This window comes from Paenarthrobacter sp. NPDC089307 (genome assembly GCF_040685055.1).
Classification (GTDB): Bacteria; Actinomycetota; Actinomycetes; order Actinomycetales; family Micrococcaceae; genus Arthrobacter.
Genome location: NZ_JBFBHE010000009.1, coordinates 1 through 55,822, shown reverse-complemented (window position 1 = coordinate 55,822; position 55,822 = coordinate 1). Strand labels below are relative to the sequence as shown.

Annotated in this window: 53 protein-coding genes (1 of these 53 cut by a window edge); 24 read left to right on the top strand and 29 right to left on the bottom strand. The window is 64.1% G+C overall.

Annotated features, from left to right (window positions below):
- The 3 genes in view from AB0N72_RS19810 to AB0N72_RS19800 are tightly spaced (at most 33 nt apart) and all read right to left on the bottom strand, a layout consistent with a single transcriptional unit that may run on beyond the window.
- On the bottom strand, positions 1-47 hold the 5' portion of the coding sequence (locus AB0N72_RS19810; RefSeq protein WP_363934744.1) for an NAD-dependent epimerase/dehydratase family protein. It extends 979 nt beyond the left edge of the window; only the first 47 of its 1,026 coding nucleotides appear in the window; it begins with the start codon at positions 45-47; its stop codon lies off the left edge, out of view.
- Positions 44-1,015: an aldo/keto reductase gene (locus AB0N72_RS19805; protein ID WP_363934746.1), complete on the bottom strand. Its 972-nt coding sequence runs from the start codon at positions 1,013-1,015 to the stop codon at positions 44-46. The genes AB0N72_RS19810 and AB0N72_RS19805 overlap by 4 nt, the downstream gene beginning before the upstream one ends.
- Before the next feature lie 33 nt (positions 1,016-1,048).
- Positions 1,049-1,870, bottom strand: coding sequence for an aldo/keto reductase (locus AB0N72_RS19800; protein WP_363934748.1), 822 nt, complete (start codon positions 1,868-1,870; stop codon positions 1,049-1,051).
- Between the two features lie 217 nt (positions 1,871-2,087).
- Between AB0N72_RS19800 and AB0N72_RS19795 the strand changes: the two genes are divergently transcribed.
- On the top strand, positions 2,088-2,972 hold the full coding sequence (locus AB0N72_RS19795; RefSeq protein ID WP_363934749.1) for a helix-turn-helix transcriptional regulator: 885 nt from the start codon (positions 2,088-2,090) through the stop codon (positions 2,970-2,972).
- 54 nt (positions 2,973-3,026) lie between these two features.
- Here AB0N72_RS19795 and AB0N72_RS19790 read toward each other — a convergent pair whose 3' ends face one another.
- A complete protein-coding gene (locus AB0N72_RS19790; RefSeq protein WP_011773002.1) occupies positions 3,027-3,236 on the bottom strand; it encodes a dodecin in 210 nt (69 codons plus the stop codon).
- Positions 3,237-3,343: 107 nt separating this feature from the next.
- A complete protein-coding gene (locus AB0N72_RS19785) occupies positions 3,344-4,150 on the bottom strand; it encodes an SDR family oxidoreductase (RefSeq protein WP_363934750.1) in 807 nt (268 codons plus the stop codon).
- A gap of 159 nt (positions 4,151-4,309) precedes the next feature.
- Between AB0N72_RS19785 and AB0N72_RS19780 the strand changes: the two genes are divergently transcribed.
- On the top strand, positions 4,310-4,741 hold the full coding sequence (locus tag AB0N72_RS19780; protein ID WP_363934751.1) for a universal stress protein: 432 nt from the start codon (positions 4,310-4,312) through the stop codon (positions 4,739-4,741).
- Between the two features lie 80 nt (positions 4,742-4,821).
- On the opposite strand, the gene AB0N72_RS19775 is transcribed toward AB0N72_RS19780, so the two are convergent.
- The 7 genes from AB0N72_RS19775 to AB0N72_RS19745 all read right to left on the bottom strand — a co-directional run bounded on the left by AB0N72_RS19775 (position 4,822) and on the right by AB0N72_RS19745 (position 13,079).
- A complete protein-coding gene (locus tag AB0N72_RS19775; RefSeq protein WP_363934752.1) occupies positions 4,822-6,498 on the bottom strand; it encodes a thiamine pyrophosphate-binding protein in 1,677 nt (558 codons plus the stop codon).
- Positions 6,495-7,286, bottom strand: a complete 792-nt coding sequence (locus AB0N72_RS19770; RefSeq protein ID WP_363934754.1) for a cyclase family protein — start codon at positions 7,284-7,286, stop codon at positions 6,495-6,497. Before AB0N72_RS19770 ends, AB0N72_RS19775 begins: the two co-directional genes overlap by 4 nt.
- 7 nt (positions 7,287-7,293) lie before the next feature.
- Positions 7,294-8,922 (bottom strand): NAD(P)/FAD-dependent oxidoreductase, encoded by a 1,629-nt coding sequence (locus AB0N72_RS19765; protein WP_363934756.1) that lies wholly within the window; start codon positions 8,920-8,922, stop codon positions 7,294-7,296.
- Between the two features lie 15 nt (positions 8,923-8,937).
- Positions 8,938-10,686 carry a flavin reductase gene (locus AB0N72_RS19760; protein WP_363934758.1) on the bottom strand — a complete coding sequence of 583 codons (1,749 nt, stop codon included), beginning with the start codon at positions 10,684-10,686 and terminating at the stop codon, positions 8,938-8,940.
- A 52-nt stretch (positions 10,687-10,738) separates the two neighbouring features.
- Positions 10,739-11,980, bottom strand: a complete 1,242-nt coding sequence (locus AB0N72_RS19755; RefSeq protein ID WP_363934760.1) for a styrene monooxygenase/indole monooxygenase family protein — start codon at positions 11,978-11,980, stop codon at positions 10,739-10,741.
- Positions 11,981-12,014: 34 nt separating this feature from the next.
- A complete protein-coding gene (locus AB0N72_RS19750) occupies positions 12,015-12,803 on the bottom strand; it encodes an SDR family oxidoreductase (RefSeq protein WP_363934761.1) in 789 nt (262 codons plus the stop codon).
- A gap of 117 nt (positions 12,804-12,920) precedes the next feature.
- Positions 12,921-13,079 carry a hypothetical protein gene (locus tag AB0N72_RS19745; protein WP_363934763.1) on the bottom strand — a complete coding sequence of 53 codons (159 nt, stop codon included), beginning with the start codon at positions 13,077-13,079 and terminating at the stop codon, positions 12,921-12,923.
- 287 nt (positions 13,080-13,366) lie between these two features.
- Here AB0N72_RS19745 and AB0N72_RS19740 point away from each other — a divergent pair, with 287 nt between their 5' ends.
- Entirely contained in the window at positions 13,367-14,332 is a 966-nt protein-coding gene (locus AB0N72_RS19740; protein WP_363934765.1) for a helix-turn-helix domain-containing protein, read from the top strand.
- A gap of 23 nt (positions 14,333-14,355) precedes the next feature.
- Here AB0N72_RS19740 and AB0N72_RS19735 read toward each other — a convergent pair whose 3' ends face one another.
- Entirely contained in the window at positions 14,356-15,081 is a 726-nt protein-coding gene (locus tag AB0N72_RS19735) for a FadR/GntR family transcriptional regulator (RefSeq protein ID WP_363934767.1), read from the bottom strand.
- Positions 15,082-15,150: 69 nt separating this feature from the next.
- Positions 15,151-15,954, bottom strand: coding sequence for an alpha/beta fold hydrolase (locus AB0N72_RS19730; protein ID WP_363934769.1), 804 nt, complete (start codon positions 15,952-15,954; stop codon positions 15,151-15,153).
- Positions 15,955-16,083: 129 nt separating this feature from the next.
- Between AB0N72_RS19730 and AB0N72_RS19725 the strand changes: the two genes are divergently transcribed.
- The 5 genes from AB0N72_RS19725 to AB0N72_RS19705 all read left to right on the top strand — a co-directional run bounded on the left by AB0N72_RS19725 (position 16,084) and on the right by AB0N72_RS19705 (position 21,442).
- Positions 16,084-17,571 (top strand): four-carbon acid sugar kinase family protein, encoded by a 1,488-nt coding sequence (locus tag AB0N72_RS19725; RefSeq protein WP_363934771.1) that lies wholly within the window; start codon positions 16,084-16,086, stop codon positions 17,569-17,571.
- 17 nt (positions 17,572-17,588) lie between these two features.
- Positions 17,589-18,491, top strand: a complete 903-nt coding sequence (locus tag AB0N72_RS19720) for an NAD(P)-dependent oxidoreductase (RefSeq protein ID WP_363934773.1) — start codon at positions 17,589-17,591, stop codon at positions 18,489-18,491.
- Between the two features lie 175 nt (positions 18,492-18,666).
- Entirely contained in the window at positions 18,667-20,136 is a 1,470-nt protein-coding gene (locus AB0N72_RS19715; protein WP_363934774.1) for a GntP family transporter, read from the top strand.
- Positions 20,136-21,011 carry a class II fructose-bisphosphate aldolase gene (locus AB0N72_RS19710; RefSeq protein WP_363934776.1) on the top strand — a complete coding sequence of 292 codons (876 nt, stop codon included), beginning with the start codon at positions 20,136-20,138 and terminating at the stop codon, positions 21,009-21,011. The genes AB0N72_RS19715 and AB0N72_RS19710 overlap by 1 nt, the downstream gene beginning before the upstream one ends.
- A gap of 38 nt (positions 21,012-21,049) precedes the next feature.
- On the top strand, positions 21,050-21,442 hold the full coding sequence (locus AB0N72_RS19705) for a DUF1304 domain-containing protein (RefSeq protein ID WP_363934778.1): 393 nt from the start codon (positions 21,050-21,052) through the stop codon (positions 21,440-21,442).
- On the opposite strand, the gene AB0N72_RS19700 is transcribed toward AB0N72_RS19705, so the two are convergent.
- A complete protein-coding gene (locus tag AB0N72_RS19700) occupies positions 21,439-21,858 on the bottom strand; it encodes a VOC family protein (protein WP_363934780.1) in 420 nt (139 codons plus the stop codon). The two genes, AB0N72_RS19705 and AB0N72_RS19700, sit on opposite strands and share 4 nt — an antisense overlap.
- 61 nt (positions 21,859-21,919) lie before the next feature.
- Positions 21,920-22,945, bottom strand: coding sequence for an Lrp/AsnC family transcriptional regulator (locus tag AB0N72_RS19695; RefSeq protein ID WP_363934782.1), 1,026 nt, complete (start codon positions 22,943-22,945; stop codon positions 21,920-21,922).
- A gap of 130 nt (positions 22,946-23,075) precedes the next feature.
- Here AB0N72_RS19695 and AB0N72_RS19690 point away from each other — a divergent pair, with 130 nt between their 5' ends.
- The 4 genes from AB0N72_RS19690 to AB0N72_RS19675 all read left to right on the top strand — a co-directional run bounded on the left by AB0N72_RS19690 (position 23,076) and on the right by AB0N72_RS19675 (position 27,499).
- The gene (locus tag AB0N72_RS19690; protein WP_363934784.1) at positions 23,076-24,494 is read left to right on the top strand and encodes an MFS transporter; all 1,419 of its coding nucleotides are present in this window, start codon (positions 23,076-23,078) and stop codon (positions 24,492-24,494) included.
- Complete coding sequence (locus AB0N72_RS19685) at positions 24,491-25,699, top strand: amidohydrolase (RefSeq protein WP_363934786.1); 1,209 nt, start codon at positions 24,491-24,493, stop codon at positions 25,697-25,699. Before AB0N72_RS19690 ends, AB0N72_RS19685 begins: the two co-directional genes overlap by 4 nt.
- 97 nt (positions 25,700-25,796) lie before the next feature.
- The gene (locus AB0N72_RS19680) at positions 25,797-27,140 is read left to right on the top strand and encodes an acyltransferase (RefSeq protein WP_363934788.1); all 1,344 of its coding nucleotides are present in this window, start codon (positions 25,797-25,799) and stop codon (positions 27,138-27,140) included.
- Complete coding sequence (locus AB0N72_RS19675; protein ID WP_363934790.1) at positions 27,137-27,499, top strand: GNAT family N-acetyltransferase; 363 nt, start codon at positions 27,137-27,139, stop codon at positions 27,497-27,499. The genes AB0N72_RS19680 and AB0N72_RS19675 overlap by 4 nt, the downstream gene beginning before the upstream one ends.
- A gap of 10 nt (positions 27,500-27,509) precedes the next feature.
- On the opposite strand, the gene AB0N72_RS19670 is transcribed toward AB0N72_RS19675, so the two are convergent.
- A complete protein-coding gene (locus tag AB0N72_RS19670; RefSeq protein WP_364081407.1) occupies positions 27,510-27,845 on the bottom strand; it encodes a hypothetical protein in 336 nt (111 codons plus the stop codon).
- A 439-nt stretch (positions 27,846-28,284) separates the two neighbouring features.
- Here AB0N72_RS19670 and AB0N72_RS19665 point away from each other — a divergent pair, with 439 nt between their 5' ends.
- The 3 genes from AB0N72_RS19665 to AB0N72_RS19655 all read left to right on the top strand — a co-directional run bounded on the left by AB0N72_RS19665 (position 28,285) and on the right by AB0N72_RS19655 (position 33,842).
- Positions 28,285-29,910: a sigma-70 family RNA polymerase sigma factor gene (locus tag AB0N72_RS19665; RefSeq protein WP_363934793.1), complete on the top strand. Its 1,626-nt coding sequence runs from the start codon at positions 28,285-28,287 to the stop codon at positions 29,908-29,910.
- A 190-nt stretch (positions 29,911-30,100) separates the two neighbouring features.
- Complete coding sequence (locus AB0N72_RS19660; RefSeq protein ID WP_363934794.1) at positions 30,101-33,361, top strand: hypothetical protein; 3,261 nt, start codon at positions 30,101-30,103, stop codon at positions 33,359-33,361.
- 52 nt (positions 33,362-33,413) lie between these two features.
- Entirely contained in the window at positions 33,414-33,842 is a 429-nt protein-coding gene (locus tag AB0N72_RS19655) for a hypothetical protein (protein ID WP_363934796.1), read from the top strand.
- On the opposite strand, the gene AB0N72_RS19650 is transcribed toward AB0N72_RS19655, so the two are convergent.
- Positions 33,811-34,200, bottom strand: a complete 390-nt coding sequence (locus tag AB0N72_RS19650) for a hypothetical protein (protein WP_363934798.1) — start codon at positions 34,198-34,200, stop codon at positions 33,811-33,813. The genes AB0N72_RS19655 and AB0N72_RS19650 overlap by 32 nt on opposite strands.
- A 288-nt stretch (positions 34,201-34,488) precedes the next feature.
- Between AB0N72_RS19650 and AB0N72_RS19645 the strand changes: the two genes are divergently transcribed.
- The 5 genes from AB0N72_RS19645 (at position 34,489) to AB0N72_RS19625 (ending at position 40,684) form a co-directional block, all read left to right on the top strand.
- A complete protein-coding gene (locus AB0N72_RS19645; RefSeq protein WP_363934799.1) occupies positions 34,489-36,051 on the top strand; it encodes an aspartate aminotransferase family protein in 1,563 nt (520 codons plus the stop codon).
- A complete protein-coding gene (locus AB0N72_RS19640; RefSeq protein WP_363934800.1) occupies positions 36,048-37,391 on the top strand; it encodes a lysine N(6)-hydroxylase/L-ornithine N(5)-oxygenase family protein in 1,344 nt (447 codons plus the stop codon). Before AB0N72_RS19645 ends, AB0N72_RS19640 begins: the two co-directional genes overlap by 4 nt.
- Positions 37,388-37,978: a GNAT family N-acetyltransferase gene (locus AB0N72_RS19635; RefSeq protein WP_363934802.1), complete on the top strand. Its 591-nt coding sequence runs from the start codon at positions 37,388-37,390 to the stop codon at positions 37,976-37,978. The genes AB0N72_RS19640 and AB0N72_RS19635 overlap by 4 nt, the downstream gene beginning before the upstream one ends.
- Entirely contained in the window at positions 37,975-39,816 is a 1,842-nt protein-coding gene (locus AB0N72_RS19630; protein WP_363934804.1) for an IucA/IucC family siderophore biosynthesis protein, read from the top strand. Before AB0N72_RS19635 ends, AB0N72_RS19630 begins: the two co-directional genes overlap by 4 nt.
- Positions 39,817-39,904: 88 nt before the next feature.
- Positions 39,905-40,684 carry an SDR family oxidoreductase gene (locus tag AB0N72_RS19625; protein WP_363934806.1) on the top strand — a complete coding sequence of 260 codons (780 nt, stop codon included), beginning with the start codon at positions 39,905-39,907 and terminating at the stop codon, positions 40,682-40,684.
- Here AB0N72_RS19625 and AB0N72_RS19620 read toward each other — a convergent pair.
- From AB0N72_RS19620 to AB0N72_RS19595, 6 genes are all read right to left on the bottom strand, one after another.
- Complete coding sequence (locus AB0N72_RS19620) at positions 40,681-41,235, bottom strand: ATP-dependent endonuclease (protein ID WP_363934808.1); 555 nt, start codon at positions 41,233-41,235, stop codon at positions 40,681-40,683. The two genes, AB0N72_RS19625 and AB0N72_RS19620, sit on opposite strands and share 4 nt — an antisense overlap.
- 25 nt (positions 41,236-41,260) lie before the next feature.
- The gene (locus AB0N72_RS19615) at positions 41,261-42,307 is read right to left on the bottom strand and encodes an FUSC family protein (RefSeq protein WP_363934832.1); all 1,047 of its coding nucleotides are present in this window, start codon (positions 42,305-42,307) and stop codon (positions 41,261-41,263) included.
- A 178-nt stretch (positions 42,308-42,485) separates the two neighbouring features.
- A complete protein-coding gene (locus AB0N72_RS19610; RefSeq protein WP_363934810.1) occupies positions 42,486-43,517 on the bottom strand; it encodes a 2-keto-3-deoxygluconate permease in 1,032 nt (343 codons plus the stop codon).
- Between the two features lie 65 nt (positions 43,518-43,582).
- Positions 43,583-44,626 carry an alcohol dehydrogenase catalytic domain-containing protein gene (locus tag AB0N72_RS19605; RefSeq protein WP_363934811.1) on the bottom strand — a complete coding sequence of 348 codons (1,044 nt, stop codon included), beginning with the start codon at positions 44,624-44,626 and terminating at the stop codon, positions 43,583-43,585.
- 43 nt (positions 44,627-44,669) lie between these two features.
- Entirely contained in the window at positions 44,670-45,968 is a 1,299-nt protein-coding gene (locus AB0N72_RS19600; RefSeq protein ID WP_363934813.1) for a four-carbon acid sugar kinase family protein, read from the bottom strand.
- A 1-nt stretch (position 45,969) separates the two neighbouring features.
- A complete protein-coding gene (locus AB0N72_RS19595) occupies positions 45,970-47,235 on the bottom strand; it encodes a RuBisCO large subunit C-terminal-like domain-containing protein (RefSeq protein WP_363934814.1) in 1,266 nt (421 codons plus the stop codon).
- 281 nt (positions 47,236-47,516) lie between these two features.
- Between AB0N72_RS19595 and AB0N72_RS19590 the strand changes: the two genes are divergently transcribed.
- The 3 genes from AB0N72_RS19590 to AB0N72_RS19580 all read left to right on the top strand — a co-directional run bounded on the left by AB0N72_RS19590 (position 47,517) and on the right by AB0N72_RS19580 (position 49,433).
- Positions 47,517-48,383 (top strand): GntR family transcriptional regulator, encoded by an 867-nt coding sequence (locus tag AB0N72_RS19590; RefSeq protein WP_363934815.1) that lies wholly within the window; start codon positions 47,517-47,519, stop codon positions 48,381-48,383.
- 67 nt (positions 48,384-48,450) lie between these two features.
- Positions 48,451-48,921 (top strand): SRPBCC family protein, encoded by a 471-nt coding sequence (locus AB0N72_RS19585; RefSeq protein WP_363934816.1) that lies wholly within the window; start codon positions 48,451-48,453, stop codon positions 48,919-48,921.
- On the top strand, positions 48,918-49,433 hold the full coding sequence (locus tag AB0N72_RS19580; RefSeq protein WP_363934818.1) for a GNAT family N-acetyltransferase: 516 nt from the start codon (positions 48,918-48,920) through the stop codon (positions 49,431-49,433). Before AB0N72_RS19585 ends, AB0N72_RS19580 begins: the two co-directional genes overlap by 4 nt.
- Before the next feature lie 6 nt (positions 49,434-49,439).
- On the opposite strand, the gene AB0N72_RS19575 is transcribed toward AB0N72_RS19580, so the two are convergent.
- Genes AB0N72_RS19575 through AB0N72_RS19565 form a run of 3 tightly spaced genes read right to left on the bottom strand, consistent with a single transcriptional unit; the run spans position 49,440 to position 51,456 of the window.
- Positions 49,440-49,850: a VOC family protein gene (locus AB0N72_RS19575; RefSeq protein ID WP_363934820.1), complete on the bottom strand. Its 411-nt coding sequence runs from the start codon at positions 49,848-49,850 to the stop codon at positions 49,440-49,442.
- A 9-nt stretch (positions 49,851-49,859) separates the two neighbouring features.
- Complete coding sequence (locus tag AB0N72_RS19570) at positions 49,860-50,483, bottom strand: FMN-binding negative transcriptional regulator (protein WP_363934822.1); 624 nt, start codon at positions 50,481-50,483, stop codon at positions 49,860-49,862.
- A 40-nt stretch (positions 50,484-50,523) separates the two neighbouring features.
- Entirely contained in the window at positions 50,524-51,456 is a 933-nt protein-coding gene (locus AB0N72_RS19565; RefSeq protein ID WP_363934823.1) for a DMT family transporter, read from the bottom strand.
- On the opposite strand from AB0N72_RS19565, the gene AB0N72_RS19560 reads away from it, so the two are divergent.
- Positions 51,455-52,870, top strand: coding sequence for a PLP-dependent aminotransferase family protein (locus AB0N72_RS19560; RefSeq protein ID WP_363934825.1), 1,416 nt, complete (start codon positions 51,455-51,457; stop codon positions 52,868-52,870). The two genes, AB0N72_RS19565 and AB0N72_RS19560, sit on opposite strands and share 2 nt — an antisense overlap.
- A gap of 127 nt (positions 52,871-52,997) precedes the next feature.
- On the opposite strand, the gene AB0N72_RS19555 is transcribed toward AB0N72_RS19560, so the two are convergent.
- Together AB0N72_RS19555 and AB0N72_RS19550 are read right to left on the bottom strand one after the other, a co-directional pair.
- Positions 52,998-54,632 carry an MFS transporter gene (locus tag AB0N72_RS19555; RefSeq protein ID WP_363934827.1) on the bottom strand — a complete coding sequence of 545 codons (1,635 nt, stop codon included), beginning with the start codon at positions 54,630-54,632 and terminating at the stop codon, positions 52,998-53,000.
- Between the two features lie 266 nt (positions 54,633-54,898).
- A complete protein-coding gene (locus AB0N72_RS19550; RefSeq protein ID WP_363934828.1) occupies positions 54,899-55,705 on the bottom strand; it encodes a putative protein N(5)-glutamine methyltransferase in 807 nt (268 codons plus the stop codon).
- Positions 55,706-55,822: the final 117 nt, after the last annotated feature.

Genomic DNA, 55,822 nt, shown 5'->3' with positions numbered 1-55,822 from the left:
ATGTTCCGCGGCGAGACCGTGTCCGCTTGGGGCAGGAGGCTGCTCACCAGGCGTAGTCTTCGGGGGCTGGGCGGTGGCCCGGGAAGATGTCATCCAGCCGCTTGAGGGCGTCCTCATCCAAGGAAACGTCCAAGGCGCGGATGGCTGCATCCAGCTGCTCCTGCGTCCGCGGGCCAACAATGGGGGCAGTCACGGCGGGCTGATGCAGGAGCCAAGCCAACGCCACGTCGCCAGGCTTCTGTCCCAATTCGTCAGCGAAATCCTCGTACCGGCGGATCTGGTCCTCGTGCTTCTTGAGGGTCTCGAGTGCCCGGCCTTCAGTCCGCCGGACGCCCTGCTCCTCCTTCTTGAGCACGCCGCCCAACAGGCCACCCTGCAACGGCGACCACGGAATCAGGCCGAGGCCGTACTGCTGGGCTGCCGGGATGACCTCCAGCTCCAGCTCCCGCTTGAAGAGGTTGTAGATGGACTGCTCGCTCACCAGGCCTGTGTAGTTCCGCCGGCGTGCTGCTTCCTGCGCCTGGGCGATGTGCCACCCCGCGAAGTTGCTGCTGCCCGAGTAGAGGATCTTTCCCTGCTGGACTGCGACCTCGATCGCCTGCCAGATCTCATCCCACGGAGTTTCCCGATCAATGTGGTGGAACTGGTAGATGTCGATGTAATCCGTCTGCAGCCGCTTGAGGCTGGCGTCCAGTGCGCGCCGGATGTTCAGCGCGGACAACTTGGATTCATTGGGCCGCTCGGTCATGGTGCCGTAAAGCTTGGTGGCGAGCACGGTCCGTTCGCGGCGCTCGCCGCCCTTGGCGAACCAACGGCCGATGATTTCCTCGGTCCAGCCACGATGCTCCACGCCGCCATAGACGTTGGCGGTGTCGAAGAAGTTGATGCCCGCGTCCAAGGCGGAATCCATGATCGAATGGGCGGTTGCCTCGTCGGTTTGGGGGCCGAAGTTCATGGTTCCAAGGCAGAGGCGTGAGACTTTCAGGCCGGAACGGCCCAAGTGGGTGTACTGCATGTCGGGGAGGTCCTTTGTGTTCGGCTGGTGGTCTTAGAGCTGGGTAAAAGCGGCGACGGCGGGATCGGAGCCGATGCGCGCGCCCGCCTCAAGGGCGGTGATGGCGGCGAGTTCGGATTCAGTGAGGGTCAGATCTGCCGCGCCGAAGTTCTCGCGCATCCGGGAGGAATCCGCGGACTTGGGGATCACGATGGTTCCCTGTGCGAGGTGCCAGGCAAGGATGACCTGTGCAGGAGTAGTCCCATGTGCTGCGGCGATCAATGCCACCTGCTCGGCGTTCAGGTCCTTGCCCTGTCCCAGCGGGCTGTACGCCTCCACCGCGATACTGAGGTCGCGGCACTTGTTGGCCAGCTCGCCCTGCTGGTACGTGGGGTGGAGCTCGATCTGGTTCACCGCAGGAACCACATCCGCTTCCCTGAGGAGCGTGTCCACGTGGTCGGACAGGAAGTTGGAAATGCCGATGGCCCGGATCTGCTTGTCCTGGTAAAGCTTCTCCATCTCCTTCCAAGCCTGGGTGAACAGGCCTTGCGACGGGACGGGCCAGTGGATCAGGTAGAGGTCCACTACCTCCAGGCCCAGGGCGTCGCGGCTTCGCTGGAAGGCGTCATAGGCCTCGCCTTGCTCGCCATTGCGGAGCTTGGTGGTGACGAAGATTTCTTCACGGGGAATGCCTGAGGCGTTGATGGCGGCGCCGACTCCGGCCTCGTTCCGGTAGGCGGCTGCGGTGTCGATGTGGCGGTACCCCGCTTCCAGGGCGTCCTCCACCACCTTCTGCGTTTCGTCGGCGGGTACTTGGAAGACACCAAATCCCAGCTGCGGGATGGTGACGCCGTTGTTCAGTGTCAGCTCTGGCATGACGGTCTCCTTCGACGGGATGGTTATGGCCGTGGCGCTCCGGTTTGGTGCTGCAACCGTGGAACGGTTACCAGAAAGCGTTTTCGGAGGCTCTGTAATGAGCCTATTCAGTTTTGGTGCCTGAGTCAGCAGTACAGCCTGATCCTGTTTTTCCTAGGTCTGGTAGTCCTACCCACAACAGTGGCCTTTCACACATCCTGAACGGCAGAATGGACGGATGGGTCAAAGCGCCGAGTTCGGTAAATTCCTCAAAGTCATGCGTGCCCGCCTCCAGCCCGAGGACGCCGGGGCTCAAGAGTCCAGCGGTTCCCGCAGAGTGCCCGGACTCCGCCGCGAAGAGGTGGCCCGGCTCTCCGGAGTGAGCACGGACTACTACACCCGCCTGGAACAGGGCCGCAACATCCACCCCTCCAAGGCGGTCCTTGACTCGGTGGCACGGGCGCTGCGGCTGGATCCGGGGGAACAAGCACACATGATGGACCTGCTGGAGCATTGCGCCAGTTCCGCGGGCAACCCCGGCCCCGTCCAAAAGGTCCGTCCTGCTCTGCGGCAGTTGCTGGAAGCGGTGGGGGATGTCCCTGCAATGGTCCTAGGCCGGCGTGCCGATGTCCTGGCCGGAAACCGCATGGCCCATCTTTTGTTCACGGATTTCACCTTGCTGCCGGCCGCTGAACGCAACCTCACGCGGTGGCTCATTCTGGATCCTGCCGCCGGGGCATTGTTCCGCGACTGGAAGACCGTTGCCGCCGAAGCCGTGGGTGCGCTGCGCATGGACGTCGGCCGCCACCCCAACGATCCCCAGACCAACCAGCTTGTAGGTGAGCTCGCCGTCCACAGTGAGCAGTTCCGTCAGTGGTGGGCCGGGCACAGGGTAGCCACGCGCGCCGCAGGTACCGTCAGGCTGCACCACCCCGTGGTGGGCGACCTGGAACTGAACTTTGAGACGCTGAGTCTCCCGGACGACCCCGACCAGCTCCTGAGGATCTATTCCGCCAAGGCCGGTTCGCCGTCGTCGGACGCTTTGACGCTGTTGAACATCGGTGACGTGGGCACCCAAGCTGAGTCGCCCGTGCCCGAACCTGCCCGCCGGGATGACAGTTAATGCCAATGTCGGCCTGAAACATTGGCATTAACTGTCAACTCGTTGGAAGGGGAGTCAGCGCTCCAGCCGGAAGCCGAGCTTGATGGTGACCTGCCAGTCGGCAACCGCGCCGTCCTCCAGGTGCCCGCGGATTTCCTTGACCTCGAACCAATCGAGGTTCCGCAGTGTTTGGGACGCCGTCGCGATGCCGTTCTTGATGGCGTCGTCCACGCCCTCTGTGGAAGTTCCTACAATTTCGGAAACGCTATATGTGTGGCCAGCCATGGTGCTCCTCATCAACGTCTTGCGAATCTTTGGAAAATCAGGCCCGCAGGGCAGGCCGTCCATGCAGACTAGCCCACGGAACTCCGTGCGGCCAGAGGTCCTGGGGCTTAGCTTTCGCGCCAGTCGTTGCTGGTGATGTGCGAGCCTGCTTGAGGTCCCATCTGCAGCATTCCGCCATCCACCGGCCATGAAGCGCCGTTGACGTAGCTGGCGGCCGGCGATGCCAGGAACGCGATGACGGCGGCGATTTCGCGGGCATCCCCGGGCCGTCCGAGAGGCACTCCGGGGCGTTCTTTTGCTGTCGCGTCTTCGTCTTCCTGGCCCGTCATGGGCGTGGCGATTTCGCCCGGAGCCACGTTGTTGGCGGTGATTCCGTGCTCCGCCAGTTCCAAGGCCATGGTCTTGATAAGGCCGCCGAGTCCGTGCTTGGAAGCATCGTAGGCCGAGGCACCAACGCGTGGCTGGAACTCGTGGACACTGGTGACGGCAATGATGCGGCCACCCTTGCCCGCCTTGACCATGCGCTTGGCCGCCGTCTGCATGGCAACGAAGGCGCCGTTGAGGTTGGTGTCCAGCGTGGACATCCAGGTTTCATAGTCCAAGTCCAGGAACTTGGTGCCATCACCGGTTCCGGAATTGTTGACGAAGACATCCACGCCGCCAAGTTCTTCCGCGAGGCTGTCCACCGCGGCAGCCGTTCCGCGGGCGTCCTTGGTATCCAGCTGGTGGACTATTGCCTTGCGGCCCAAGCCGCGGACCTCTTCGGCAGTCTCCTCGGCGCCCTGCTGGTCCGAATGCCAGGTGATTCCAACATCCATGCCGCCCTTGGCCAAGGCCACCGCAGTGGCCCGCCCGATCCCTGAATCCGAGCCTGTGACGATGGCGGTCTGCGGGGCAAATGGTGCGTCGCTCATGGTCCTGCCTTTCACTGATGTGATGGATCCGATGATGTATCCCTACCCTCTGGCCTCGGCGGTAAACACTCCCCGCGCAAAAGGTCATCCCGGCGGGTGGGGAGGGCGTGTAGATTTTCTTGCAGCAGCATCCAGCGAAACCCACAACCAGGAGTACTCATGTCAGAAGTTATTGTCGTCGGCGTCGACAACAGTGAAACGGCCAAACGTGCAGCAGTGGCGGCAGCGAAGCTCGCCACCGCCCTGGGCGCCGAACTGCACGTCATCAGTGGCTTCTCGGATGACCGGATCGAGGAATTCGGCAGCGGCAGCGACCGCATCACGGTCTCTTCAGCCGACTCCGCCGAATACGTGGCCCGCAAGGTCTCCGAAGAGCTCGACGTTCCGGCCGGCAACATCAAGTACTTCGCTGCCCGCGGCAACCCTGCAACCGCCCTGATCAACTACGCCGAGACCAACAACGCCTCCCTGATCGTTGTGGGCAACAAGCGTATGAAGGGCCTGGGCCGTGTCCTCGGCAGCATCGCCAACAGCGTGGCACACGGCGCTCCGTGCGACGTTTACATCGTGAACACCGAAGTCGACGCGTAACACCCATGTAGGTCGCAGTTAAGGGCGTTTTGACCGCTCAAAACGCCCTTAACTGCGACTCAGTTGGGCGGCCCCGGGCGTTAGTGGCCCTGGAACGCTTCGGCCAGCCACCACGATCCGCCGTCGGAGGCTATTTTCGCGTCGATGACCAGTGGTTTGGTTTGTGTTCCGGCGCGGTAGGCGGTTAGCCAGGGCTCGACGGCGGCCAGGTCGGCTATGGTTCGGACCGTCACGCCTTCTGCTCCGAACCCGCGGGCGATCGCGGCGATGTCGGTGTCCGGGAAGACTACGCTGGCGAGGTCCGCGTCCGGGTGCCCGCCGGCGAAGTGGTGGACTTCGGCTCCGTAGGCGGCGTCGTTGTAGACGATGCACAGCAGTGGCAGCTTCATGCGGACCGCGGTTTCGAGTTCGCTGATGCCCATGAGGAAGCCGCCGTCGCCCGCGCCGAGCACCGGGAGCCGGTGCGGTTGCGCCACCGCCGCGCCGATCGCCGTGTAGAGGCCCAGCCCGATGGCTTGGAAGGCTTGGGTGAAGCAGAACCCGTATTCGTCGGGCACGGCAAGGTATTGGCTGGGGTAGCCCATGAAGTTGCCGGAATCGACGGATACGATCCGTTCCGCCGGCAGCAGGGTGTCCAGCTCACGGGTCAGGACCCGCGGGTCAATGGAGGCTTCGGTGGACAGGTCCTCCGTTTCGACGTCCCGCCATCGCGACCGTTCCTTGATGGCCAAGGCAATGGATTCGGTACGGTATTTCTCCGCCGGTTCAGGCTGTACCTCCGCCAGCCACGACAAGGCATCAGCCGCGGTCAGCGCCGAATCGCCCAGCACCCCGAGCGTGATGGGCCGGTTGGCACCCAGCGAGGAATCTTCGACGTCGACCTGGACCACCTGGGTGCCGGCCGAAATCAACCTGCCGTGCCGCATTGTCCACATGTTCAGGGCGCACCCCCACCCCACAATGAGGTCAGCGCCGCTGATCAGTTCTGCGGTCAGCGGCGATGAGAAGCCGCCGGAGATCCCGAGGTTGTGCGGGTCGCCGTTGAACAGCCCGCTCGCCACCGCCGACGTCGCGACCAGCGCGCCCGCATGCCGGGCCAGAGCCAGGATTTCGTCCCGGGCTCCGCGTCCGCCGCGTCCGGCAACGAACACCGGCCGTTCCGCGGCGGCGATCAGGGCCACCAATTGCTGCACGCCGGCAGTGTCCGGGCGGACCTTCAGCGGTTCAGGCACGACGACGGAGCCCACCTCGTCTGCGGCGGTTCCGGCTTGGATGTCCAGCGGCAGGCTCACGACCACTGTACGGCGTTCATTCAGGGCCGTCCGGTAGGCCCGGACGGTATCGGCGACCGCGGTTGCGGGGGAGTGGATCCGTTCTGCGACCGCTCCGACGCTGCGGGCCAGGGCGTCCTGGTCGATCTTGAAGTTGGACCGGGTGGCGGCGGCCTGGGTGTCGGCGGTGAGCACGATCATGGGGGTCCGGCTCTTCGCCGCCTCCCCGATTCCGGTGATGGCGTTGCTCAGCCCGCACCCCTGGTGGGTGGTGACCACGCCGATCTTCCCGGACATCCGCCCGTAAGCATCGGCCATGGTCGCCGCGCCACCTTCATGCCGGGCCGCGGTGAACGGGACACCTTCAGCCATCAGGGTGCTGGTGACATCGAAATTCCCGGAACCGACCACCCCGAAGACATGCCCGACGCCGAGTTTCGCCAGGGTCCTGCCCACCAGGGTTGAAACCCGTACGTCCCCGCTCATGCGCCCCCCACCGCGCCCTTTTCCACCAGCGCGTACACACGGCTGGGGCTGCCCGTACCGCCCACGATCGGCAGCGGCGCCACCACCAACGTAGCGCCTGTGACCGGGAGCCGGTCCACGTTCCGCAGCGATGTCACCCCGTACTTGTCCGCTCCCAGCAGGAAGGAATGCATCGGGAACATCGGGTCGAGCCCGCCGGCCTGGCCAGCGTCGATGCCCACCGTTTCCACGCCGAAACCGCTGATCGAGTCGTTACCGGCCAACCATTTGGCACCAGCGGCAGAGACGCCGGGAGTGTGGGGACCGGCGTCGTCCGCGTTGACGAAAGCCGCCGCGTCAGCGCCACGGGCCGCCCAACCAGTCCGGAAAACCACCCAGCAATTCTCCGGAAACGCACCATGCTCGGATTGCCACTGCTCAAAATGCTCCGGTTCCAGCAGGAAGTCCGGGTCTGCCGCGGCCTCTGCCGTTTTATCGATCACCACCACCGGCCCCACCAACCGGTGCGGTTCAATCCTGTCCACGGACTTGCCATCCTTGCCCGTAATCCAGTGGACCGGGGCGTCCAGGTGCGTCCCGGCGTGCTCACCGACCGTGACGTCGTTCCACGCCCAGGCCGGGCCGGCGTCGTCGAAATTGCTCACCGGGGACACCGACAAGCCAACCGTGTTCGCGAAAGGCTGCGGCAAGTTCAGGATGGGGGTTTCAGAACTCAGGGGAGTAGTGAGGTCGATGATCTCCACCGAACCATTCGAAAGGGCTGCAGTGAGCCCGGCCAGAACAGACATTGTTCTCCTATCGCTTACGTGGTTTCAGTGCTGCTTGAATACGGGAAAATTTTGACGGTTTGGGGGCCAGCCTCTGCGCCACCAAGTGTCCGGACCCTCCGGAAAGGCCGGGGCCCGGGTGGGTGGAAGCTCCGATGTGCCAAAGGCCCCGAATAGCGGTGCGGTGTCCGGCAGCCTCCGGGAAGGGCCGCCACAGCAGGTTTTGGAAGAGCTCAGCCGTGCCCCCGTACGGATCGCCGTGCACAGCGTTGGGGTTGGCCGAGGACAGATCCGTCGGAGCCAGGATGTCGGAGGCGAGAACGCTTGCGCGGGTCCCGGGAGCGAACAGTTCCAGCCGGGCCAGGACCCTTTCCAGGTAGCCCTGCTTCAGTTCCCCGGTCCAGCCACTGGCTACGTCCAGGTTGCCCGCGGCGTCGCCCACAGGCGCAAATGGGACCTCCTGCAACTGCAGCCAGAGTGTGGCTTTGCCCTCCGGCGCGCGCGACGGATCCAGCACGTATTGCTGTCCCACCACCACCGTTGGTTCGGCGGGGAGCAGTCCGGCCTCGGCCTGGGCGCAGGCAATTGCCGTGCTGTCCGAACCGTTGCCGATGTGGATCAGCGGGACATCGTTCAGCCTGGGGTCAAGCCACTCCACGGGCTTGTCCAGGGCGAGGTGGATCTGCATGGCACCGCGGCCGTTCTGGTACCTGCGCGCTGCATCGGCCAGGCCCGCGGGAGCATCCGGAAGCAACCGGGTGTACAGGGCCTGGGGTGAAACGTTGGCCAACACTGTTTCCGCCGGGACAATCCCCTGTGAAGTCCGGACACCCTTCACGGAACCGGACGACACCAGGATCTCTTCGGCCTCCGCACCCAACATGATCCGGACACCGTTATCCCGCAGCAAGGATTCAAAGGCCGCGACAAAGCGGGAGGCGCCGCCCTTAACCACGGGGAGCCCGAAGCCGTGCATGCTCATTGCCAAGACCGGCAGCATCACCCCACCCGTGGCCTGGTCGGGGCCAAGGCCCGCATGCAGGAGCCAAGGCGACCACAACTGGTCAGCTTCCCAGCCATCAAAGCGGCTGCGGAGATAGTTGCGGCCGCTCATCACCGAGTCCCGGACGAAAGCTTCCTTCGCCGCCAGGCCACCCTTGCGGATGGCCCCGAAGGCAATCTTCGCAACGTCCGGAAAGGAACGGAGTTCGGCCCCGAAGGCGCCAAATACGATGTCCGCGTTACGGCCAAGATCATCCAGCATGGCCAGGTAGGCAGCGTGGTCTCCGGGTTCCTTGAATGCGGACGCTGTTTCCTTTGGATCACGATGCGCAATGACCACCCGTTGTTCTCCCGTGGCAGGATCCAGCGCAACGGCCGCCGTCACAGGACCGGAGGTATTGCAGTACTCCAGTCCCCGGGCATGCAGTTCCTTGCCCAGCACCCCGTACGCGCCTCCGGACACGAACAGCGGATGCCAGGAAGAGAAGGTGTCATGGATGAATCCCGGCAGGGTCCGTTCGGAGGAATGGATGAAGCCGCCCAGCCGGTCTGCGCGCTCGATAACGCATACCCGCTTTCCGTCCAGGGCGAGTTCGGCCGCGGCAACCAGGGAGTTGATGCCGGAACCGATGATTGCGACGTCAAAGGAGTCCATGCAGGGCAGTTCCTCTCAGAAATCAGGATGGCTGGCGGTGGCGTGGTACTTGCCGCCGTGGAACACCAGGGGAGCGCCGCCGTCGTGTTTGTAGCTTTCCACTTCACCCACGTAGATGACATGATCCCCGGCGTCATGTCGCGAGATGGTCCGGCACTGGAATGTGGCCACGGCGCCGTTCAGCAGGGGCACGCCGGCGATGCCTTCGATGGTGTCCGCGCCGGCGAACTTGTCCGTTGCGGGCGTGGCGAACTGCCGGGACAGGACGTGCTGGTCGCTCGCCAGGATGTTGATGGCGAAGTGCGTGGCTTCCTCGAAGTCGCCCAGGCTGGGTGCGTGCTTGCTCGGGCACCACAGCACCAGTGGCGGCTCCATGGACACCGATGTGAACGAGTTCGCAGTCATGCCCACTTTCCTGCCGTCCGCCGAGACAGTGGTGACCACAGTGACGCCGGTGGCGAACTGCCCCAAGGCGCTCCGGAAGTCACGGACGTCGAAAGTGGACGTGTCTTCCTCTTTCCTGGCCTGCATGAAATCTACTGCTGCAGTGGAGTCGAACCACCATGGGTAGGAGGTCCGCGGGTCGTCGAAACCGTTCACGATGCTTGCTGCCAGCGCGGGATGTTCAGCGGCTTCGCTGAGCAGCGTCTTTTGGTGGTCCCTGCGCGGCTTCAGGAGGTCGTTGGTCCACTCGACGGCCCATTGCCCCCATCCGCGCCAGAATTCATCGAAGGTCCGCTCCATCCACTGGCGGTCGAACGGTAGGTGGCCGCGTCGGACAATCGAGTCAAGGTAGTACTTGGCGGCCAGGGTTGCATTGTTGGAGCCCTGCCCGGTGAGGGGATCGTTGAGGACCACGGCATCGCCCAGGCCGAACACCAGTTTCCCGGTTCCGAGTTCCGCAACGGCGGACCTCACCGTCGGCGTGATGCGCCCCATCAGCGTGGCTCCGTCGTCGGTCAGTTCCGCTCCGGCGAAGTTCCCTGCTTCGTGCGGGAAATGCTCGCGCAGGATCTCCAAGGAGCGTTCGAGCTGCTCTTCGGGACTCCCGACGTCGGTCCAGCGGTCCATGGGGCCGCCCACCACGCCTTCGAACACCATCATGCGGCACGGGCCGGATACTGTGAGGCCCGGGAACGTGAAGAATTCGCCGACGCCGGGGGCCATGGACATGCGGATGGCGTCGCCTGCAGCGCCGTCCCCCACACCGCCGGCGGCAGCCCCGGCGTCGGGCTTCACATAGTTCAGCGCCAGGACGCGCTGCGGGCGGTCGAAGGGGGACTTGGCTTTGTCCCGGGGGAAGATCCCGCCGATTTCCCCTTTTCCTGTGCTCACAATGACGAGCTCGTAGTCCCGGGCGAGTTCCTCGAGCATGCGCGGGGTGACCTTCTCGATGCGGAAGTCACCCCCGGCAGCAACGAAGGCCTCGATCCACAGGGCGCTCTTGATCCGCTGGTCGATGGAGCGGGCGGGGCCGTCCAAAGGGGCTTCCCATTCGATCGGTTGTTCGGCGTCCACGCGGAGCCGGATGGAGGTGATGGCGGGGACTGAACCGGATTCGTAGTATTCGGTGAGGGCCGTGCCCATTTGCGCTTCGGCGTCCAGTGCCGTGGAGAACATGCACTGGCTGGACATTACTTTGCCGGCGCGGATCCGGGCTGCTGAACGGTCCGAGAACAGCGTTACCGGGTACCCCTCCCGTTGCAGGCCCAAGGCTAGTTGGGCGCCGGATTCGCCGGCCCCGATGATTGCTATTTTTCGCATGTTTGAGTCCTTTTAGCAGGGCTGTGCCATAAAGCGCGGTTGGGAACCAGGGCTAGGAAACCTTGGCGGCAGAGAGGCTGGCCAAGTAGTCGGCCGCCTTGTCCGGGTACATGAACCATTCCTGGAATTCCGGTGGGTGGTTGAAGCCGTTCGCAAACCTGCGGGCGATGTCCGGCTCGCTGTTTGCCGCGCCCAGGAGCTCAAGGACGTGGGGCGGCGGCGGGGCCAGCAGGGCATTTGTCCACTGTGCGACGTGCTGTGCGTAATCCCAATAGCGCTCGAACGTGGCCTGCATGAATCCTGCGTCGTAGCGCTGGTCGCCGTGCTGGATGATGCTGTCCAGATACGACGCCGCGCATTTGCTGGCGTTGTTGGAACCCTGGCCGGTGATGGGGTCGTTCAACACCACGACGTCGGCCAGGCCCAGTACCTGCGCCCCGCTCGGCAGCGTGGCGATCGGGTGCCGGACGGTGGGGGCGAAGCGGCCCTGCAGGACACCATTGGGGTCGGTAAGCTCCGCGTCCTTGGCCCGTTCGGCTTCCCACGGCAGGAAGGTCTTGAGGAGGTTCCTGGAGTTCTCCAGGTGTTCCTCGGGGGACAGGCCCTTCCAGGAATCCATGGGACCGCCGGGCACGCCCTCGAACACCATGATTTCGCAAGGGCCGGTTGTGGTGAGCGCCGGGAAGACGAAGTACTCGCCGACGCCGGGAATGAGGTTGAAGGACACCGCAGAGTATTCTTCCCGCGGTGTCAGGCCGTTCACATAGGTCAGGGCGAGTGCGCGCTGCGGGACGTCATAGGTGCTGCGCCCGGCGTCGCGGGTAAACAATTGCGCGATCTCGCCCTTGCCGGCCGCGACAATCACGAGGTCGGAGCTCCGGGTGTACTTCTCCAGCTCATCAACGCCTGCATCCTCAAAGACCAGCTCACCCCCGCGCGCAGTGAACTCCTCCATGAATCTGGGGAACTTGACGCGCTGGTCTATGGACTTGGCGTGGTGGTCCAGGCGCGATGCCCAGCTGATGGCCTTCTCGCCGGGCAGTTCGGGGTGCGGAATGGTGAACGAGATCCCGTCCACCGTGGGGGCATCCGGCCAGAAATCCAGCCCCAGGGCGCGCTCGTGTTCCAGGGCGTTGTGGAAGATGCATTGGCTGGAGGCGACTTTGCCCGCAGCAATTTCCTCCGGCGTGCGATTGGAGATGGTGGTGACCTGGTAGCCGGCGTCGAGCAGGCCGATTCCCAATTGGAGGCCGGATTGTCCGGCTCCCACGATGGTGATGTGGCGTTGCGTCATGATGGTCTCTTCTCTTTGGTCTGGTTGCTGTGACTTAGTTGGCTGCGAGCAGCGGGATGGTCTCATCGGCCCGCTCCGGGCCCATTGCCGAATAGCCGCCATCTACGGCCCAGTCGGCGCCCGTTACGAAACTTGCCTGGTCGCCGGCAAGGAACGCGACGACGTCACCCACCTCATGCGGACGGCCAACCCTCTTGAGTGCATGGAAGGGAGCGGCCACTTCATCGGTTTTTTCCAGGCTCCCGTTGGTCAGGGAGTCCATGATGTTGCTCCACACCCAACCGGGGCTGACTGAATTGACCCGGATGCCATCCGCTGCGAAGTCCACGGCCATGCTGCGGGTGACCTGCACAAGGGCTGCTTTGCTGGCCGGGTAGAGCCAGCGCCCCGTTTGGGCCACGGAGCTGGAGATCGACGTGAAGTTGATGATGGCGCCGTGGCCGGAGGCTTTGAGGTGGGGACGGGCTGCGTTGCCCACCACCACTGCGCTGACCAGGTTGACGTTGAGGGCGTCCAGCCAGTCTTTCCGTCCGGAGCCTGCGCCGTCGTCGTTGTACGTGCAGGCGAGATTGACCAGGATGTCCAGGCCGCCGTGCCGGGCCACGGTTTCACTGACCAGCGCGTTCACGGCGTTGTCGTCGGTGATGTCCGTGTGGGAGAACGTCACGCGTTCGCCCATCCCGGCGGTGATGGAACCGCCGTCGGGGGCTATGTCCGCAACTACCACCGTGGCGCCGGCGTCCCGAAGGGCGGTAACCACGCCCTGGCCTACTTTGGTTGCGCCGCCGGTAACGATTGCTGTCCTGCCGTGAAGTCCTGACATGGCTAAACCCTTTCAACTGCGGATGGTGATGTTGCGTGATTATGACGTGCGTCATATTCGTTCTGAAGCGACTCTAGGGATTCGGATGCGGTGCCCAATATCCACAAAGCGCAGGGCTTATCCGAAAAGCGAAGGGTCATCCACTTCTTCGTGCCAGCCCATCCAGGGTGCTGAGGTCAGCCGGAGGTCGGCGGCCCGCATTTCCAGCTCCCACGCCGGAAATCCCGCGTGCTGAAGGTGGAGCAGGTGAAAGAAGAATTGAAATACGGGGAGCATTGGCTTGTCCTTAACGATTGGTCCTGCCGGTTGGCTGGAGGTCATTTGGTGGGTCGGGGAGCTGGTTTCGGATGGGTCCGGACCCACTCATCCCGGCGGTCATGCACGAGCTTGATGTTCTTCACTTGTCCTCACCCCGCTTCCGCACTGTTATGGTCCTGTGAGCTGCGTCATACTTGTCCCAAGAGCGACTCTAGACAGCCGCTTCACCACGGAATATCCAGATGGCGCGGGGATCATCCGAAAGGCGAAAAGCTGCGAAAACCCATGCAAAGCAGGTGATAATAGTGCGGATTCTTCCCCGGGACGTCCTGCGTGGGCGGCCCACCACAGCCACAACCGACGTGGACGAAGCACACGCCAAGGTCGCCGAGCTGTTCTGCGGGCATGAGCTGGCGCCCCGGACAAGAACATCGTCCGTGGACATGAAATTGCGCTCCCTGCACAGGGCCGACGTCGGCATCGAGTTCCTGGATTACGGCTCCGATGTCCGGATTGATCCCGAAGGCCTGCAGGATTTCCACCTGGTGCAGATTCCCTTGGCCGGGCATGCCATCATGCAGGTGGGCCCCGACATCGTGGAATCAAGCCCCAGGGTTGCGACGGTTCCCCCGATCGACCGGCCGTTCTCCATGAGCTGGGACGGCGGGAGTCCCCACCTGATCGTCTATGTCCGCAGGGCCGCCCTGGAGCGGATTTCCACCCAGCTGTACGGCGATGGCGCCGTTGATCTTGGCTACGGCATGGACCTCACCACCGCCGCTGGCCGCGCGTTCCTGAGGTCCGTCGTCGAACTTCATGACGACATGATCAGCCAGCCGCAGTCCGCTGCGCCGGTGTTCATGCAAGGGCTTCTGGCGGACAGCATGGTGTCCCGCTTGTTGATGGCCATGGAGCCTGCGTCCGAGGTGTCGGCGGACAGGGACAAGGAAAGCCGCTTGGTTCGCGAGTGCCGTGAACTCCTGGAACGGCACGCCTTCGAGGAACTCAGCGTGCCGGACATCGCGGAGTGTTTGGGGGTGTCGGTGCGCACCCTGCAGACTGCCCTTCGGGCCGAAACCGGAGCAACGCCGTCGGACCTGCTGCGATCGATCCGCCTGGACCGGGCCCGGGAAATGCTCCTGGAGGCGAGTCCGCGTGAGCAAAGCGTGACGGCGGTTGCGGAGTTGTGCGGATTCACGCACCAAGGGCGGTTCTCGGCGCTTTACCTGAAGACGTTCGGCGAATTGCCGTCGGAGAGCCTGCGCCGCTGAGCCCTAAGAGGCTGGTCGGGAATCTATTCCGGAGCAGGGCCTGCCTCCTGGGCATCCAGCACGTAGGTTTTCAGGTCATCCAGTGTCTGCTGCATGTGGGCATCCATGGCCAGCCGTGCCTCGTTGGCGTTGCGCGACTCCAGGGCCGCCGCAATCTTCCGGTGGTGCCCGATTGCGTGCTCCTGGATCTCCGGGAACGCAGAGGTTTCCGCGCGGCGGGCCTCGAGGACCCGATGCAGCGGCTCGAACAGGACAGCAACGAAGACATTGCCGGAGGCATGGAGGATCACGTCGTGGAAGGCAAGGTCCGCTTCCACGAAACCGGCGAGGTCATTGACTTCATGCGAGGACTGCATCTTTTCCACATGCTCTTTGAGCGTGATGAGTTCGTCGTCGGTGATGCGTTCCGCGGCGAGCTCGCAGGCGCCTGTTTCGAGCATCCGGCGAAGCTCGATCAACTGGACGGCAGCGGCCGCGTCCTTGGTTCCTTCCGAAGCGGCACGCAGCACGGCTTCCAGGGAAGCCCACTGGTTCAGCGGGTTGACGAATGTTCCGCGGCCGCGTTCAACGCTGAGGATCCGCTGCGCTTCCAGGGTCTTCATGGCTTCACGGACAGTCATCCGGCTCACCTCGTGCCGGGCGCTGAGCTCAAGCTCGCCCGGAACAACCGTACCGGGCGGAAATTCGCCCGCAATGATCCGGTCCAGCAACTCATCAGCCACCACGCCCACCAGCGACTTGCGTGCCATGTATCCCCGTTTCCTTCACTCCGCCCATCGTGCTCCGCGCAGCCCGCGGCGGGATGGATGTCAGACATCTTACGCTGGCAGTGGCCCGCTGGATCGCCAAAACTCCTGCAGTGCCTGGGCGCATTGTTGTGCTTGCTCCCAATGGACGCTGTGCCCTGCGTCCGGAACAATTGTGAGGCGGCGCCGCGGGTCCGCGTTCACAAACCCGACCATCTGGTCCGTGGACCGTACCCGGTCTTCGGCGCCGGCCAGTACCAGCAGCGGCGCGCGAACGCGCCCCGGCGTTGAAGGCTCGACGCCGGCCATGGCCGCCTCGCCGCTGGCGCGCAGAACCTCGAAGGGCACGTCGAACCCGCGGCTGAGCAGCTCCCAGTCCTCGGGGGACAGGTGGCCGTACCAGGCCTCCATGCAAGCGGCCTTGGTCCGGGCGTCAATGAAACCTTGCGTCAATTGCGACTGCAGCATTGCCCGGAAACTTTCGTTCGGTGGCGCCGGGACCATGCCAACCAGGGTCACCGTGGCCACCAGGTGAGGGTGGGCGGCGGCGAGAGTGAGGGCCACGCTGCCACCCAGCGAGTGCCCCACGAGATGAACCGGCCCGCTCTGCCTGGATTCGAGCGCAGCCGCAAGGCATTCAGCTGCCGAGTCAAGCGTCCACTCGAATTCCGGGGACAGTTTCCCGCCGGGGTGGTAGCCCGGGAGGTCGGCAACCCACACAGCACGTCCGGCGTCGAGCAGCTTTTTTGCCAGCGGCTCCCAGTACACGGAACTGGAGGCCCAACCGTGGATGAGGACTGCGGGAACGCTCCCACCTGCGGAAACGCCAGGCGTCCGGATATCCACGTAAACGGTCCGTGTTTGATGGCCAACCATGCACCCAGCCTAGTGACGCCGCTCTCCTTGCGCGGGGATGGAGCGTTGTGTCACACTGATTCAAATGTTAGATGTCTGACATCTGACATTCATAAACCGCAGTAGAGATTTTCCACGATGGAGTGCACAGTGATCCTAGAAGCAGACGTTCTTGCCGCCTTTCCGGCAGAAGTCCACATTCCTGCCCAGCTGGTTGCCGACACCGTTGCAGCGTCCTCAGCTACGTCGCCCCGGATCCTGGTAGTGCTCGACGACGACCCCACCGGCACGCAGTCCGTCGCCGACCTCGCCGTCCTCACCCGTTGGGACGTGGAGGACTTTGCCTGGGCTTTCAGCCACATCCGCGACAACGAAACCAAGCCCGCCGTCTACGTGCTCACCAACACGCGCAGCCTGGACCCGACAGAGGCTGCGGCACGCAACGAGGAAATCGTCCGCAACGCGCTCGCCGCTGCCGCCCTGTCCGGGGATGGGCTCCGGGTGGGCTTCGTCAGCCGCAGCGACTCAACACTTCGCGGCCACTATCCGTTGGAACCCGACACCATCGCTGCAACTGTGGCTGCCGAAACCGGGGAGGCAACCGACGGCGTCGTCATCGTACCGGCGTTCCCGGACGCCGGTCGTGTCACCATCGGCGGCGTGCACTACATGCGGGGCGACGCCGGAAAGCTCACCCCGGTGGCGGAGACGGAATTCGCCAAGGATGCGAGCTTCGGTTTCGTAAACTCCGAGCTGGCCAAGTATGTGGAGGAGAAGTCACAGGGGCGGTTCCCTGCAGGCGACGTGATCGTCCTGGACCTGAACATTATCCGCGCAGGTGCTTCAGCGCAGGACACCGCCATTTCCGCCAAGGCCATCGCCGACGCCATTGAACCAGCCACCAATTCCACCCCTATCGTGGCCGACATCGTCACTGAGAACGACTTCAGGGCCTTGGCGCTGGGCCTGGAGGAAGCAGAACGCCGCGGCAAGAAGCTCCTGTACCGTGTAGGTCCGCCCTTCGTCAGGGGCCGCATCGGCCAGGACATCCGTGCGGCCCTCACGCCCGATGAGGCCTACGCCGGCAACACCCCGTCCACCGCAGGCGGACTGGTCGTGGTGGGCTCGCACGTGGGAGTCACCACGCGGCAACTCAATGACCTCACCGCCCAGCACAGCTCGGCGCGGACCATTGAGATCGACGTCGAAAAGCTGCTCGCAGCCCAAGGTGAGGCCTACGTCGGAACTGTCGTGTCCGACGTCGTCGATGCACTCCGCCAAGGTGACGTCATCGTCCACACCAGCCGCCTCCTCATCAAGACCGACGACGCCGCAGCGAGCCTGAAGATCGCCCGCACCGTGTCCGCCGCCGTCGTGGCCGTGGTCAACCGGACCCTCAAGACTTTCCCGCCGCGGTTCGTCATCGCCAAGGGTGGCATCACGTCCTCGGACGTCGCCGCCCATGGCCTGGAAATCCGCCACGCAATCGTCCGCGGCCCGATGCTCCCGGGCATCGTCTCGCTGTGGGAACCGGTGGACGGCCCCGCAAAGGGCATCCCATACATCGTCTTCGCCGGCAACGTCGGCGACGACCAATCACTGACCCACGTCACCCGCAAGCTCAGCGCAACTTTCTAGATTCAACGGAGAACATCATGACCAGCAGCAATTACACCGTCACCGTCCTGGGTTTGGGCGCCATGGGCCTGCCGATGGCGACCCGCCTCGCGTCCCAGGTGACGGTCCACGGCTTCGACATCGCCGAAGCCCGGCTGGAACTCGCTGCCGCCGCGGGAATCAAGACTTTCGCTTCCGCCCGTGAAGCCTCGCAGGACGCGGACGCATTGCTGCTCGCCGTCCGTAACGGCGAGCAACTCAACGATGTCCTGTTCGGCGAAAACGGTGTCGCCTCCGTGCTGAAGCCGGGCGCCGTCGTGATCCTGGGCAGCACCGTGGGCACCGAGGCGATCCCCGCTACCGTGGCAAAACTCGCCGAATACGGCGTGTCCCTGGTGGACGCGCCCCTGTCTGGCGGACCGAAGCGTGCAGGCGAAGGCGACCTCCTGATCGTAGTGGGCGCTGAGCCCGAGGCACTTGAAAAGGCCCGGCCCGCCCTGGAGCTGCTGGCCTCCACGCTGACCATCGTGGGCGACAAGCCCGGTGACGGCCAAGCCCTCAAGACCGTCAACCAGCTGCTGTGCGGAGTCCACATCGCTGCTGCTGCTGAAGCTTTGGCGCTGGCCGACGCCCTTGGCCTCGACCAAGCCAAGACGCTGGCCGCACTTGAAGCCGGAGCCGCAGGTTCCTTCATGCTCTCGAACCGCGGACCCCGCATCCTTGAGGCCTACAACGAAGAAGGCGCCGAAGTCCTCAGCCGCCTGGACATCTTCGTCAAGGACATGGGCATCGTGGGCAAGGCAACCCGTGCCGCCGGGCTCGCCGCACCCGTCGCCGCCGCTGCGGAACAGCTGTACCTCCTCGGCCAGGCCCAGGGCCTCGCCGCCGCTGACGACTCCGCAGTCATCAAGGTAGTAGCGCCCGCCAAGCGCACCCCCTAACCCGGAGTTTTTGTACAGGTAACGCCCTTAAAAAGCCCTCTTAAGGGCACCTGCTGTACAAAAACTCCAGCACCGACCCCAGAACGCGCGACGACGGCGATCCCCCCTTCGTCGTCGCCGCCACCTCCCGCCGGACTACTGCACGGACCGGCCTGTCAAAGGAGACAACGCCCCAATGAATCCCCTCGTCAATTCGTTCATGGTCAGGGCTGCTGATGCCCCTGCCATCAAGCCCGCAGTGGAGCTGGGAACACCCCTTCTGCTGACCATCGCCGCTGCAGGCATCGCCCTGCTGCTGGTGCTGATCATCCGCTTCAAGATCCAGGCCTTTGTGGCCCTGCTCGCCGTCAGCATCCTGGTGGGTGTGGCTGCCCAGATTCCGCTCAAGGACATCTTCACGGTAGTGACCAACGGCGTGGGCAGCACCATGGGCAAGGTTGCCCTGTTGATTGCACTCGGCGCGATCCTTGGCCGCATGATCGAGGTCTCCGGAGGCGTGCAGTCGCTGGCTACACACTTTACTGAGAAGCTCGGTGCCAAGCGCGTGGCCGTAGCGCTGACCGCCGTGGGCTTCCTGGTGGCGATCCCCGTGTTCTTCGAGGTGGGCGTGATTGTCCTGGTGCCGATCGTTTACGCTTTCGCCAAGATCGCCAAGGTCCATCCCATCAAGTTCGGGCTCCCCATGGCCGGCATCATGCTGTCCATCCACGTCGCCGTGCCGCCGCACCCGGGCATCGTTGCCGGCGCCGGTGTTTTCGGCGCCGACATCGGACTCATCACACTGATCTCCCTCATCATCTGCGTGCCGCTCGGTTTCCTGTCCTACTGGGTTGCCAGCATCATGAACCGCAAGGACTACGAACTCCTCCCAGGCGTGAAGCAGCAGGTGGAAGAATTCGGTTCCGCAGAAGCCCTGGTCCACGTTGGCCACGACGGTCCTGGTGCCCGCGCCATCGCTCCTCCGCGTCCTGGCCTGATCATGTTCCTTATCGCAGCACCGATCGTGCAGATCCTCCTCGGCACGGTGGGCACGCTGACCATCTCCAAGGACAACTACTGGTACGGCGTGGCCTCGTTCATCGGCAACCCGTTCCTGGCACTGCTCGTAGCCGTGGCACTCTCCTTCTTCCTGCTTGCCGTCCGCCGCAACTGGTCCCTCAAGGAAACCGGCGAAATCTTCGAAGGCGCACTGCCTCCCATCGCCTCCATCCTCATGGTGGTAGCAGCCGGTGGCGTGTTCGGTGAAGTCCTGCGTACCTCGGGTATCGGCGCCGCCTTGTCCCACACCCTGGACAGCCTGGGCTTGCCGGTGATCGTGCTCGGCTTCATCATCTCCCTGGCCCTGCGCGCCGCCCAGGGTTCGGCCACGGTGGCAATCGTGACGACGACCGGCCTGCTCACCTCCGCGGTGATGGAAGGTGGCTACTCGCCTGCGCAGATCGCCGTGATTGTGATCGCCATTGGCTTCGGGGCGCTCGGCCTCTCCCACGTGACCGACGCCGGCTTCTGGACCGTGATCCGCTACTACGGCCTCACCGTGTCCGACGGCCTCAAGACCTGGACCGTCCTCACCACCATCCTCGGCCTGGCCGGGTTCGCACTGACATACGTCGCTTGGATCCTGGTGGGAGGCCTGGCCCACTGATGCGCGTTGCACTCGACCAGCTGGTTAGCTCTGCCCTGGCGTCCAATTCGGCCGTTCCGGCGTTCACTTGCTACGACTTCACCACTGCTTTGGGCGTAGTGTCCGCGGCGGAAGAAGCCCGGCTTGGCGTGATTCTGTTGGTTGCTCCCAAGACGGCTGCCATGGCCAATGGACTTCGCCTCATTACGGCGCTTCGCGGCTTGGCGGATTCCGCATCAGTCCCCGTGTCGATCCAGCTGGACCATGCTTCGGACCTTGGGGTGATCCTCGAGTCCGTGGCTGCCGGTGCTGACGCGGTCCTGGCTGACGGTTCCTCCCTGCCCTACGAAGACAACATCGCGCTGGTCCGGGAAGTCCGCGCCCACCTGGATGCTGCGGGTCACTCCGCGGTGGTGCTGGAAGCCGAGCTCGGCGGCCTCGCGGGCGATGAGGACAAGGCGTTCGGCGCCTCCACGGAAACGCACGACGCCGGCGCTTCCGTTCCCGGCCTCACCGACCCCCTGCAGGTGGCCGGCTTCCTCGAGCGAACCGGTGCGCAACTGCTGGCTGTCGCTGTGGGCAACGTGCACGGGAAGTATCAGGGAGAGCCGAACATCCGCTGGGACGTGCTCCAGGACATCGCCGCACAGACGATCGTCCCACTGGTGCTCCACGGTGCGTCCGGAATCCCGGCCGGCGAGCTGGCCAAAGCCCCTGCCCTTGGGATCGGCAAAGTGAACTTCAACACGGAGCTTCGGACCGGGATACTGGCCACGCTTGAGGCTGAAACCGCGTCCTACCGGGCGGATGGCGAGAATCTCCAGGGTTTGCTAGGCCGTTGGAACCGCTCGGCAGCGACCTTCGCCGGCGCCACGCTGGACATGCTCAGCTCCTGACGCGCAGTGCAGGAACACAGGGAGGCTAGGATCAAACCATGATCGTGGCCTCCCTGATTTTTGCCCTGATTGCCGCCCTGCTTCACGTGTATATCTTCACCATGGAGTCCATCACGTGGACCAAGCCCGCAACGTGGAAGACGTTCAGCATCACCTCGCAGGCAGACGCTGAAACCACGAAATCCCTGGCGTACAACCAGGGCTTCTACAACCTGTTTCTCGCCATCGGTGCTTTGGTCGGCATCGTGGCAGTGGCCCTGGGGGCACCCCAGGTCGGTTGGACCCTCGTCTTCAGCTCGTGCGGCTCCATGCTCCTTGCCGCACTGGTCCTGGTGGCAAGTGGCAAAAAGTACCTCCGCGCAGCCACAATCCAAGGCACGACGCCGTTGCTCGCCGTCGTGCTTGGAATCCTGGCTGTAACGCTGGGTTAGTGCTCCGGCGGCCCTGCTTGGGCTGCCGCGGCATCCATCCACAGCACTTCCCAGTGGTGGCCGTCGAGGTCCCTGAAGGCCCGGCTGTACATGAAACCAAGATCCTGCGGGTCGTAGGTCTCCGACCCGCCTGCTTCCAGGGCCTTGGTTGCCAAGGCGTCCACGTCTTCACGGCTGTCGGCTGAAAGTGCGACGATGGCCGCCGTCGAGTTCCTGGTGTCCGCGATGGGCTGCTTGGTGAACTGGCTGAATTTCTCGTGCGTGAGCAGCATGGTGTAGATCGTGTCGCTGAAAACCACGCAAGCCGCGGTTTCGTCGGTGAAGTTCGGGTTGATGGTGTAGCCAAGCGCCGTATAGAAGGCCTTGGATGCTTCGAGGTCGCTGACGGGCAGATTCACGAAAATGGACGTAGTCATGCGTCTGATCCTGCCGGTGTTTGAGCGTCCCGTCCAGAGTCGACAATGACTATGTGGACAATCACGCGGCGGTGCTGTCCTTCCACAGCGGCAGGGGCACCACCTTGCGGCTGCGCCCGGATTCATCCAGGACGTGGCCAACCCTCTTGTACGTCCGCACCACTGCCTGGCGGGAGATGACCGCGCTGCCCGGGGCCCGCTCTGCCAGTTCGCGTTCATAGGCCTGGACTTCCAGGTAGTCGCGGACCCAGAGGGTCACCAGCAGGTTCTGGGCGCCCAGAACCTGGGCGCTCAGGCGGCAGTTGGGCAGCGCTGCGAAGTAGCCGCCGACGTCGTCAACAAAGTGTGCCGGCACGTTCAGCTCCAACGTCACTTCCCGCAGTCCCTGTTGCGCCGACGTCGAAGTATCGCACCGCAGGGATATGTAGCCGGCTGCGAGGAACCGCTCCACCCGGCGTCGCGCCGTCTGGGGTGAGACGCCGCAGGCAGCACCCAATTCCGCCCAGCTGGCGCGCCCATCCCGTGAGAGCTCCTCCAGCAGCGCAGCGTCAAGGCGGTCGGGGGAGTAGCCCGGTGGTTCGGGCAGGGGGCCGGCCGAGACCAGCCGGGCCCGGGCAGGCTCCAGCGTGCCGCTGCGCCATTCCGAGGCCTGACGATACAGCTTGGTGACGAAAACAACCTCGCGGTGCGTGATTCCGGGCAGTCGGGGAAAAGATCCCGTGACGATGTCCATCAGTTCCCCATGGCTGGAAGCGAAGCAGTCCATGAAGATATCGTGCGGGCCCGAGACCAGGGAAACGGTGGCGAACGCAGGCTCCGCGCACAGGCGTTCAAGCAGTTCCTCGCTTTGGCCCGGGGTGGAAGACAAGTGGATGAAGGCCGACCAGCCCGCGTTGAGATAACGCTGCCCGGGGGAGGGCGTAATCCAGGCCTGGCCCTGCTCTGCCAGCGCGTTCCAGCGCCGGGCGACGGTGGGTCCGGACAGCCCCAGGGCATCTGCCACCCGGCTCCACTCTGCCCTTGGATTTATTTGCAGGGCATTCACGATTTCCAGATCCAGCTCGGAGATAATGGCTGATTCCTTCAAGATTGCCTGCCTCGCGTGGGTTTTGAACAATTCCACGGCAAGTGTAGACGACCGTCTTAGCGTTGTGACTCGCATCACCAATCAACTCTTCCCAGCGGCCCACTCCTGGCCCAACTCCCCAAGGAAGCACATGGCAAGCAACACAGCACTTCCGGCGTCGTCAATGATGACCCGCCGGACCATCGCCGGAATGATCCTGGCGATGGCATTGATTGAATCGCTCAGCGGCGTCACGCAGGGCTACCTGAACCCGATCCTTCCCGCACTGGGACCGGTCTTCGCAATTGACGACCCCACCATCAACGGCATTTTCCTGATCTCCAACGTCAGCTTCGCCGTGCTCACCCCCATCATCTCCAGGCTTGGGGACAGCTACGGCTACCGGCTGGTGCTGCGCTGGTCCACCGGCGTAGTCACGGTCGGCGTGCTGCAAATGGCGTTATGGCCGTCGTTGTGGACGGTGACGTTCGGCGTCGTCATGCTCACCTGCGTGGTGGGGTTCATCCCGCTCATGATGGGCATCCTCCGCGTCACCAGCCCCTCGCACACCCGAACAGGCGTCAGCGTGATGATTGGCATGCTCATGATCATGGTGGGAGCAGGTGGCCTCCTTGCCGGCATTGTGGGTGTCACCGACCCGGCGCTCGGCTTCTGGGTCGCGGTCCCCTTCGCGGTGGTCGCCTTCGTCTGTTCCTTCCTGCTGCCCGAGGCCGGAGTCCCTACCCGAGAGGGCATCGCCCTCAAACCGCTGCTGGCGTGCTCCCTCGGCCTCATCGGTTTCGTCGTAGCCCTTTCCATGGCACCCGAATGGGGCTGGCTGGATGCCCGGACGTTGGTTGCGGGTCTGCTTGGCCTGATCCTTCTGGCTTACTGGGCCCGGCGCGACTCCAGCACCACCCAGATCAAGCGGTTCATGGACCTGCGCATGCTGGCCATTCCCGGGATCCGGGCAGTGTCGCTGGCTACTTTCTTCTTCGGCTTCGCCTCCATCAGCTACTTCGGCACCAACGGTATCTTCCTGCACTCACATCCCGACAAGACCGGCTACGGCTTCGGCATGAGCCCGCTCATGATCGCTGTGGTCCTGGCCCTGGCTTCAGTGCTGTCACTGGGATCATCACTCCTGACGGCCAAGGCACTCCGCCAGTTCGGCGAACGAGCCACCCTGGCCTTTGCCGGCATCCTGCTGGCCGGAGGTTTCGTGGTGATGTTCCTGGCCCACAGCTCCTTGGCCGGCTACTGCCTGGGCTTCGCCATGTTCAACCTCAGCCTGGGCATGTACCAGGCAGGCACGCGCTCACTGTCGGTTGAAGGGGTGCCGTTGGAGGAAACCTCGACGGCGGCCGGCCTGAACGAGTTGGCACTCTCCGTAGGCATTGCAGTGGGGGCAGCCGTGGTGAAGTTGATCTCGTCCGCCACCGCTGAGTCCGGCCACATTACGGAGACCGGCTTGTTCTTCATCTGGGGAGCCCTGGCTGTCGCGGCGCTCGTAGCGGCAGCTGCCGGCGCCAGGTACCCCAAACGCCAGGACGCCGAGGTGGCCGCATGAACACAGGACCGAACAGCGGGAGCCTGGGCGCCGCCGTCGTACTTCCCTCCCAGGACGGGCTCCAAACGATCCTGGACCGCCACCTGCAACGCTGGACACCTGAAATCCTGGACCTGAGCCACGCGATCCACGCCGATCCGGAACTCGGCGGCCAGGAGATCCGGGCCGTTGGGCGGGTCCAACGGGTACTGCGAAAGGCCGGCTTTAGCTTTGATGACAAGCAGCCCTCGCAGCCCACCGCCTTCAGCGCGCGCTTCGGGAACGGCGGGCTCGTGGTGGCATTGTGCGTGGAGTACGACGCGCTGCCCGCAATTGGCCACGCCTGCGGGCACAACGTCAATGCGGCCAGTGCGGTCGGAGCTGCACTGGCCCTCACGGCAGTGGCGGCGGAACTGGACATCACCGTAAAGGTTCTGGGAACGCCGGCAGAAGAAACCACCGGCGGCAAGGTGGATTTGATCGACGAGGGCTTCTTCAATGACGTGTCGCTGGCCATGATGGCGCATGCCGGGGGAAGCGATGTTGTTGGCGGTACGTCCCTGGCCATGGGCATGTGGGATGTGGTGTTCGAGGGCCGGGCAGCCCACGCCGCCGCGGCTCCTGACGAAGGCGTCAACGCGCTGGATGCCCTGGTGATCGCGCAAACTGCCATCGCCCTCGCGCGGCAACAACTGCCCGCAGGGTCCATCGTTTCGCTGATCGTCACCGAAGGTGGAAGCGCCGTCAACGTCATTCCCGACCGCACACGGGCAAACGTTGAGATGCGCGCTCCGGATATCCGGATCCTGAGGACCATTGAGGACAAAGTGCGGCGTTGCCTTGAAGGAGGCGCCCATGCCAGCGGATGCACGCTCCAGGTGACGCCCTCCGGCAACGCCTACGCCGAACTGCGCCAGGACTTGTTCCTCTCGGAGGCATACAAGGATGCAATGACCCTGCGGGGCCGGGCCGTCGCCTGTAATGCCGACCCGGTTGCCTCCACCGACATGGGCAACGTTTCGCAGCTGGTTCCCAGCATCCATCCCATGGTTGGCTATGACGTTCGCGGCGCGGCGCACCACACGGCGGAGTTCGCGGCGTTCGGCGCCTCGCCCGATGCCGACAGGGCGGTCCTCGACGCCGCGTTCGGGCTGGCGACAGCCGCTGCGGCTGCCGCCCTGGATCCGGTCCAACGCAAGCGCCTGCTGCGGACAACACACACGTAGCGCCCACGGCCCGGCTGCTGGCTCCATCGCTCTCCCGGGCGGAGAATGGAGGCAGCAGCAGGCGGGGTCGGCACCCGCATGCGTTCAAGGGAGAGCCATGGAGCAGGAGGCGTTTCCTGCGGTCAGCCCAACGGCTGCGCAGAGGGATCCGGCGATCGACCTTGTCCGTTTCACGTGCCTGCTCCTGGTGGTGGCCGCCCATTGCATGATGGTGAGCCCTGTCCTGCACAAGGACGGTACCGTCGACACCCGGAACGTGCTCATGGAGCAAGGCTGGTCGACGCCCGTGCTCTGGGTGCTGATGATCGTTCCCTTGTTCTTTGTTCTGGGCGGGGTCACGGGTCTCCAGTCCTGGCGCCGTTTGAAGGCAGCCGGAGGGGACGGGTTCGACTTCGCCCAGCTTCGCCTCCTGCGCCTGGTGCGCCCTGCCATGGCCTTGCTCGCGGTCATGTGGGGCGGGTTGTGGGTGGCGCTGCTGCTCGGGGTCCACCCGCAGATTATCCAGCTGATGACTACGGGCGCAGCGATGCCGTTGTGGTTCCTGGCCGCGTACCTCACCGCTCAGCTCAGCATCCCGCTCATGGCGAGGTTCCATGAACGTGCCCCGCTCCTGACCTTCGCAGCACTGCTGGCATTGATCATCACCATCGATTCCCTCCGCGGAGCCATTCCCGTACTGGCCTTCACCAACATGATCTTTGTGTGGTGCGCGGTCCAACAGCTGGGCTTCTTCAAGGCCGACGGCTTTTTCGAGCACCGCAGCCGCACCTGGCTGGTGGGTGCCATCGCCTCGAGCAACCTCCTGTTGGGGCTCGTCACGGGAGTCGGCGTGTACCCGGGCAACATGGTGGTGAACATCAATCCACCCAATTTGTGCCTGCTCCTGTTGGGCATTTCCCAGACGGCGACCCTGCAGCTGCTGGCCCCTGGCGTGCGGTGGCTCGCCGACGTCCGGTGGATCCGCGCCGTGATAGCCGTGGCCGGACGCCGGTCCATGACGGTGTATCTGTGGCATCTTCCCCTTCTTGTGGGGATGTCGGGGCTGCTGCTGCTCACCGATGTGCCCAGGCCGATGGCGGAGACGGCCGAGTGGTGGTGGGCGCGAATACCGGTCTTCATCGCGGTGGTAGCCCTGCTCGTCCCCGTGGCGGCGGTTTTCGGCCCACTTGAGGATCGTCCGACGGCGGCCAGCCACGCGCGCGGGCCGGCGCGGGCGGCTGTGGTGACGGCCGCCGTCGTGGTTTTCATCCCGGTGACGGACGCTGCCTTCAATGGCCTTACGCTCGCTTTGCTGGGTGGGGGAGCGGCGTGCTTCGCGCTGTCCGTCCTGCTGCTGGGCAGGGTTCCGACGCCGGTGCTGCCGCCGGCGGGAGCGAAACGCGCGGAGGCGTCCGGGCTCACGTTGCCAGCGCACGATTTACGTGCCAATCTCGAATCATGACCGAGAATACGGATTCACTGGCCGAGTCGTTCCGCCCCGGCGTTACTACGCTTCGCAACGACAAATTCCACCGCTACGAGCTTCATGTGGACGGGGAGTTGGCCGTGATTTCGCAGTTCATGGATAGGCCCGGCCACATCGATTTCATTCACACCGAGACGAGGTCCCAGTTCAAGGGCCAAGGCCTGGCCAACATTCTGGCCCACTTTGCCCTGGACGACGTCGTGGCATCTGGCAAACGCATCATCCCCCACTGCCCGTTCATTGCCGCGTACCTGAAGAAGCACGAAGGCTACGAGCAGGATGTCGATTGGCCCAAGGAAAAGCCGGCGGTCGAATCGGAAGCGAACAACAACTAGCTCTATTGGGTCAGTCGGACCCCGCGCCGCCCCAATGCCCTTTCCGGCGCGGCGACACTGACGTGACGGTTGCCGAGGACCAGAAGCCGAGGCCGGGGCGCGCTGGGCGGGCAGGCCAATCCAGGCGTTCGCCTGAGAGCGCCACGATGGCATCGTGCTCGTCCAGCACTTCCTGGCCGAGGCACCAGGCCCGGACCTGCATGGCGCTCACGAGGCTGCCGCCGTGCACATGGTCCGCCTCCGTCACTCGATAAGAGAAACTCCGCATCACGCCTTCGCCTGGAGCCAGGGACCCGACGGACAGATGGCGGCGCTCCGGGCTGGAGGTGTACAAAAGGGGCTCCATGGCCTCGTTGGTGAAAGACCGCGGAATAAGACGAATGTTACGGAGATGGCAAGTGGACTCGTTCATGATCCATGCCGTAAAGGTCACGGTCTCCCCGGGGACCGCCGTGGACTTGTCCGCACCATGGATCAACGTGACGGATTTCGGTTGCCCGCCCGGTGACCGTGAACCATAAAGCCGTGCAGGCGAAACCGGTGTTGCCGCACTTCGATAGGGAAATGCTTCCCCTGCGTGCATCGACCGCACCACCCGGGACAACGAAGACCGACCCCTGAAACGCGTGACTCCCCGTGCGGAGCGGAAGCTGTGAGACCTCATGCTTCATTAGTGGCGCGCAGGGCAGATTTGTGTCGCTTATTCGACGAAAGTTTTCGCCCCTTATAGTCGTAAGTACCCTGCGATTCAAGTCACGCTGCAATCTGATGACACACTACTGTTTATGGATCAAGTATTAGTGGCCGGGGCCGGTGGGGCGTCCCCAGCATTGGCCGCCGGTAACGACAGCGATCCCCACATCCTAAACCTCGTCCGGCAGGGCGTCACCGAGGCTTTCGACACTCTTTACACGCGGCATGTGCAGATCGCCCAACACGTTGCCCGCACGCAGTCAGACAATCCCAGTGACGCCGATGACGTCGTCGCCGAGGCCTTCGCCTCCATCTTCCAGTCCTTGAAAGACGGCAAGGGTCCGAAGGAGTTTTTCCGTTCGTACCTGCTGACCGTCGTGCGGCGCACGGCGCATGAGCGCAACCGGAAAGCCAGGCTTACCCAAGCCGCCGCCGATGACGCCGTTCTGGACTTCGCCGTCCACGATGACGATCGCGTGATCGAAGACCTTGAGTCGAGCATCATGGCACAAGCCTTCAGGTCCCTGCCCGAGCGCTGGCAAGCCGTGCTGTACCACTTGGACATCGAAGGGCTGAAGCCGGCTTCGGTTGCTCCCTTGGTGGGCCTGACCCCCAATGGTGTTTCGTCGTTGGCCATCAGGGCCAGGGAAGGACTTCGCCAGGCTTACTTGCAACACCACATCAGCCGTAGCGTTGACGAGGCATGCGAAGAGTTTGCCGGCCAGCTCGGCAAGTATGTGCGCGGTGCCCTCAAGCGCACGTCCAAGGAAAAAGTGGATGTGCACTTGGCAAGCTGCGCCAAGTGCACGGCCTTGTTGATGGAACTCAACGATGTCCAGGGCGGCATGCGGGCAATCCTGTTCCCCTTGGTTGCCGGCGTTGCGTTTACTCCTGCGGCTGCCGGAGCTGTGGGTTGGCCGGGAGCTGGAGGGGCCGCAATGTCCGGCAAGGCCGCCGCCGTCGGTCTTCATGGAATCAGCCAGGCCTGGAAAGTCGCTGCAGCCTTGGTGCTCGGTGCAGCAGCAGTGACCGGGGCCCTCACGTGGCTTCTGCAACCCGGCCCCGCACCTGCCTCAGTGGCGGTAGCGGAGTCGCCGGCCAGCATTGCGGCGGAGGCGGAAGCTGAATCTGGCGTGGCAACGCCGACGCCGGGCAGCAGCGTGACGCCGGAAACCAGTTCCACGGTGGAACCACCCCTCCTGCCTGTCGTTGCTCCCACCTCAGTGCCATCCGCGCCCGCCAGCCAACCTCCCGCCGTCGTGGTTCCGCCTGAAGAGCCGCTGAAGCGGAGTGCAGTTGTGGCGGACCCTGGCGTCATTTCCTCGACGACGGCGCCGCAGGCTGCCGCTTCGGAGGCGCCTTTGACCCACACGGTGGAGGCGACGTTCACGGCCAGCCAGGGCCCGGCCGCCGTGGAGCGTGACCTCCAGGTTCAGTTCTCCTTGGCCGGGGGTGGCTCGCCGACGTCAGGGGAAGCTGTCTTCGCCCTGCCGGCGGATATTACGTTCATTGCGGGGAAGACTGTAATGCCCTCCGGGTGGGACTGCAGCGCTTCGGAGGCGCATCAGATCCGGTGCATCACGGACTCAATCGACCAAAGCCAGCTGACTTTCGTCATGGCGGTGACCCTGCCCGCGGACGCGGAGAGCGGAACCCTGAACTACCAATTTGCTGGCCAGGGAATCGTGCCCAAGTCGTTCATCAGTACTTTCCACTAGCCCCCTGACGGCCCTTTCCTGTCGGCCAAAAAAGTTTTTTGGATTTTCGCGTCACGATTCAACGATTCCCGCCACTAAGAGGTTGAGCAGGTCTATGCCTCGGTGCAGCCTGTCGCAACAGATCCATCACGCGGGGGGAACTTATGCTCCGGCAGAGTCCGTGGCGTGGTCCGAACAGGCAAGAGAGTCAATGAGATATTCACGTCCCCGAAAGCTGCTGGCGAGCGTTCTCGCAGCGGTCATCATTTCATTGGGAGTGGGTGGCGCCATGGCCCCGCCCACTCGGGCAACAGTCCCCGGGACGCCTGGCGTGACGCAGCCCGGCACGGTCGTCTTCAATGAAGATTTCGAGAACGGTACCGACAACACGGCGCTCGGCGCCCAGTCCTACTCTGCTCCTGGTTCCACGAGCTATGTTGGAGCGACCGGGCAGACCTACACCGGTTCCGCGTCATGGATTGACGCGGTTCGGTGCAACGGGATCGTCCTGAGCTACGGCAACGCCGATACACCCCCTTGGGCGGTGTCCGGCCCTGCAGGATCAGGCACGGAGAATCGCTGCGCGGATCTAGGTACCCGCCGCAGCTACCAGTTCCTGCGCATGTTGGCCAAGGGCATGGGCCAACAGTTCACTCCCGGCTCGCCGGACACCAACCATGTGACGAGTTCATTCACCGAGTGCCCCTCCACGAACACCACCACGGGCCCCTGCGCCCTTATCCCGGCCGGTCCCCAGGCCGGGGTGATGTTCAAGACGGTTACTCCCTTGGCAACCACGGCGGGCCATTACTACACCTTCGGCGTTGATACGGCCTACATGAATTGCCTCGGCGGAACCTCGGATCCTTCCTACCAGTTCGCCCGGATCGACGCCGACGGAACCGTTACCCCCATCGGAAACCCTGTCGACGGCTGCCAGGCCTCCTCGGACCCCAACGTCCAGTCATTCCACCAGCAGGTAACCAGCAATGTCGGCGGCGTCTTCGGTACCGTGACCAAGACCGTGAACATCAACTCGATGACCACCAACCAAGCCTTCCAGTCCACTGGGGCATCCCTGGGCCTGGAGATGTGGAACAACAACGGAACCACCAACGGCAACGATGGCGCTTTCGATAACGTGCGTTTGGTGGACGTTACGCCGCAACTGGACAAGTCTTTTTCGCCGTCGCTGATCGGCCCGGGCCAATCCTCCACCCTCACGTTTACCGTCACCAACACCAGCGAACTTAATGCGAAGAACGACTGGTCCATCACGGACACCCTGCCTGCCGGCCTGAAAGTCGGCGCTGCGCCCAACGTGGGCGGCACCTGTGTCCAGTCGGCAGGGGACCCGCTGGCCACCACGGCCGTCGCGGGCAGCAACGTCGTCGCTGTTACCGGCGGTGACTTGGCCAAGGGCGCGGAGTCCTGCACCATCACCGTCGACGTCACCTCTGACACTGAAGGTACATACAGCAACGGCCCCGCGAACATCGTGACCAACCTCAATCCGCCGGCCGAGGCAACCTTGGTGGTCAAAGCACCGCGGATTTCCTTGAGCAAGGCGTTGGATGCTCCCCGCCTGGTTGATGCGGACCAGTTCACCGTGGAAATCCGATCAGGTTCGGGCGCCGGACCTGTGGTCAACAGCACGGCCAACTCGACTACGGCAGGCACCGGTGCAACGGTTACCGGGGGTACTGGCATTACCGGAAAGTACGCCGCCACCACCGGCACCACGTACTACTTGACGGAATCCGGCGCCAACCTGGCTGCCTATGACAAATCAATCACCTGCACGGATGTCAACGGACTCCAGCAGGGGCTTCCTTCCGGAGCTGTTGCGGACCAGCCTCTGGCACTGACCCCTGTTGCGGGCGCGGACATCAGTTGCGTGCTGACCAACACAGCTTTGCCCTCTCCCCGCATGGAGTTCACCAAGGCCGCCGACGCTTCCGGCGTGCAGTCGCCGGCCGTTGCAGGTGACCGGGTCACTTACACGTTCACCGCCAGCAACACCGGAAATGTGCCCCTCACGGGCGTTGTGATCAACGATCCCCTGGCAGGCCTCTCCAGCCTGACATACGCCTGGCCGGGAACTCCGGGCACCTTGCTCCCTGGTGAGGCTGTCACGGCAACGGCCACGTACGCCATCACGCAGGCCGACATTAACGCCGGTCATGTGGCCAATATGGCCAGCACAACAGGTACTCCGCCCACGGGCCCGGCAGTAACACCCCCTTCGGCAGGCACGGATACGCCACTGGCTTCCGGTCCGGCCATGGAGTTCACCAAGGCGGCTGATGCCTCCGCTGGCCAGTCGATTGGCGACCGCATCACGTACACGTTCACCGCGAAAAACACGGGCAATGTTACGTTGAAGAAAGTGTCCATTGACGACCCCTTGGCAGGCCTCTCGGCACTGACCTACTCGTGGCCCGGCACTCCCGGCGAGCTGCTTCCGGGCCAAGCGGTGGTGGCTACGGCAACGTACGCCGTCACCCAGGCGGACATCGACGCCGGTCATGTCGCCAACAGCGCCACCACCACGGGCACTCCTCCCACAGGTCCGGCGGTTACGCCTCGCCCTGGAACAACGGATACTCCCTTGACACCGTCTCCGGCCATGGAGTTCACCAAGACGGCTGATGCCTCCGCTGTTCACTCGCCGTCGAGGGTTGGTGACCGCATCACGTACGCGTTCACGGCGAAGAACGCCGGGAACGTCACGTTGAAGAACGTCTCAATCGACGACCCCCTGGCCGGCCTCTCGGCGCTGGCATACATCTGGCCCGGTGCTCCCGGAACACTCATGCCCGGCCAGACGGTGACAGCATCGGCAACATACGCCATCACTCAGGAGGACATCGACGCCGGTCATGTCGCCAACAGCGCCACCACCACCGGCGTACCGCCCACCGGCCCTTCGCTCACGCCGCTTCCGGGAACCACGGATACTCCGTTGACGCCGGCAGCAGGACTGGAGTTCACCAAGACGGCCGATGCTTCGGCTGTAGGCGACCCGGCCCGTGCGGGTGACCTGATTACCTACACGTTCAATGTGAAGAACACCGGGAATGTCCCGCTGAAGGATGTTGCAGTCAACGATTCCATGCCTGGCCTTTCGGCCGTGGCCTATGCATGGCCCGGTACGCCGGGCACGTTGCTGCCTGGCCAGATGGTGACGGCAAAGGCAACGTATGCCATCACGCAGGCGGACATCAACGCAGGCAACGTGGCCAATACTGCTACCGCAACCGGCACACCTCCCACGGGACCGCCGATGGGCACGGCTTCATCAACGGCTGGAGTGACCTTCCCGCAGGGCAGGCCGTCTGCTGCCGGTCACAGCGGGGGGTCATTGGCCAGCACTGGTGTTGTCCTCACCGTATTGCCTGTCAGCCTCTTGGCGGCCGGTGTTGGTCTCTTCCTGTTTTTCGTTGGGCGCCGCAAGCGTTCCGAGGCCTAGGCAGTATTCGCCCTTCCATTTACCCATCACGAAAGATCCAGGTAACCAGCACATGAAGGAATCAGTAGCGTGCATTGTGGGCGTGCTGCTTGCGGCCTCGGCGCTTTCCGCTTGTTCTTCGCCGCAAAGCAACGAGGCGGGCGCGTCGCCCTCGTCAACTACAACCCAAGCCGCCACCACAGGCGAGGCAAGGCCGGCGAACCCGGGCACCGGCATCATTCAGGCCACCACCATGAGCGCTTGCGACACGGCGTCCGGGAAGGTGGCGGCCAAGGGAACGGTGACTCCTCCGGTGGGCGCCACGGGGACTGTAAAGATCACTGTCAGCTGGGTGGATTCCAAGACTTCCGCCGTGCTTGCGCGGGGAGAACAGACGTTCAAGGACGCAGCGGCGGGCGAAGTCCTGGACTGGGCGATCAATGCCGAGTTCTCCAAAACGGGGGTGGACGTCAGGTGCGTCCTGGGGGCGACGGTGCTGTAGCAGGCCGTTTCTTTTGCCACTGATGTGCATGCCAGAACAAGAGTCCGGCAGTCATGAGAACGGCAGCCAGCAGCGCGTAGGGCGCGTTGGACAGCATCATGTACAGGAACTGTGCGGATCCGGCATTCTGGTAAGGCGCGGGCGCGGTCAGGGCCCCTGCGGCAGTGGCCACAGCCCACAACCCCAACCACATCAAGCCGGCATCGAGAACCCAGAGGGCAACAATAAACGGGTTCACTGAAAGGCGCTTCCGCGTGGGGTCCACGGTCTCTGGAACGTGGGGACTCACTGCCTGCAGTGCGTTGCCGTGCTCGTCGATTTCGCGGAAACCGAGACGTTCGTGGACGTGGTCCTTCATGTGGCCCCCAGCCGCAGACTGTTCTTGTCCCTGCACTCTACTCCTGCCCCGCGGGGCCCCGCCGGAAGCCCACCGCCGTGCTCTGAAGAGAGACCGGTCCGGGCAGGGAGGGGCCTTATTCTGCACCCAAAACCCGCTCAGTAAAAGTCAATGACGGGCGAAAGGCGTGCCCGGGACGCCAGAAACCGCCTTCCGAGCGAAATAGGTCACAAAAGTTTGACGGAAAGGGTTACCTAAGTAAGGCTTACCTTGCTAACAAGCGCCCAACGCAAACGGAAGGAAGCTGACGTGACGTCACCTAGTGTCGAAGAGCGGATTGCTCAGGAGCCGGATTTTGGTTCCAAAGTGGAGCTGGCCCTCGCTGCCACAAACCAGCTGTTCAACGCCCGCAATTCGCCCAGCTACGTGGCGCAGGTGCTTCAAGGCGTCAATGCCGTCTCCACCAAGGTCCAGCGGACAACCCGGCCCTTCACCGGTGCGGGCCATGCGGGACTGAAGGCGAAGGTCGGGGCCGTAGACCTCGACCGTCCCTTGCCGGACACTGCCGCCGCGCTTGACGAGCTTGATGAGCTCTACCTCAGGGACGCCGTCTACTTCCACGATGCCCGCTACGCCGCGCACCTGAACTGCCCGGTAGTCATCCCCGCGCTGGTAGGCGAAGCCGTGCTCTCCGCCGTGAACTCCTCCATGGACACCTGGGACCAGAGCGCGGGCGCCACCATGATCGAACGGCGCCTCATCGATTGGACCGCCGAACGCATCGGTTTCGGCGCAGGGGCCGACGGCGTCTTCACCTCGGGCGGCAGCCAGTCCAACTTCCAGGCGCTGCTGATCGCCCGCAACCACGCCGTTGCCAAGCTGCGGGCCTTGAGCGGCGACGCCCGCCTGCCGCACCTCCTGGACCGCCTGCGCATCTTCACCTCCGCGGACAGCCACTTCAGCATCCAGAAGTCCGCGTCCATGCTGGGCCTCGGCTTCGACGCCGTCATCTCCGTTCCAACCACCGACGACCATCGCATGGACCCCACCGCGCTCGCGGCCGCCCTGGCGGAAGCGCACGACGCCGGCCTGGTACCCATGGCGGTCGTGGCCACCGCCGGAACCACCGACTTCGGTTCGGTTGACCCGCTATCCGAGCTCGCCGCCCTGGTCAGGGCCTACGACTCCTGGCTGCACGTCGACGCCGCCTATGGCGGCGGTCTGCTGGTGTCAGGGCGGTATCGGCACCTCCTGGACGGCATCCACCTGGCTGACTCCGTCACCGTTGACTTCCACAAGACTTTCTTCCAGCCGGTCAGCTCCAGCGCGGTCCTGGTGCGCAACGGCTCCATGATGGGACACGTCACTTACTACGCGGACTACTTGAATCCGGAGAGTGCCGCGAAGGCCGAGATCCCCAACCAGGTGGACAAGAGCATCCAGACCACCCGCCGCTTCGATGCGCTGAAACTGTGGCTCACTTTGCGCATCATGGGTGCCGACGCCATTGGCGCACTCTTCGATGAGGCCATTGACCTGACGGGCCGGGTAGGGGCGTTGCTCGCAGACGACGCGGAGTTCGAACTCGCCGCAGCACCGCAGCTGAGCACGCTCGTCTTCCGCTACCGCCCGGAAATTGACGGCATGAAGCTCGGCGAAGACGCCGCGGATGCCCTCAACCCGGCCATCCGCACCGCAATCTTCGCTTCCGGCGAAGCCGTGGTTGCCGGCACCAAGGTGGCAGGTCGGCACTACCTCAAATTCACCCTCCTTAACGCCGAGGCCTCCCTGAGGGACATTCAGGAAATCATCGAACTCATCCGCAGGACCGGCGCGAGCCTCCTGGCAAACACCACGGAGGCAGCAGCATGAGCACCCACGGGCACGGCAAGATCTACGACGTCGCGGGCATCGGCGTCGGGCCCTTCAACCTGGGTCTGGCCGCGCTGAGCGAGCCGGTCGAGAACCTGGACTGCGTGTTCCTGGACCGCCGAGATTCCTTCGATTGGCACCCGGGCATGATGCTGGAGCCGGCTCACCTGCAGGTCCCGTTCATGGCGGACCTCGTGACCCTGGCCGATCCGACGTCGCCCTTCTCGTTCCTGAACTTCCTGAAGCAGACCGGGCGCCTGTACCGGTTCTATATCCGCGAGAACTTCTACCCACTGCGGGCCGAGTACAACCAGTACTGCCAGTGGGTGGCAGGTCAGCTCGGATCGGTGCGTTTTAGCACGGATGTGCTGGATGTTGCCTACGACGACGGCGTGTACCGCCTTTCAGTGCAGGGTCCGGACGGCGCTGAGGTGCTTCGCGCCCGGAGGCTGGTCCTCGGCACGGGTACCACTCCCTACATTCCGGACTCCTGTGCAGGAATAGTGGATGCTGGTGGACTTGTCCTCCACAACGCCGAATACCTGTCGAGGAAGAGTGAGCTGCAGTCCAAGCGCAGCATCACCATCGTTGGCAGCGGACAGAGCGCGGCAGAGCTTTACTACGAGTTGCTTCAGGAAATTGATGTCCACGGCTACCAGCTGAACTGGGTCACCCGCTCCGGCCGTTTCTTCCCGCTGGAGTACACCAAGCTCACGCTCGAGATGACGTCGCCGGAGTACGTGGACTACTTCCACTCGCTCCCGGGCGAGCAGCGGGATTCGCTGATCAAGAGCCAGAAGAACCTGTACAAGGGCATCAACTCGGACCTGATCGACGACATCTACGACCTCCTCTACACCAAGAGCCTTTCGGGAATGGTGGACACCCAATTGCACACGCACTCGTCCCTCACCGCAGCCGGGTGGGACCCCGCTTCGGGAACTCACACATTGCAGCTGCACCACGAGGAGCACGGCCGGGACTACTCGCTCGAGTCCGAGGCCGTGGTCCTGGCCACTGGCTACAGCTACAAGGAGCCTGCCTTCCTTGTGGGCATCCAGGACAGGATCCGCCGCGATGGCAAGGGTCGCTTCGACGTCGACCGCAACTATGGAACCGGCGTCGAACCCGGGGAAATCTTCGTCCAGAATGCCGAGCTGCACACCCATGGCTTCGTTACCCCGGACCTGGGCATGGCGGCCTACCGGAACTCCTGCATTCTCCGTGAGATCACCGGCCGCGAGGTCTACCCGATTGAGCGCAGCATCGCCTTCCAGCAGTTCGGGGCGCCTGCGGCAGTGCCTGCCGGGAGCCCGGAAACTGTGGGAGCAAGCGCATGAGCTTCACATTCCGGGCAGTGAACCCGGTGGCCGATGCACCTGTCCTCCACAGCTGGGTCAGCCAGGAATACGCGCGCTTTTGGGGCATGGTGTCCTCCACAGAGCAGGACGTTGTGGAGGAATACTCGAAGATCGCCGCGTCTGGTCATCATCAAGCCTTCATGGGGCTCGACGACGGCGTTCCCGCCTTCCTGATGGAACGGTACCGCCCCGAATCATCACCGTTGGCGGACGTGTACGAGGTTCTGCCCGGCGATGTGGGCATGCACCTTTTGGTGTCCCCGCCCAGCGGTGACCCGCGGCCCGGCTTCACCACCGCCGTCATGCAGTCCGTCATGACGGAGCTGTTCGCTGACCCGGCAACCCGGCGGGTCGTCGTCGAGCCTGACGCACGCAACCACAAAATCCATGTCCTGAACTGGAAGGTGGGCTTCCGGCCGCATGGCCTGGTGACCCTTCCCGCCGTGGACCCTGCCGAAGACCACAAGCAGGCCCTGCTGAGCTTTTGCACCCGCGAGGATTTCCTCGCCACCCTGACCCCGATTCTGGCCGCGACTGCCGCGGCGACCAGAGGAGAACTCCTGTGACCGCCACCGCTGAAACCACCATCAATGACCTCGCCGCTCCGGTGGCCCACCTGACCCCTGAGCGTTGGGCCGCCGCCAACCGGCACGTGGTCCGCAAGGCGATTGCGGAGTTCTCGCACGAGCGCATCCTGGTGCCGGAATTGATCCGCGACGAAGGTGCCGGCGTCGGGCTGTACAAGCTGCTCAGCGACGACGACGCAACCGAGTACCGCTTCCGTGCCCGTCTCCTTGAACTCGACCATTGGTCGGTGCCTGCCGATTCCATCGCACGGCTGCGGGACGGCCAGGAGTTGCCGCTGGACGCGCTGGACTTCATCACCGAATTCCACGAGGCCCTGGCCATCAAGCAGGAAATGCTGCCGGTCTATCTTGAGGAAATCAGCAGCACGTTGGCTAGCCACGCGTACAAACAGGGCAAACCGTACTCATCGGCAGAGTTGGCTGCGGGGATCACCGGCGGGGCTGATCGGGCCGCGGATTTCCAAGCCATTGAACACAGCATGACCGAGGGGCACCCGTGCTTCGTTGCCAACAACGGGCGGCTTGGCTTTGGGATTGCCGACTACCACGCCTTCGCACCGGAAACGGGTGCCACGGTAAAGCTGCAGTGGATTGCAGTGCACCGTTCCAAGGCTGTTTTCACTTCCAGTGCCGGACTGGATTACCGGACGCACTTCGAGGCCGAGCTGGGACCGGCCACCCTGGCTTGGTTCAACGCCGAGCTCTCTGCTGCCGGCCTGGATCCTGAGGACTACCTCCTCATGCCGGTCCACCCGTGGCAGTGGGACAACAAGCTCACCGTGACTTTCGCGGCAGAAATCGCCCAGCGGCACATCGTCCACTTGGGAACCGGCGAGGATTCCTACCAAGCGCAGCAGTCCATCCGCACGTTCTTCAACACCACTTCTCCGGAGAAGGCGTACGTGAAGACGGCCATGTCCGTGCTGAACATGGGCTTCATGCGGGGGCTCTCGCCGCAGTACATGAAGGCGACCCCGGCCATCAACGACTGGCTGCAGGAACTGATCGGGAATGACCAGGAGCTCCAGAACCGGGGCCTGGCCATGATCCGGGAAACCGCAGCCATCGGCTACCACAACCACTACTACGAGGCTGCTTCGGCCAAGGGTTCGGCCTACCGGAAGATGCTCTCGGCGCTGTGGAGGGAAAGTCCGCTGCCGTTGCTCAAGGACGGGCAGCAGCTGGCCACCATGGCGTCGTTGCTGCACGTGGATTCGTCCGGCAAGTCCGTGGTGTCTGCGCTCATTAAACGTTCCGGGTTGGCGCCCACTGCGTGGCTGCGCCAGTACTTCGAGGCGTATCTTGTGCCGCTGGTTCATTGTCTCTATGAGTACGAACTCGCGTTCATGCCGCACGGCGAGAACGTGATCCTGATCGTTGAGGACGGCGTTCCCGTCCGCGCCATCATGAAGGACATTGCCGAGGAAATCGTGGTCATGGGGGACCGGCTGGAGCTGCCCGAGGAGGTTTCCCGGGTAAAGGCGGAGATCCCTGCTGAGGAAATGGTCCTGGCGATCTTCACGGATGTCTTCGACTGCATCTTCCGCTTCCTCTCGGCGATCCTGGTGGAGGACGGGACTCTCCGCGAAGACGAGTTCTGGGGGACAGCGGCTGCCGTGCTGCGCGAGTACCAGGAACGCCACCCTGGGCTTGCCGGCCAGTTCGCCATGCACGATTTGTTTGCCCCGGACTTCGAGTTGTCCTGCCTCAACAGGCTGCAGCTGCGGAACAACCAGCAGATGCTCGATATCTCGGATCCCTCCGGAGGGCTCCAGATGGCCGGCCGCTTGGCAAACCCCCTGGCAAAGTTCGCCTAGCCCCCGCCGAGATGACAGTTAATGGCAATCCTGGACGCGGACATTGTCATTAACTGGCATCTCGGCGCAAGGCTACTAGTCTGGGCGCATGACGACTCGAGCCAATGAACTGACTGCCTTGGTGACCGGAGCAACTGCTGGGCTTGGTGCTGAGTTCGCCCGCCAACTGGCCGAATCAGGGCACCACTTGGTCCTGGTGGCACGCGATGAACAGCGCCTGAAGGAAAAGGCCGGGGAACTTGAACGCGACTTCAGTATTTCGGCGGAGGTCCTGTCCGCAGACCTGACCACCGACGTCGGGGTTTCAGCGGTGGCGGACCGGCTCCGGGACGCCGGAAGGCCAGTGGACGTGTTGGTAAACAATGCTGGAATCGGGCTTCTGAAATCGTTCGAGCTCAACGAGTTGGACGAAGAACGCCGCCACTTGAGGCTGCACGTCCAAACACCCATGGAGCTCTGCCATGCGGCACTGGAGGTCATGTTGGCACGCGGCAAAGGGCGGATCATCAACGTGGCCAGCGTCGCCGCATTCGCGAACCGTGGCACATACTCGGCAGCCAAAGCGTGGCAGGTGACCTTCAGCCGCTGGGCAAACACCACGTACGCAACCTCGGGGGTGCAGGTCACCGCCGTGTGCCCGGGCTTCACGCACACCGAATTCCACGATCGCATGGGCATGGACAAAACCGTGGCACCCCGCTTCCTGTGGCTGACCGCGGAGCGGGTGGTCAGGGAGGGACTGGAGGACAATGCCAAGGGCAAGGGCATATCCATTCCCACCAAACGCTACAAAGTGGTCAGCTTCTTCGCGCGCATTCTTCCGGCCAAGCTGACATCCGGGCCACCCCGGCGGCCGTTGGAACCCTAGCTTTCGGGCCGGAACGCTTCAACAAGCCGCGCGAGCGGCTCGGGAGCCTTCCCCGCGGGCAGGGCGGCAACCAACAGCGGCGCGTAGCGGATCTTGTTTCCGCTGCGGCCGCCGAAGAACCGGCGTAGCTGAGCCGGTACAGGGTGCCCGCGCTGTGATGGTTGGCGCTGCAGGAGCCGGAACGACGCGAGCTCGCCCTGGGCATCAATGACCTCGAGCACCGCGTCGATGCCCAGGCAACGGATGAGTTCGTCTTCCAAATCGGCCCGGCAAACCTGGAAACCCAGTTCGTCCAGGGGGCCGGAACCAAGTCCGGCGCGGCCCAGCGCACGGGCAATGCCACGGGACTCGCCTTCGTCGCACAGCCCAAGGAGCCGGTGGTTGGCGCCGGCCGGACCATACTGTTCCAGGAAACGGACGATGCTGGTGGCCCCGCCCATGGGCACCACCGACACGTGCTCAGCGTTCAGGTCATGCCCGCAGCGGCGGGCGAGTGCCTCGACCGCCAGACGGTCGCTCTCGCCTTCCACCAGGACAGTCGTCGCCTGCATTGAACCAGTATGGCGCAGGCTTCAATCAGGCCGCTGGCACCTTGGCGCGCGGCGCGCGTACCAACACCGCCACAGCGATTCCCACCACGGCACCCACGAACGTCTCCACAGCGCGTTCCGTCACCAGCACGCCCGGATCCATGGGTGCAGCGAGTTGTGCGATCAGCAGGACGACCGGCGTAAAGAACACCATCGCCCACCCGTAGTGCCTGGCCATGAACAGCTCCGTAGGGAACTGGCACAGCATCACCACCACGGCCAGGACCACAGCGCCATGGCCGGGGAAGTACTGCAGGGGAGACAGGGGAGTGGGGAAAAGCACGACGGCGACAACCACCAACCCGAGGAACGTCCCCACGATGCGGTGGATACCTCTGTGGACGCGGCTTGGGAGGTCGGCGCCTGCGAGCGGCACGGCCGCAGCGGCCATGGCCCAGTGCGGGTGGCCGCTCCCGCTGAGAACGCCAATGACACCAGCCAAAGCGACGGCCAGGGAGTACCGGGCTGCATGGACAAAAGCTGCCTGGCGACGAGGGCCGCGGAGCGCGGAAACATCCCGGGCTGCACCGCTCACCCAGCGGCGGCGGCGGAACCACCCGGCAAACCCCACCACCAACGAGAAGGCGGCCGACGCAGCCCCGACGAGTACCGCCGTCGTGAACGGAACGCTGGTGGGGACGGAAGCGCAGGCACCCAACGCCAGGATGCCGAAAAACGGCCCTATTGGCTTGAGGCGGACCCGGTCCGAGTACAGCGACCCAACCCCGGCAAACAGGCTGGCCACCAAAACCAGCCACCACGAATGAATATGGTTGACGGAGAGGGCTACGCCAATGGTGAGCCCTCCCACCAGGATCAGTGCGGCCTGTGCCTGGTGTTTGAGCCGGAGTTGGTGGGTCTCATTACGGCCGTACATCCCCGTCAGTGCGCCGAAGACGGCGTACAACATGAGGTCCGGGCGGCCGACGAGGATCAAGAAAACTCCTGGCACTGCAACACTCAGGGCAACCCGGGCCGCGGACATGCGATCGTTGTTTGCCGGGCCGAGGCGGTGGAGTTCACGGGCATGCATCAAGAGCGCGGGCACGGGGAGACACCACCAATCTTCAAGGGTTTGCTTTCGAAATTATCAGGGCGCCCGCAGGGGCCGCCATAAGCCCGGTCACAACCCGTAGTGATGACCATCGACGCAAGAGGGCGGGGCATACCTTCCTGGTATGCCCCGCCCGTTGCCTTGGAGGTGGCCGGACTCAGGTTTGCGGTTCTGCTGTGTGCTTGGCGATGACAACCTGGCCTTCAGTGGAGTCCTCGTCGCTGTCTTGGAGGGCAGCCTTCTTCTGCACCCGCTTCGCCCATGCCGAGGTCACGATCGGGCAGAGCACCGCCGTGACGACAACGGAGGCTGCGACCAGGACGGTGGCGTGTTCGGCTGCCGGGGCGTATACCGGGTTGGCTGTTGCGATGATTGCCGGAACCAGGGCCGCGTTGCCGGCCGTGGTCGCTGCAGCGAGGCCCGCAACACCGTCTCCGCCTGTGAGTTTGTCGGCTAGGAGCAGCACTGCGCCACCGACGAAGACCACGAACAGTCCCAGGGCGATGCCAAGCAGGCCGGCTTCGACGACGGCGTTGAGGTTGATGGTCAGGCCAAGGGCCAGGCCCAGGAACGGCACCATCGCCGGTACCAGTGGGGCCAGCAGGTTGCGCATGTTCTTGTCGAGGTTGCCCAGGAACATGCCCAGGGCCAGGGGGAGGATTGCGCCGACGAGTGCTTGCCACGGGAAGGCGGCAAGACCGGCGATTCCGAGGGTCACCATGGTCAGGAAGGGTCCGGACTCCAAGGACAGGATGGAGTAGGCGCCTGCGTCGCGCTTACGGCCGAACTGTCCCATCAAAGAGATGTAGAGCCCACCGTTGGTGTCATTCAGGGCTGCGACCAGCGCAAGGGTCGACAAGCCGGCAAGGACACCGTGTTCGATCGGGGCTTCCCCAAGCAAGCGACCCGCGATGACGCCAATGAGAACGGCGAAGAGAATCTTCGATCCAAGGAGCACGCCGCCCTTCTTGAGGATGTACGGCGTGGACTTGACCTCGAGGGTCGCACCAAGGCAGACGAAGAACACAGCCAGCAGCGGTGCCAGACCGGTGAAGAAGGCACCTGTGAAGGATCCAAAGAACTTGCCTGCGTCAGGGGCCAAGGTGTGGATGACGGCGCCGATGCCGAGCGGCACCAGCATCATGCCGCCGGGAACCCTCTCCAAGGCTTTTTTGATGGGAATCGACATTGATTTCTCCTATGAATATCTGAACGGTGGGGAACTGCCATTGGCCAGTTCCGTTGCTTGTGGGGTTAGCCGAGGCCGGGGATGAGCAGGACTTTGCAGGCATCTCCGGTGAGGAGCTCCACTGCTTCGTCGATGTCGCTGAGTTTCTTGCGGTGGGTGATGAGCCAGTCGAGCTCCAACTTTCCGGAGTCCAGCAGCAGCAGGCTTTGTTCCCAGGTTTCCCAGAGCCGGCGGCCGAAGATGCCCCGGAGGGTGATGCCCTTCTTATTGATGTAGGCGGCGATGTCCACCTCGGCAGGTCGGCTGGGGTGACCGACCGTGATGACGGTGGCTTCGCGGCGGACGGCTTCGAAAAGTGTGGCCAGGGTGCCGGGAGCGCCTGAACATTCGAAGCCGACGTCGAAGCCGCCCCGCCGCCCTGTCAGTTCGCGGCAGCGCTCAACGATGCCGTCGTTGGGATGCAGGGCAACCGCCCCCAGCTTCTCGGCCTGGGCCCTGCGGTAAGGGTTGGGGTCGACGGCGATGACATGGCTGGCGCCCATCAGCAGGGCGAGGTTCACCACGACAAGTCCCACCGGTCCGGCACCGCTGACCAGCACGGCCCGGCCTGCCACGGAGTAGTTGGCCCGCTGGATGGCGTGAACGGCGACGCCCGCTGCTTCGAGCAGGGCGCCGGACTCGAGCGACAGGCCTGTGGGAAGTTTGACGCAGATGTCCTGGGGTACTGCGGCGTACTCGGCAAAAACACCGTCAATGTGCATGCCCAGAATGCCGGTGCGCTCGCAGGTGTGGGCGTCTCCGGTGCGGCATGGAAAACACTGTCCGCAGGTCAGGTGGCTTTCGAGGGCAACCTGGTCGCCGATCTTGAGGCCCGTCACGCCAGGGCCGACTTCGACGACGGTGCCCGCACCTTCGTGGCCCAGGGTCACCGGCAAATTGAGGTTGAAAGCCTGCGCCGAGGGGGTCCATTCGTAGAGTTCCCGGTCGGTGCCGCAGAGGGAGGCTGCGCCGACTTCGATGACGACTGAACCTTCTGCTGCCTTGGGGTCGCCGGCGTCGGTGACATAGGTGACGCCTCGCTCGGCTGAGTTCTTGACTACTGCCCGCATGGGGGCCGCCTTTCGTTGGTTCTGGTGATGCGTGGAGGATTTTCTAAGTGGGGAGCTGGCCGGCAAAGCGGCGCAGGATGTCTACGGGACCTACCTGTCCGCCCTTGAGCAGAAGCCGGGATCCGCTGACGGCAGATTCACTATCGGCCTTCAGGACGGGGCCTGCAGTGACGAACTGGTCCGACACCCTGAGCTGGCGCACGCCCATGGCGATCAGTGCGTGGCTGGAGGTATCGCCACCACAAACGGCAATGTCCCGAGTGAGTCCTGCACTGGCCATCCGCGCGGCGACGCCACCAATCAGCGTTCCGACGTAGCCGGCGTCCAGTGGTGTGCTCGCGCCGTAGCGGGGGTCTGCTGCGCCGCGGGTGGTGTGAACGACGACGTTCCGTCCTGACCGAAGAGCGGCTGAAACGCGCTCGTCAAGGACCCGGACCAGTGCGGCGTCATCACGTTGAAGCAGCTCGACAGGCACCGGGACGTCCTCCCAGCCATTCGAGATCGCGTCGTCTATCTGCGCGGCAGTGGTGCTGGAGGCCGAGGCGCTGATGGCCAGAACCGGCCCCGATGGACGCTGCTGTCCGGGCGTGCGGGCCTCCTGGTCCGAGACGGACCGCGCCAATGCTGCCATGATGCCGCCCGAGCCCACCACTATCGAAGGACCGTGCACGTGTTCCTCCCGGGTGAGGGCTTCAGCAATCACGTCCATGTGGTCCTCAGTGACAGCGTCCACCACGAAGGCCGGCCCTTTGACATCGCGGCGCCGCTCCGCCCAGGCATCCTTGAAGGTGCCGTCTTCGTAGGTCGGCAGGTGGATGGCCTCCGGTGTTTCGGAGCCCCCGAGTTGTTCGGCCAGGACTTGGCGCAGGTCCGCTTCGGCCATGGGAGTTGAAGGATGGGCGGACATGACCGGGTGGCGGTCCAGCCGGTAAACCTTGCCGGCATAGCTTGCGTAGTGGTTGCTGAATGCGGTGTACCGGCCAAAGTCGGGCTGGGCCGGGACTACCGGGACGGGCCCGTGCAGCGGGAACTGCTGGTGCAGCAATTGGATTCCGCGGCCGATGCTGCCAATGGTTGGGGAGCTGTCGAAGGTGGAGCATACCTTGTAGAGCAGTACCTCCAGGTTCAGCGCGGCGATCCCGGCGAGGTCGCGGGTGACCAGGTTGTCGAAGGCGGCGCCCGCCAGGGAACGTGCCGGCCCGGCGAATCCGACGACGTCCGTGTCAAGGGGCAAGGGTGCGTCCCCGATGACAAGTGCAGCGTCGAGCCCGTAGCGGTGGGCTTGGGCGAGGACATCGGCGGCGCCGGTGAGGTCGTCGGCGACGAAACCGAAAGCGGTCATGTCAGGCACCTTTCCCGAATGTCTTGACTGCGTTAACCAGGGCGCTGTCACCGGTGTGGGCGAGTTTGTCAGCCGCGGTCTGCAACGGCACGCCGTCCACGGCTGCTTCCCATGCCTGGCGGAGGCTCCGCACTCCGGCGCCCGGTCCGTCGGGGTGCGCTGCGACGCCGCCTCCGGCGAGCATCATCAGATCTGTCGAACCCACTGCCTCGAAGGTCGGGCCAGGGGTGGTGACGTTCTGGCCGGAGGACAACACAGGAAGCGGCGTCGTTGTCTGTCCGAGAGGTTCGAGCAGGCTGCGGATGTTGGAGGCGACCTCTTCGTCGAGTTCATAGAACTTGCTGCCCAGCCCGCTGGCGTGAAGGTGGTCTGCACCCGCCAGGCGGGCCATCTGCTGCCATACCCGGTAATCCATGCCCAAGGCTTTTGACCTCATGGAGGCTGCGAGTCCGGCCCGGTGGCCGTGGATGGGAACCTCGGCGAAGCTCCTCAACAATGCCAGGGCCGGGATCCCCATCACTGGAATGTTCAGCATCACGCAGCGGCCTCCGGCTTCAACAACCGAGTCGTGGCGCTTTTGCAGCCCGGCGAGGTCGCCGGTGATGTTGAACGCGTACATGGTGGAGTGCCCTGTGGTCTGCTCTGCAGCGCGGATCTCCTCCGTGGCCACTGCGATCCGGCGTTCCAAAGGCAGGTACGCCGGATCAGTCATAAGCTCATCGTCCTTGATCAGGTCGATGGAGGCCATAGCCAGATCCCGGACCACCAGCCGGAATTCCTCTTCGGAAAGTCCGACGTTGGGCTTGACGATGGTGCCCACCATGACGCCCTGGACATCGTTGATGAGCTTGCGCGTCCCCTCGATGCCGAAAGCCGGACCGGGGTGGGCGGCGACGAAGTCCTCGGGCAGTTGAATGTCCTGGAGCCTGCATGCGTATAGGTCGCCCAGCTCAAAAAGATTGCCTGCGATGGCCGTCTGCAAGGTAGCCAGGTCCGTGCCGACATTCTCCATCGGGAAGTCAACGGTAACCAGGGCGGCGCGGACCTTTTCCGGCGCTGCCCGTGACGGCAGGGAGGGGCGGCAAAAGCCGATTTCCTGGACGCTCGAGATTCGCGCTGCATGCCGCTCGCGGATCCGGGCTGATTCGCCGGGCACCGGAAGAAAAGTGCCGCTGGACTGCTCGCCGGCCATGATTGCCGCCGCCTTCTCCGGGTCAATCTCGGACTCAAGGTAGTAGGTGCAACGCACCGAGCGCGGATCGCGCATGGACTCTCCAATTCGGGGGATTTGAAACTTACGTATCCGGTTGTCACCTGCAGGTACTTGCACGTCGCTCACGCTCCGATGCGGGCTCAAACAGGTGATTCGGGCTTCGTTTTCACGGCATCTTCGGTGATTCCGTTGATCGAAGTTGTACGTACCTTTGATACGTACAATAATGGGTGGCATAGATCACGTCAAGACCCTCCGTCGTTTTCCGCCCCGGCCGATCCCAGCGCGGGCCAGGACGTCAGGGCTAAGATTGCACAGCGGCATAGGAGGCCAACGTGAGTTTGGAATCGGCAGAAACAGCGGCAGAGCCGGTGGGGCGCGCCAGCCCGCTGAACCGGGACGGCGGCGGTCCCCTTCACGCGCAGATCCGGGACATCCTCCACCGCCAAATCGTTGATATGGCCCTGTCGCCAGGCTCTTCATTACCTACCGAAGAAGAGCTGCAAAGGCAGTTCGGGGTCTCCCGCAGCGTGGTGCGCCAAGCGTTGTCCGGCCTTTCCGACCTTGGACTGATCCGGCGCCAGCGTGGCCGGGGCAGCGTCGTGGCCGCGACACCCGTGCTCCGCCGCCACGTCCAGCGCGCTGGCGGCCTGGATGAGCAGGCCGCCGCCCACGGCCAGCGCCTCCGCACCCATGTCATCAGCGTGGAGCCATCCGAACCGCCCCAGGCGGGCATCGATGCCCTCAACACCACCAATACCTGGAAAATCGAGCGCGTACGCTACCTCGACGATCTACCCGTCGCCTTCATGCGCACATGGGTCCCGCGGGACTTCTTCCCGCACTTCACCGCGGAACTGCTGGAAAACGCGTCGCTCCTGGGTTTGATGCGAGACCACGGCTACCACCCCGCCGGCGGCCCCCGCCAAGTCCAGGCGGTTTCCTCAGACCACGATCTTGCGCGGAGGCTGGAGGTCAACACCCGGGAGCCGCTTCTCCTGCTCCAGGGCGTAACCCGCGACGCCCTCGGCCACGGCCTGGAATGGTTCAACGTCTGGCACAGCCCCAACACGGTGTTCGACGTCGACGCGCAAGTCACCACCCAGCCCGGGCGCCTTTCCCAGGAACACCTCCGGCGCCTCCGCAACCTCACCCAGCAACTTGAAGCCGAACTGGCTGAACTTGAACGCGGGGCGCACTAGAAGTCAGCCTCCTCCGCAGCGGGCCATGCCGGCTTTGAAACAAGCGAACTTCTGGGAAGATCAAGGTATGCCCGTCGCTTTCGTCTGCCGCACCCGCTCCAGCATGCCGCCGCAGGAGCTGTTCGATCTTTCACGGAACATCGATGCCCATGTGGGGTCCATGACCAAGAGCCGCGAGAAAGCCGTCGCCGGCGTCACCACCGGATTGATCTCGGAGGGTGAGACCGTCACATGGCAAGCCTGGCACCTCGGAGTCCGCTTCCGCATGACCAGCCGCATCGTCCGGATGGAGGCTCCGGCGTCGTTCTCTGATGAACAGGTGAAGGGCCCCTTCAAGTACCTCCGGCACACGCACGAGTTCCGGCCGGACGGCAGCGGGACCCTGATGGTGGACACCATCGAATTTGCTGCCCCGTTCGGTCCGCTGGGCCGGCTCGTGGAGAAGCTGGTCCTGGGCCGCTACATGCAGAACCTGATCAGCAAGCGCAACGAATTCCTGGTGGCCCAGGAACCAGAGACCAAGCATCCCTTGCCATGATCCGGCTGGCGCATCAAGACGACCTGGTCATTTTGCAGGAAATCGAACGTGCCGCGGGTCAGGCATTCCGGACGTTGGGAATGGATTCGGTCGCTGACGACGAGCCGCTGTCCGTCGATGAGCTGAACAGCTACGCTGCCGCTGGTCGTGCGTGGGTCTCCGTGGACGGGCTCGACTACCCGGTGGCGTACTTGCTGGCAGACGTCGTTGATGGAAACGGCCACGTGGAGCAGGTCAGCGTCCATCCGGACCAGGCGCACCAGGGCCTTGGACGGGAGCTGCTGCACGCAGCCCGGGTCTGGACAAGGGGCCACGGCATGCAGCGGCAGACGCTGAGCACTTTCCGGGATGTGCCGTGGAACGCCCCGTACTACAGGCGCCTTGGTTTTGAAGTGTTCGACGCCGGCAGCTGGGGCCCGGAGCTAGCCCGCCTCATGGAGCACGAGGGCGAGTTGGGGTTGACGCGCTGGCCCCGCGTAGCGATGTGGCGCCCGGCTGTTCCGCCGAAGTAGTAGGAACTACTCGGCCACCAGCTCAACCTCGTAGCTGTCCGTGTTGAGCAGGTACGCGGCGTAGTGGTCGGGGCCGCCGGCGTGCGGGTACTTCGACTCGAACATCCCGTACCACCCGGCGTCCGCGCCCTGCGCCCGGATCCGGTCCACGTTCTCGCGGGTGCCGGCATGGAACGCCACATGGTTGACGCCGGGATCGGTGCGCCGGTGTGCTGTACCGGTGATGGCGTCCGTCTGCTCCACCACCACGTACGTGCCGCCGAGCTTCCAGCTGCATCCCGTAGGCCATTCCTGGAACGGCTCATAGCCGAGCTGCCCCAGGAGCCAGCCCCATTCTTCCCGGGCACGCTCAAGGATCGGGACCCAAATCTCGACGTGGTGGATGGAACCGATCGGGGCTGCTGCTGCGTCTGGCATGCGCCGAGTCTACGAGGTCCGGGCGCGTTCCACATCCGCCGCGCTGGCCGGCTCACCGGCGGCGCGGAGCCCCGCTATCACGCCGTCGACATCCGCGGGAGGGCGGTTCTGGCTGAGTTTCGTCTTGGCCTCCACACGGGAGATCACAAGTTCGACGCCGACAATCGCCTTCAGCTGTCCGGCAATGAACCGCTCTGGTGCTTCATCAACCGACCAGGGCCGCGGCATGCCGGACTCGTGCTGATCTGACAGGCGACGGACGTGCTGACCCAGCCACTCGGCGTCGTCATGCACAACCAGCTCACCGTAGACGTGCGCAGTGGAGTAGTTCCACGTGGGCACAACGCGGCCGTGTTCGGTTTTCGAGGCGTACCACGATGGGGATATGTAGGCATCCGCACCTTGGACGATCATGAGCGCTTCGCCGGAAACGGGCGATGACCACTGGCAGTTGTTGCGCGCCATGTGTGCTTGGAGGGCACCGTGCGCACCAACGGAGGGATCGTAGACGAACGGCAGCAGCGTGGCGAGCAAACCGTCCGGCGTCGTGGTGACCAGGTTGGCGGCACCGGCTCCGGTGAGAAGCGAGTGTACGGATTGGTCGGAAGCAGCGAAATGCGCGGGGATGTACAAGGTTTCTTCCTTTCAGATGCGTTTCGGAACAGCAGGTGGGTCAGGCGTTCGACGGCGGGTTGAGCCTGACGCGGACAGCGGCACCTGCGCAGAGGATCACCGCCAGGCCGCCCACAACAGTGGTCCAGGTCATCGATTCGCCCAGGAACAGGCCTGCCCATGCGATGGTCATGACGGGCTGGACCAGTTGGATTTGGCTGACTTGGGCCATGGGGCCGATTGCGAGCCCGTGGTACCAGGCGAAGAAGCCCAGGAACATGCTCACCACCCCCAAATAGGCGAAGGACAACCACTGGCCGGGCGAAGCGGCTGGTGTTCCGCCGCCCAACGAGACCAGCGTCAGCACGATCATGACGGGGGAGGCAACCACCAATGCCCAGGAAATGGTCTGCCAAGGGCCAAGTTCGCGGGCCAGCAGGCCACCCTCCGCGTAGCCGATGGCGGCCGCGAGGACTGCTCCGAGCAGCAGGAGGTCGGCCCAATGGAGCGAGCCGAAGCCGCCGGATTGAAGCAGGGCAAACACCAGTGCCGCCACGACGCCAACCGCCATCAGGACCCAGAACAGCCGGCGGGGACGTTCGCGGCCCCGGATGACTGCTACTGTCGCGGTGGCAGCCGGGAGTAGCGCGATGACCACTGCTCCGTGGCTGGCGGAGGTGCTGGTGAGGGCGAAAGTGGTGAGCAACGGGAATCCGGCCACGATGCCTCCGGCCACCACTGCCAAACGGAACCACTGGGCTCCCTTCGGGAAGCTTTGCCGCGTCAGGCCAAGTGCAAGTGCCGCAAGGACAGCGGCAACAACTGCCCTGCCGGCCCCGATGAACAACGGGGACAGGCCTTCCACGGCGACGCGGGTAAGCGGCACCGTGAAGGAGAATGCGACAACGCCCAGAAGTCCCCACCAGAGGCCGGTGGATGTCCGGGTGGATACCACTGTCCGTGAAAGCGTAGTAGCGCTACTATTGTGACTCATGAATAACGATAGCAGTTCCCGTATCGTCTCGCGAGTAAAAGAGTGGATCGCCGGGGCGGCTCCGGGAGCGAAACTGCCATCCACACGGCAGCTCGTCGCCGAGTATCAAGCGAGCCCGGTCACGGTCCAGAAAGCACTCCGGACCCTCACCGCGCAAGGCCTTATTGAAAGCCGGCCCGGCGTGGGTACCTTCGTGCGTGCCTACCGAACGGCACGGCCCTCCGACTATGGGTGGCAAACGGCAGCCCTGCGTTCGGCCCAGGCCGCACGGCCCCTCAATTCAGCGGCCATGCGCAGCGCTTCGAACGACGTCATCGCCTTCCACTCCGGTTACCCCGACCGCGAGCTCCTGCCGGAACGGCTGGTCCGGGCCGCGCTTACCCGCGCCGCGCGAGGCGACGCCGCGTTGTCGCGGCCCCCGGCGCAGGGACTGCCGGAACTGCAATCCTGGTTCGCGCACGAGCTCAGCACCTCAACGCCGGTGGGCGTCACGCCGCCCCAGCCGAGCGACGTCGTCGTTCTTCCCGGCAGCCAGAGCGGACTCAGCTCCATCTTCCGCGGGTTGGTAGGCCACGGGCAGCCGCTGCTGGTGGAATCACCCAGCTACTGGGGTGCGCTGCTGGCCGCGGGCCAGGCGGGCGTGAACGTGATTCCTGTGCCGAGCGGTCCGGAGGGGCCGGACCCGGACGAGCTGGACAGGGCCTTCGAGGAATCCGGTGCACGCCTTTTCTATGCGCAACCCAATTTCGCCAACCCCACGGGCGCCCAATGGTCGGCGGAGCGGGGCGAGGAAGTCCTGCGGATCGTCCAGCGGCACGGAGCTTTCCTTGTGGAGGACGACTGGGCGCACGATTTCGGCATCACCGCGCCATCCGTTCCGATCGCCGCCAAGGACGATTCCGGCCACGTGGTCTACATCCGCTCGCTGACCAAGAGCGTCTCGCCGTCCATCCGCGTGGCCGCGATCATTGCCCGGGGCCCGGCGCGTGAACGGATCATGGGCGCGCAGGCCGCCGAATCGATGTACGTCAGCGGATTGCTTCAGGCGGCGGCGCTCGACGTCGTCACGCAGCCCGGGTGGCAAACGCACCTTCGCGGCCTTGGCCACCAGCTGCAGTCGCGGCGCGACCTCCTGGTGACCAGCCTTCGCGAGTACGTCCCGCAGGCGCATCTGAGCCACCTGCCCAAAGGCGGCTTGAACCTGTGGTTGCGGATGCCGGACGGGTTCGACGTCGACAGGCTCACCAAGGATTGCGAGGCGGCCGGCGTCCTGATTGCCGCCGGGACGGAGTGGTTCCCGGCAGAACCGGAGGGGCCCCACATCCGCCTCAACTACGCCGGCCCGAACCCGGGACGTTTCCCGGAAGGCGCGCGGATCATGGGGGAGGCCGTCGCAGCCCAGCTGGGATCTTAAAAGCCGTAGCCACCAACACCAAGGAGAGCGCCTTGGGGCTGGTGGCTACGGTGGCGGCTGACTGCCGCGAACTAGAGGCTTCGCTTGGAGTAAGCGTCGCTGTGCAGAAGTTGCAGGCAAAGCGTTCCTACGCGGGGGTCATGTCCTTATTGACCTTGCCGAACACCGCATCATCCAGGGGCTGGCCATCGAACGGCATCTGGTCCAGATTGATGAGCGGGTTGGTGTCCTGCGTTTCCACGAGCTCGCGGGCTTCGGCCTGGGTGTCCACGCTGGGCATGGAACCGGGCAGGGGACGCTGCGCGGATTCGCGGAGGAAGTAGATGGCAATGGCGCCCACGATGGACGTGGCCATCAGGTAGTAAGCCGGCATCATGTCGTTGCCCGTGGCTTCGATGAGGCCCTGGACGATGAACGGGGTGGTTCCGCCGAAGATCGCCACGGAGAAGTTGTAGGCGATTCCCATGCCGCCGTAACGGCTGGAGGTCGGGAAAAGAGCAGGCAGGGCCGAAGCAAGGTTGGCTACGTAGAAGGTCACGGGGAACGCCACCAGTGCAAGGCCTGCCAGCGTGGACCAGATCTCGCCGATACCGATCAGCATGAAGGCCGGGACGGCGAACACAATGGTGCTGCCTGCGCCGATCCACAGCACCGGACGCCGGCCGATGCGGTCAGAGAGCTTACCGGTGAGCGGGATGCAGATAGCCATGACAACCAGGACCGGAATGGTCAGCAGGGTGCCGTGGACGGGATCGTAACCCTTGGAATCCGTGAGGTAGGTGGGCATGTAGGAGGTCAGGGCGTAACCCACCGTGTTGGCTGCGGCGGCCAGGATCATGGCCAGGACGATCTGGCGCCAGTAGGCCTTGATGATGCCCACCGGGCCCTTGGCAACGGCGGCATCCTGGGATGCTGCGTCCTTGGCGGTTGCTTCCTGGGCGTCCAGGGCGGCCTGGAACTGGGGGGATTCCTCGATCTTGCTACGGAAGTACACCGCGATGAGGCCCAGCGGACCAGCGATCAGGAACGGAAGCCTCCAGCCCCATTCCTCCATGGCCGACTGCCCGAGCGTGAGCTGCAGGACAGAAACCAGCGCGGCACCGAGGGCGAAGCCGATGTAGCTGCCCATATCGAGGAAGCTCGCGAAGTACCCGCGGCGCTTGTCCGGGGCGTACTCGCTGACGAAGGTAGTGGCACCGGCGTACTCGCCACCGGTGGAGAAACCCTGGACGAGCTTCAGGATGACCAGCAGTGCGGCGGCCCAAATGCCGATCTGCGCATAACCGGGAAGAAGGCCGACGGCGAACGTACTTGCCGCCATCAGCATCAGTGTCGCTGCGAGCACCTTCTGGCGGCCCACCTTGTCGCCCAGCCAACCGAACACGACGCCGCCGAGGGGGCGCGCGATGAAGGTCGCTGCGAAGGTGCCCAGAAGGAAGAGTGTCTGTACGGACTTGTCCGCTTCGGGCAGGAAGACGGGACCCATGGTGGTGATGAGGTAGCCGAACACGCCGACGTCGTACCATTCCATGGTGTTGCCGACGATGGTTCCGCCGAGTGCTTTGCGCAGCATCGGCTTGTCCACCACGTTAACGTCGGATTCTTTGAGCCGGCGCTTCGGGCGGAGCTTGGTCTTCTTCGCTGCGTTCTTTACTGCATTTACTGCGTTTGAGGCGGCCGGGGCGCGGCCTGCCAATCCTTGGTTCCCGGCGGCGTTCCTTGCGCCATCCGGAGAGACGGTGTTGCTTTGGTCTGTGGGCATTTGGGCTTCTCCTAGGGAGGTCATTTGCTTGCGACTTCTGCTGCCCCGCTCTGGGCAGGGTTTCAATTTTACGCGGTTTGGGCCCAAAACCCGAGTTGAGATCCGATTTTTGGGCCTTTGGAGGGTGCAAATTGCCTAGCTTCGTTGCATCTCATTACCGGCTTTTGCCCTGCAAGGACGCGGAAGTCGGGCAATTTTTGCCCCGCTGAGCGCGTTGTTACCAAATTGTTTAGCTATGCCCACTTAACAGGGCAGATTCCGGCCTGTTAAGTGACGGATGGCCCATGGCCGCGAACGGCCCCCACCACCAGTGTTGCCTCAAGATCATCGTCAGTCAGCACGTCAGCCACCAGCCCGGACCCCGTGAGCAGCGTGGCCGTTTGCGCGGCCTGCTGCCTGGAAGTCTCGATCAGGATCCGCCCACCCGGAGCCATCCACTGGGCCGCGCCAAGCGCAACCCGACGCTGGACATCCAAACCGTCAGCGCCGCCGTCGAGCGCCACCGCCGGCTCATGAAGCCGCGCTTCCGGCGGCATCATGCTGATCGAAGCGGTAGGGACGTACGGGGCGTTGACCAGGAGCACGTCAACCCGGCCCAGCAGCTCGTGGGGGAGCGGCTCGAAGAGATCACCCAGATGGACGCGGCCACCGCGTGGCTCGACGTTCCGCCGCGCGCACGCCACAGCGGTGGGGTCAATGTCCGCGGCGTGCAGTTCGCAGCCACCCAGGAGGTCGTGAAGTGCGGCACCTATCGCTCCCGAGCCGCAGCAGAGATCGACGACGGCGGGACGCCTCGCCGTTGGCAATGCGGCGGCGGCATTCGCCGCTTCCTGCACCAGGAACTCCGTGCGTCGCCGCGGCACGAACACCCCCGGTTCAACAACCATCCGGGTCCCGCAGAATTCCACCCATCCAAGGATGTGCTCAAGCGGAAGGCCACGGGCCCGCAGGTCCACCATGTGGTGGAGCTCGTCCGGAGTGCGGGCTGCGTCGATCAGGAGCCGGGCTTCGTCCTCCGCGAAAACACAACCGGCATCGCGAAGGGCGGTGACGATCGACGTACTCCGGATCACGAGTGCCATGCTAATCGAGGGGCCTGTTGCCTCACGTCAATAGGTCCGGGAAGTCGGCTTCGTTGCCTCATGTGAAAAGGTCCGGTTCAGGGGCTTGTTGAACCAGGTGTTGGTTTT

What these genes read in the sequence shown, in the direction of transcription:
- AB0N72_RS19805 (WP_363934746.1), bottom strand. Translation starts at nt 1,015, where the DNA reads ATGCAGTACACCCACTTGGGCCGTTCCGGCCTGAAAGTCTCACGCCTC.
- AB0N72_RS19800 (WP_363934748.1), bottom strand. Translation starts at nt 1,870, where the DNA reads ATGCCAGAGCTGACACTGAACAACGGCGTCACCATCCCGCAGCTGGGA.
- AB0N72_RS19795 (WP_363934749.1), top strand. Translation starts at nt 2,088, where the DNA reads ATGGGTCAAAGCGCCGAGTTCGGTAAATTCCTCAAAGTCATGCGTGCC.
- AB0N72_RS19790 (WP_011773002.1), bottom strand. Translation starts at nt 3,236, where the DNA reads ATGGCTGGCCACACATATAGCGTTTCCGAAATTGTAGGAACTTCCACA.
- AB0N72_RS19785 (WP_363934750.1), bottom strand. Translation starts at nt 4,150, where the DNA reads ATGAGCGACGCACCATTTGCCCCGCAGACCGCCATCGTCACAGGCTCG.
- AB0N72_RS19780 (WP_363934751.1), top strand. Translation starts at nt 4,310, where the DNA reads ATGTCAGAAGTTATTGTCGTCGGCGTCGACAACAGTGAAACGGCCAAA.
- AB0N72_RS19775 (WP_363934752.1), bottom strand. Translation starts at nt 6,498, where the DNA reads ATGAGCGGGGACGTACGGGTTTCAACCCTGGTGGGCAGGACCCTGGCG.
- AB0N72_RS19770 (WP_363934754.1), bottom strand. Translation starts at nt 7,286, where the DNA reads ATGTCTGTTCTGGCCGGGCTCACTGCAGCCCTTTCGAATGGTTCGGTG.
- AB0N72_RS19765 (WP_363934756.1), bottom strand. Translation starts at nt 8,922, where the DNA reads ATGGACTCCTTTGACGTCGCAATCATCGGTTCCGGCATCAACTCCCTG.
- AB0N72_RS19760 (WP_363934758.1), bottom strand. Translation starts at nt 10,686, where the DNA reads ATGCGAAAAATAGCAATCATCGGGGCCGGCGAATCCGGCGCCCAACTA.
- AB0N72_RS19755 (WP_363934760.1), bottom strand. Translation starts at nt 11,980, where the DNA reads ATGACGCAACGCCACATCACCATCGTGGGAGCCGGACAATCCGGCCTC.
- AB0N72_RS19750 (WP_363934761.1), bottom strand. Translation starts at nt 12,803, where the DNA reads ATGTCAGGACTTCACGGCAGGACAGCAATCGTTACCGGCGGCGCAACC.
- AB0N72_RS19745 (WP_363934763.1), bottom strand. Translation starts at nt 13,079, where the DNA reads ATGCTCCCCGTATTTCAATTCTTCTTTCACCTGCTCCACCTTCAGCAC.
- AB0N72_RS19735 (WP_363934767.1), bottom strand. Translation starts at nt 15,081, where the DNA reads ATGGCACGCAAGTCGCTGGTGGGCGTGGTGGCTGATGAGTTGCTGGAC.
- AB0N72_RS19730 (WP_363934769.1), bottom strand. Translation starts at nt 15,954, where the DNA reads ATGGTTGGCCATCAAACACGGACCGTTTACGTGGATATCCGGACGCCT.
- AB0N72_RS19720 (WP_363934773.1), top strand. Translation starts at nt 17,589, where the DNA reads ATGACCAGCAGCAATTACACCGTCACCGTCCTGGGTTTGGGCGCCATG.
- AB0N72_RS19715 (WP_363934774.1), top strand. Translation starts at nt 18,667, where the DNA reads ATGAATCCCCTCGTCAATTCGTTCATGGTCAGGGCTGCTGATGCCCCT.
- AB0N72_RS19710 (WP_363934776.1), top strand. Translation starts at nt 20,136, where the DNA reads ATGCGCGTTGCACTCGACCAGCTGGTTAGCTCTGCCCTGGCGTCCAAT.
- AB0N72_RS19705 (WP_363934778.1), top strand. Translation starts at nt 21,050, where the DNA reads ATGATCGTGGCCTCCCTGATTTTTGCCCTGATTGCCGCCCTGCTTCAC.
- AB0N72_RS19700 (WP_363934780.1), bottom strand. Translation starts at nt 21,858, where the DNA reads ATGACTACGTCCATTTTCGTGAATCTGCCCGTCAGCGACCTCGAAGCA.
- AB0N72_RS19690 (WP_363934784.1), top strand. Translation starts at nt 23,076, where the DNA reads ATGGCAAGCAACACAGCACTTCCGGCGTCGTCAATGATGACCCGCCGG.
- AB0N72_RS19685 (WP_363934786.1), top strand. Translation starts at nt 24,491, where the DNA reads ATGAACACAGGACCGAACAGCGGGAGCCTGGGCGCCGCCGTCGTACTT.
- AB0N72_RS19680 (WP_363934788.1), top strand. Translation starts at nt 25,797, where the DNA reads ATGGAGCAGGAGGCGTTTCCTGCGGTCAGCCCAACGGCTGCGCAGAGG.
- AB0N72_RS19675 (WP_363934790.1), top strand. Translation starts at nt 27,137, where the DNA reads ATGACCGAGAATACGGATTCACTGGCCGAGTCGTTCCGCCCCGGCGTT.
- AB0N72_RS19670 (WP_364081407.1), bottom strand. Translation starts at nt 27,845, where the DNA reads ATGGAGCCCCTTTTGTACACCTCCAGCCCGGAGCGCCGCCATCTGTCC.
- AB0N72_RS19665 (WP_363934793.1), top strand. Translation starts at nt 28,285, where the DNA reads ATGGATCAAGTATTAGTGGCCGGGGCCGGTGGGGCGTCCCCAGCATTG.
- AB0N72_RS19660 (WP_363934794.1), top strand. Translation starts at nt 30,101, where the DNA reads ATGAGATATTCACGTCCCCGAAAGCTGCTGGCGAGCGTTCTCGCAGCG.
- AB0N72_RS19655 (WP_363934796.1), top strand. Translation starts at nt 33,414, where the DNA reads ATGAAGGAATCAGTAGCGTGCATTGTGGGCGTGCTGCTTGCGGCCTCG.
- AB0N72_RS19650 (WP_363934798.1), bottom strand. Translation starts at nt 34,200, where the DNA reads ATGAAGGACCACGTCCACGAACGTCTCGGTTTCCGCGAAATCGACGAG.
- AB0N72_RS19640 (WP_363934800.1), top strand. Translation starts at nt 36,048, where the DNA reads ATGAGCACCCACGGGCACGGCAAGATCTACGACGTCGCGGGCATCGGC.
- AB0N72_RS19635 (WP_363934802.1), top strand. Translation starts at nt 37,388, where the DNA reads ATGAGCTTCACATTCCGGGCAGTGAACCCGGTGGCCGATGCACCTGTC.
- AB0N72_RS19625 (WP_363934806.1), top strand. Translation starts at nt 39,905, where the DNA reads ATGACGACTCGAGCCAATGAACTGACTGCCTTGGTGACCGGAGCAACT.
- AB0N72_RS19620 (WP_363934808.1), bottom strand. Translation starts at nt 41,235, where the DNA reads ATGCAGGCGACGACTGTCCTGGTGGAAGGCGAGAGCGACCGTCTGGCG.
- AB0N72_RS19615 (WP_363934832.1), bottom strand. Translation starts at nt 42,307, where the DNA reads ATGCATGCCCGTGAACTCCACCGCCTCGGCCCGGCAAACAACGATCGC.
- AB0N72_RS19610 (WP_363934810.1), bottom strand. Translation starts at nt 43,517, where the DNA reads ATGTCGATTCCCATCAAAAAAGCCTTGGAGAGGGTTCCCGGCGGCATG.
- AB0N72_RS19605 (WP_363934811.1), bottom strand. Translation starts at nt 44,626, where the DNA reads ATGCGGGCAGTAGTCAAGAACTCAGCCGAGCGAGGCGTCACCTATGTC.
- AB0N72_RS19600 (WP_363934813.1), bottom strand. Translation starts at nt 45,968, where the DNA reads ATGACCGCTTTCGGTTTCGTCGCCGACGACCTCACCGGCGCCGCCGAT.
- AB0N72_RS19595 (WP_363934814.1), bottom strand. Translation starts at nt 47,235, where the DNA reads ATGCGCGATCCGCGCTCGGTGCGTTGCACCTACTACCTTGAGTCCGAG.
- AB0N72_RS19585 (WP_363934816.1), top strand. Translation starts at nt 48,451, where the DNA reads ATGCCCGTCGCTTTCGTCTGCCGCACCCGCTCCAGCATGCCGCCGCAG.
- AB0N72_RS19580 (WP_363934818.1), top strand. Translation starts at nt 48,918, where the DNA reads ATGATCCGGCTGGCGCATCAAGACGACCTGGTCATTTTGCAGGAAATC.
- AB0N72_RS19575 (WP_363934820.1), bottom strand. Translation starts at nt 49,850, where the DNA reads ATGCCAGACGCAGCAGCAGCCCCGATCGGTTCCATCCACCACGTCGAG.
- AB0N72_RS19560 (WP_363934825.1), top strand. Translation starts at nt 51,455, where the DNA reads ATGAATAACGATAGCAGTTCCCGTATCGTCTCGCGAGTAAAAGAGTGG.
- AB0N72_RS19565 (WP_363934823.1), bottom strand. Translation starts at nt 51,456, where the DNA reads ATGAGTCACAATAGTAGCGCTACTACGCTTTCACGGACAGTGGTATCC.
- AB0N72_RS19555 (WP_363934827.1), bottom strand. Translation starts at nt 54,632, where the DNA reads ATGCCCACAGACCAAAGCAACACCGTCTCTCCGGATGGCGCAAGGAAC.